At 73.3% G+C, this 54658-nt stretch carries 55 protein-coding genes and 1 tRNA gene (2 of these 56 only partly in view); 31 read left to right on the forward strand and 25 right to left on the reverse strand.

Annotated features, from left to right (window positions below; translation table 11 throughout):
- The 4 genes from helR to AB0I60_RS25160 form a co-directional block, all read right to left on the reverse strand.
- On the reverse strand, window positions 1-1291 hold the 5' portion of the coding sequence (gene helR / locus AB0I60_RS25145) for an RNA polymerase recycling motor ATPase HelR (protein ID WP_360733486.1). 902 nt of this gene lie to the left of the window's left edge; only the first 1291 of its 2193 coding nucleotides appear in the window; its start codon is at window positions 1289-1291; its stop codon lies off the left edge, out of view.
- A gap of 210 nt (window positions 1292-1501) precedes the next feature.
- On the reverse strand, window positions 1502-2872 hold the full coding sequence (locus tag AB0I60_RS25150) for a hypothetical protein (RefSeq protein WP_360733488.1): 1371 nt from the start codon (window positions 2870-2872) through the stop codon (window positions 1502-1504).
- On the reverse strand, window positions 2869-4656 hold the full coding sequence (locus AB0I60_RS25155; RefSeq protein WP_360733489.1) for a dynamin family protein: 1788 nt from the start codon (window positions 4654-4656) through the stop codon (window positions 2869-2871). The genes AB0I60_RS25150 and AB0I60_RS25155 overlap by 4 nt, the downstream gene beginning before the upstream one ends.
- A 101-nt stretch (window positions 4657-4757) precedes the next feature.
- Window positions 4758-5687, reverse strand: a complete 930-nt coding sequence (locus AB0I60_RS25160) for an IniB N-terminal domain-containing protein (protein ID WP_360733491.1) — start codon at window positions 5685-5687, stop codon at window positions 4758-4760.
- Window positions 5688-5938: 251 nt separating this feature from the next.
- Between AB0I60_RS25160 and AB0I60_RS25165 the strand changes: the two genes are divergently transcribed.
- Both AB0I60_RS25165 and AB0I60_RS25170 read left to right on the forward strand, forming a co-directional pair.
- Window positions 5939-7189 carry an Hsp70 family protein gene (locus AB0I60_RS25165; protein WP_360733493.1) on the forward strand — a complete coding sequence of 417 codons (1251 nt, stop codon included), beginning with the start codon at window positions 5939-5941 and terminating at the stop codon, window positions 7187-7189.
- Entirely contained in the window at window positions 7186-9630 is a 2445-nt protein-coding gene (locus AB0I60_RS25170; protein ID WP_360733494.1) for a helix-turn-helix transcriptional regulator, read from the forward strand. Before AB0I60_RS25165 ends, AB0I60_RS25170 begins: the two co-directional genes overlap by 4 nt.
- A gap of 179 nt (window positions 9631-9809) precedes the next feature.
- Here the strand turns inward: AB0I60_RS25170 and AB0I60_RS25175 are convergent, their stop codons facing one another.
- Together AB0I60_RS25175 and AB0I60_RS25180 are read right to left on the reverse strand one after the other, a co-directional pair.
- A complete protein-coding gene (locus tag AB0I60_RS25175; protein WP_360733496.1) occupies window positions 9810-10319 on the reverse strand; it encodes a DUF2165 domain-containing protein in 510 nt (169 codons plus the stop codon).
- 79 nt (window positions 10320-10398) lie between these two features.
- Window positions 10399-14481, reverse strand: a complete 4083-nt coding sequence (locus AB0I60_RS25180; RefSeq protein WP_360733498.1) for a WD40 repeat domain-containing protein — start codon at window positions 14479-14481, stop codon at window positions 10399-10401.
- A gap of 293 nt (window positions 14482-14774) precedes the next feature.
- Here AB0I60_RS25180 and AB0I60_RS25185 point away from each other — a divergent pair, with 293 nt between their 5' ends.
- From AB0I60_RS25185 to AB0I60_RS25195, 3 genes are all read left to right on the forward strand, one after another.
- Complete coding sequence (locus AB0I60_RS25185; RefSeq protein WP_360733499.1) at window positions 14775-14990, forward strand: hypothetical protein; 216 nt, start codon at window positions 14775-14777, stop codon at window positions 14988-14990.
- A 68-nt stretch (window positions 14991-15058) separates the two neighbouring features.
- Window positions 15059-16516 (forward strand): AlkA N-terminal domain-containing protein, encoded by a 1458-nt coding sequence (locus AB0I60_RS25190; protein ID WP_360733501.1) that lies wholly within the window; start codon window positions 15059-15061, stop codon window positions 16514-16516.
- A gap of 13 nt (window positions 16517-16529) precedes the next feature.
- A complete protein-coding gene (locus tag AB0I60_RS25195) occupies window positions 16530-17078 on the forward strand; it encodes a methylated-DNA--[protein]-cysteine S-methyltransferase (RefSeq protein WP_360733502.1) in 549 nt (182 codons plus the stop codon).
- Here AB0I60_RS25195 and AB0I60_RS25200 read toward each other — a convergent pair.
- Window positions 17036-17749, reverse strand: a complete 714-nt coding sequence (locus AB0I60_RS25200; protein ID WP_360733504.1) for a DUF2306 domain-containing protein — start codon at window positions 17747-17749, stop codon at window positions 17036-17038. The genes AB0I60_RS25195 and AB0I60_RS25200 overlap by 43 nt on opposite strands.
- A 144-nt stretch (window positions 17750-17893) precedes the next feature.
- Here AB0I60_RS25200 and AB0I60_RS25205 point away from each other — a divergent pair, with 144 nt between their 5' ends.
- From AB0I60_RS25205 to AB0I60_RS25220, 4 genes are read left to right on the forward strand one after another with little or no spacing between them, the layout of a single operon-like run.
- Window positions 17894-18481, forward strand: a complete 588-nt coding sequence (locus AB0I60_RS25205) for a helix-turn-helix domain-containing protein (RefSeq protein ID WP_360733506.1) — start codon at window positions 17894-17896, stop codon at window positions 18479-18481.
- Window positions 18481-19197 (forward strand): SRPBCC domain-containing protein, encoded by a 717-nt coding sequence (locus AB0I60_RS25210; RefSeq protein ID WP_360733508.1) that lies wholly within the window; start codon window positions 18481-18483, stop codon window positions 19195-19197. The genes AB0I60_RS25205 and AB0I60_RS25210 overlap by 1 nt, the downstream gene beginning before the upstream one ends.
- Window positions 19194-19859 carry a DUF998 domain-containing protein gene (locus AB0I60_RS25215; protein WP_360733510.1) on the forward strand — a complete coding sequence of 222 codons (666 nt, stop codon included), beginning with the start codon at window positions 19194-19196 and terminating at the stop codon, window positions 19857-19859. Before AB0I60_RS25210 ends, AB0I60_RS25215 begins: the two co-directional genes overlap by 4 nt.
- Before the next feature lie 14 nt (window positions 19860-19873).
- Window positions 19874-20668: an alpha/beta hydrolase gene (locus AB0I60_RS25220; protein WP_360733512.1), complete on the forward strand. Its 795-nt coding sequence runs from the start codon at window positions 19874-19876 to the stop codon at window positions 20666-20668.
- A 181-nt stretch (window positions 20669-20849) separates the two neighbouring features.
- On the opposite strand, the gene AB0I60_RS25225 is transcribed toward AB0I60_RS25220, so the two are convergent.
- Window positions 20850-21683 carry an SAM-dependent methyltransferase gene (locus tag AB0I60_RS25225; protein ID WP_360733514.1) on the reverse strand — a complete coding sequence of 278 codons (834 nt, stop codon included), beginning with the start codon at window positions 21681-21683 and terminating at the stop codon, window positions 20850-20852.
- A 221-nt stretch (window positions 21684-21904) separates the two neighbouring features.
- On the opposite strand from AB0I60_RS25225, the gene AB0I60_RS25230 reads away from it, so the two are divergent.
- The 3 genes from AB0I60_RS25230 (at window position 21905) to AB0I60_RS25240 (ending at window position 23451) form a co-directional block, all read left to right on the forward strand.
- Window positions 21905-22789: a helix-turn-helix transcriptional regulator gene (locus tag AB0I60_RS25230; protein ID WP_360733516.1), complete on the forward strand. Its 885-nt coding sequence runs from the start codon at window positions 21905-21907 to the stop codon at window positions 22787-22789.
- Between the two features lie 133 nt (window positions 22790-22922).
- Window positions 22923-23162, forward strand: a complete 240-nt coding sequence (locus AB0I60_RS25235) for a DUF397 domain-containing protein (protein ID WP_360733517.1) — start codon at window positions 22923-22925, stop codon at window positions 23160-23162.
- Complete coding sequence (locus tag AB0I60_RS25240) at window positions 23146-23451, forward strand: hypothetical protein (protein WP_360733518.1); 306 nt, start codon at window positions 23146-23148, stop codon at window positions 23449-23451. Before AB0I60_RS25235 ends, AB0I60_RS25240 begins: the two co-directional genes overlap by 17 nt.
- A 185-nt stretch (window positions 23452-23636) precedes the next feature.
- Here the strand turns inward: AB0I60_RS25240 and AB0I60_RS25245 are convergent, their stop codons facing one another.
- Window positions 23637-24113 (reverse strand): TetR/AcrR family transcriptional regulator C-terminal domain-containing protein, encoded by a 477-nt coding sequence (locus AB0I60_RS25245; RefSeq protein ID WP_360733520.1) that lies wholly within the window; start codon window positions 24111-24113, stop codon window positions 23637-23639.
- Between AB0I60_RS25245 and AB0I60_RS25250 the strand changes: the two genes are divergently transcribed.
- Window positions 24112-24564, forward strand: a complete 453-nt coding sequence (locus tag AB0I60_RS25250; protein ID WP_360733522.1) for a peroxiredoxin-like family protein — start codon at window positions 24112-24114, stop codon at window positions 24562-24564. The genes AB0I60_RS25245 and AB0I60_RS25250 overlap by 2 nt on opposite strands.
- 238 nt (window positions 24565-24802) lie before the next feature.
- Here AB0I60_RS25250 and AB0I60_RS25255 read toward each other — a convergent pair whose 3' ends face one another.
- Window positions 24803-25174, reverse strand: coding sequence for a hypothetical protein (locus tag AB0I60_RS25255; RefSeq protein WP_360733524.1), 372 nt, complete (start codon window positions 25172-25174; stop codon window positions 24803-24805).
- 299 nt (window positions 25175-25473) lie between these two features.
- Between AB0I60_RS25255 and AB0I60_RS25260 the strand changes: the two genes are divergently transcribed.
- A complete protein-coding gene (locus tag AB0I60_RS25260; RefSeq protein ID WP_360733526.1) occupies window positions 25474-26421 on the forward strand; it encodes a LysR family transcriptional regulator in 948 nt (315 codons plus the stop codon).
- Between the two features lie 40 nt (window positions 26422-26461).
- Here AB0I60_RS25260 and AB0I60_RS25265 read toward each other — a convergent pair whose 3' ends face one another.
- The gene (locus AB0I60_RS25265) at window positions 26462-27445 is read right to left on the reverse strand and encodes a LysR family transcriptional regulator (RefSeq protein ID WP_360733528.1); all 984 of its coding nucleotides are present in this window, start codon (window positions 27443-27445) and stop codon (window positions 26462-26464) included.
- Between the two features lie 123 nt (window positions 27446-27568).
- Between AB0I60_RS25265 and AB0I60_RS25270 the strand changes: the two genes are divergently transcribed.
- A complete protein-coding gene (locus AB0I60_RS25270; RefSeq protein ID WP_360733530.1) occupies window positions 27569-28525 on the forward strand; it encodes a serine protease in 957 nt (318 codons plus the stop codon).
- Window positions 28526-29058: 533 nt separating this feature from the next.
- Window positions 29059-30237 (forward strand): Fic family protein, encoded by a 1179-nt coding sequence (locus AB0I60_RS25275; protein WP_360733532.1) that lies wholly within the window; start codon window positions 29059-29061, stop codon window positions 30235-30237.
- Window positions 30238-30354: 117 nt separating this feature from the next.
- Here AB0I60_RS25275 and AB0I60_RS25280 read toward each other — a convergent pair whose 3' ends face one another.
- The gene (locus tag AB0I60_RS25280) at window positions 30355-31263 is read right to left on the reverse strand and encodes a tetratricopeptide repeat protein (protein ID WP_360733534.1); all 909 of its coding nucleotides are present in this window, start codon (window positions 31261-31263) and stop codon (window positions 30355-30357) included.
- Between the two features lie 94 nt (window positions 31264-31357).
- Window positions 31358-31597, reverse strand: a complete 240-nt coding sequence (locus AB0I60_RS25285; RefSeq protein WP_360733535.1) for a transcriptional regulator — start codon at window positions 31595-31597, stop codon at window positions 31358-31360.
- 158 nt (window positions 31598-31755) lie between these two features.
- Between AB0I60_RS25285 and AB0I60_RS25290 the strand changes: the two genes are divergently transcribed.
- The 4 genes from AB0I60_RS25290 (at window position 31756) to AB0I60_RS25305 (ending at window position 35650) form a co-directional block, all read left to right on the forward strand.
- Window positions 31756-32076, forward strand: coding sequence for a helix-turn-helix transcriptional regulator (locus AB0I60_RS25290; RefSeq protein WP_360733537.1), 321 nt, complete (start codon window positions 31756-31758; stop codon window positions 32074-32076).
- A gap of 327 nt (window positions 32077-32403) precedes the next feature.
- Complete coding sequence (locus AB0I60_RS25295; protein WP_360733539.1) at window positions 32404-33405, forward strand: AraC family transcriptional regulator; 1002 nt, start codon at window positions 32404-32406, stop codon at window positions 33403-33405.
- Window positions 33406-33453: 48 nt separating this feature from the next.
- A complete protein-coding gene (locus tag AB0I60_RS25300) occupies window positions 33454-34326 on the forward strand; it encodes a carbohydrate-binding protein (RefSeq protein WP_360733847.1) in 873 nt (290 codons plus the stop codon).
- Between the two features lie 385 nt (window positions 34327-34711).
- Window positions 34712-35650: a hypothetical protein gene (locus AB0I60_RS25305; RefSeq protein WP_360733541.1), complete on the forward strand. Its 939-nt coding sequence runs from the start codon at window positions 34712-34714 to the stop codon at window positions 35648-35650.
- Window positions 35651-35663: 13 nt separating this feature from the next.
- Here the strand turns inward: AB0I60_RS25305 and AB0I60_RS25310 are convergent, their stop codons facing one another.
- Window positions 35664-36671 carry a hypothetical protein gene (locus tag AB0I60_RS25310; RefSeq protein WP_360733543.1) on the reverse strand — a complete coding sequence of 336 codons (1008 nt, stop codon included), beginning with the start codon at window positions 36669-36671 and terminating at the stop codon, window positions 35664-35666.
- A gap of 41 nt (window positions 36672-36712) precedes the next feature.
- Window positions 36713-37516 (reverse strand): N-acetylmuramic acid 6-phosphate etherase, encoded by an 804-nt coding sequence (locus tag AB0I60_RS25315; RefSeq protein ID WP_360733545.1) that lies wholly within the window; start codon window positions 37514-37516, stop codon window positions 36713-36715.
- A gap of 277 nt (window positions 37517-37793) precedes the next feature.
- Here AB0I60_RS25315 and AB0I60_RS25320 point away from each other — a divergent pair, with 277 nt between their 5' ends.
- A complete protein-coding gene (locus AB0I60_RS25320; protein ID WP_360733546.1) occupies window positions 37794-40799 on the forward strand; it encodes a tetratricopeptide repeat protein in 3006 nt (1001 codons plus the stop codon).
- A 99-nt stretch (window positions 40800-40898) separates the two neighbouring features.
- On the opposite strand, the gene AB0I60_RS25325 is transcribed toward AB0I60_RS25320, so the two are convergent.
- Both AB0I60_RS25325 and AB0I60_RS25330 read right to left on the reverse strand, forming a co-directional pair.
- On the reverse strand, window positions 40899-41348 hold the full coding sequence (locus AB0I60_RS25325) for a hypothetical protein (RefSeq protein WP_360733548.1): 450 nt from the start codon (window positions 41346-41348) through the stop codon (window positions 40899-40901).
- Window positions 41349-42003: 655 nt separating this feature from the next.
- Window positions 42004-42076, reverse strand: a tRNA-Arg gene (locus AB0I60_RS25330).
- Window positions 42077-42287: 211 nt separating this feature from the next.
- On the opposite strand from AB0I60_RS25330, the gene AB0I60_RS25335 reads away from it, so the two are divergent.
- A complete protein-coding gene (locus AB0I60_RS25335) occupies window positions 42288-43124 on the forward strand; it encodes a hypothetical protein (RefSeq protein WP_360733550.1) in 837 nt (278 codons plus the stop codon).
- 422 nt (window positions 43125-43546) lie between these two features.
- On the opposite strand, the gene AB0I60_RS25340 is transcribed toward AB0I60_RS25335, so the two are convergent.
- A complete protein-coding gene (locus AB0I60_RS25340) occupies window positions 43547-44077 on the reverse strand; it encodes a hypothetical protein (protein ID WP_360733888.1) in 531 nt (176 codons plus the stop codon).
- Between AB0I60_RS25340 and AB0I60_RS25345 the strand changes: the two genes are divergently transcribed.
- A complete protein-coding gene (locus AB0I60_RS25345; RefSeq protein WP_360733850.1) occupies window positions 43985-44578 on the forward strand; it encodes a response regulator transcription factor in 594 nt (197 codons plus the stop codon). The genes AB0I60_RS25340 and AB0I60_RS25345 overlap by 93 nt on opposite strands.
- Before the next feature lie 335 nt (window positions 44579-44913).
- Here AB0I60_RS25345 and AB0I60_RS25350 read toward each other — a convergent pair whose 3' ends face one another.
- Together AB0I60_RS25350 and bluB are read right to left on the reverse strand one after the other, a co-directional pair.
- The gene (locus AB0I60_RS25350; protein ID WP_360733551.1) at window positions 44914-46446 is read right to left on the reverse strand and encodes a diguanylate cyclase; all 1533 of its coding nucleotides are present in this window, start codon (window positions 46444-46446) and stop codon (window positions 44914-44916) included.
- A gap of 100 nt (window positions 46447-46546) precedes the next feature.
- Window positions 46547-47179 (reverse strand): 5,6-dimethylbenzimidazole synthase, encoded by a 633-nt coding sequence (bluB, locus tag AB0I60_RS25355; protein WP_360733552.1) that lies wholly within the window; start codon window positions 47177-47179, stop codon window positions 46547-46549.
- Between the two features lie 84 nt (window positions 47180-47263).
- Here bluB and AB0I60_RS25360 point away from each other — a divergent pair, with 84 nt between their 5' ends.
- Window positions 47264-47587 carry a hypothetical protein gene (locus AB0I60_RS25360; RefSeq protein ID WP_360733553.1) on the forward strand — a complete coding sequence of 108 codons (324 nt, stop codon included), beginning with the start codon at window positions 47264-47266 and terminating at the stop codon, window positions 47585-47587.
- Here AB0I60_RS25360 and rpsR read toward each other — a convergent pair.
- The 4 genes from rpsR to rpmB are packed head-to-tail and all read right to left on the reverse strand — an operon-like array spanning window position 47535 to window position 48480.
- Window positions 47535-47768, reverse strand: a complete 234-nt coding sequence (rpsR, locus tag AB0I60_RS25365; RefSeq protein WP_360733554.1) for a 30S ribosomal protein S18 — start codon at window positions 47766-47768, stop codon at window positions 47535-47537. The genes AB0I60_RS25360 and rpsR overlap by 53 nt on opposite strands.
- A gap of 9 nt (window positions 47769-47777) precedes the next feature.
- Window positions 47778-48074, reverse strand: a complete 297-nt coding sequence (gene rpsN / locus AB0I60_RS25370) for a 30S ribosomal protein S14 (RefSeq protein WP_360733556.1) — start codon at window positions 48072-48074, stop codon at window positions 47778-47780.
- A complete protein-coding gene (rpmG, locus tag AB0I60_RS25375; protein WP_360733557.1) occupies window positions 48074-48241 on the reverse strand; it encodes a 50S ribosomal protein L33 in 168 nt (55 codons plus the stop codon). Before rpmG ends, rpsN begins: the two co-directional genes overlap by 1 nt.
- Window positions 48241-48480 carry a 50S ribosomal protein L28 gene (rpmB, locus tag AB0I60_RS25380; RefSeq protein ID WP_360733559.1) on the reverse strand — a complete coding sequence of 80 codons (240 nt, stop codon included), beginning with the start codon at window positions 48478-48480 and terminating at the stop codon, window positions 48241-48243. The genes rpmG and rpmB overlap by 1 nt, the downstream gene beginning before the upstream one ends.
- Window positions 48481-48530: 50 nt before the next feature.
- On the opposite strand from rpmB, the gene AB0I60_RS25385 reads away from it, so the two are divergent.
- Window positions 48531-49583 carry a GTP-binding protein gene (locus tag AB0I60_RS25385; RefSeq protein ID WP_360733561.1) on the forward strand — a complete coding sequence of 351 codons (1053 nt, stop codon included), beginning with the start codon at window positions 48531-48533 and terminating at the stop codon, window positions 49581-49583.
- Between the two features lie 9 nt (window positions 49584-49592).
- Here AB0I60_RS25385 and AB0I60_RS25390 read toward each other — a convergent pair whose 3' ends face one another.
- Window positions 49593-50240, reverse strand: a complete 648-nt coding sequence (locus tag AB0I60_RS25390) for a histidine phosphatase family protein (protein WP_360733563.1) — start codon at window positions 50238-50240, stop codon at window positions 49593-49595.
- Between the two features lie 55 nt (window positions 50241-50295).
- On the opposite strand from AB0I60_RS25390, the gene AB0I60_RS25395 reads away from it, so the two are divergent.
- From AB0I60_RS25395 to AB0I60_RS25420, 6 genes are all read left to right on the forward strand, one after another.
- Window positions 50296-50616 carry an EthD family reductase gene (locus AB0I60_RS25395; RefSeq protein WP_360733565.1) on the forward strand — a complete coding sequence of 107 codons (321 nt, stop codon included), beginning with the start codon at window positions 50296-50298 and terminating at the stop codon, window positions 50614-50616.
- A complete protein-coding gene (locus AB0I60_RS25400; protein WP_360733567.1) occupies window positions 50613-51437 on the forward strand; it encodes a 3-hydroxyacyl-CoA dehydrogenase family protein in 825 nt (274 codons plus the stop codon). The genes AB0I60_RS25395 and AB0I60_RS25400 overlap by 4 nt, the downstream gene beginning before the upstream one ends.
- 10 nt (window positions 51438-51447) lie before the next feature.
- Window positions 51448-52581: a GNAT family N-acetyltransferase gene (locus tag AB0I60_RS25405; protein WP_360733568.1), complete on the forward strand. Its 1134-nt coding sequence runs from the start codon at window positions 51448-51450 to the stop codon at window positions 52579-52581.
- A 69-nt stretch (window positions 52582-52650) separates the two neighbouring features.
- Window positions 52651-53259 carry a trimeric intracellular cation channel family protein gene (locus tag AB0I60_RS25410; RefSeq protein ID WP_360733570.1) on the forward strand — a complete coding sequence of 203 codons (609 nt, stop codon included), beginning with the start codon at window positions 52651-52653 and terminating at the stop codon, window positions 53257-53259.
- Window positions 53260-53311: 52 nt separating this feature from the next.
- On the forward strand, window positions 53312-54001 hold the full coding sequence (locus tag AB0I60_RS25415; RefSeq protein WP_360733572.1) for a response regulator transcription factor: 690 nt from the start codon (window positions 53312-53314) through the stop codon (window positions 53999-54001).
- A protein-coding gene (locus AB0I60_RS25420; RefSeq protein WP_360733574.1) for a HAMP domain-containing sensor histidine kinase crosses the window boundary here: on the forward strand, window positions 53998-54658 show its start. 719 nt of this gene lie beyond the right edge of the window; 661 of the gene's 1380 nt are visible here — the first part of the coding sequence; the start codon lies at window positions 53998-54000; the stop codon falls past the right edge of the window. The genes AB0I60_RS25415 and AB0I60_RS25420 overlap by 4 nt, the downstream gene beginning before the upstream one ends.

Below are 54658 nucleotides of genomic sequence, written 5' to 3' on the forward strand. Positions count from 1 at the left end.
ACACGGTCCAGGCACCGCCGTCGGCCCGCCACAGCGCCTCGTCGGCACCGGCCGCGCGCAGCCGCTCGCGCGACGAGTACAGCGGTGCCAGCACGGTCTCCGGGGTCAGCACCGGCCACAGCTCGTCCAGCAGGGCGGTGAACGCGTCGTCCACCGCCAACTCCCGGAGCAGGTCGGCCCGCACCTTCTCCCACGCCTCGCGGTTGTCGCGGGTCAGCCAGCCCTTGCCGATCCGGCCGATCGCCCGCTCCGTCAGCGCCCAGGTGAGGATCTCGGCGAACACCGCGCGCGCCTCGTTGTGCGGCTGCCCGCTCGCGCGCGCTTCCTCCCGCGCCCACTGCGCGAGCCCGTCGTCCACCCGGAGCGCGACGCCGCCCAGCACGACCGGCACCGGCCGACCGGGCAGGCGCTGCCGGTCGGCGACCGCCGCCGCCAGCACGTCGAGCACCGCCAGGGACCCCTTGAGCCGCGCCACCTCCGGCTCGTCCTCGGCGGTGACCCGCAGGCCCGGCACGAAGCCGCCGGTGGTGGTGAACACCACGTCGGACTCGCCCAGCGACGGCAGGACGCGGCCGATGTGGTCCAGGAACGCCGGGTTGGGCCCGACCACGAGCACGCCGTGGCGCTCCATCCGCTCCCGCTGGGTGTAGAGCAGGTAGGCGACCCGGTGCAGCGCGACCACGGTCTTGCCGGTGCCGGGCCCGCCCTCGATCACCAGCACGCCGGGGTGGTCGAGCCGGATGATCGCGTCCTGCTCGGCCTGGATGGTGGCCACGATGTCGCGCATCCCCTCGCCGCGCGGCGCGTTGACCGCCGCGAGCAGCGCGGCGTCACCCCGCTGCGCGCCGTCCGGCCGGCCCAGCACCTCGTCGGTGAAGTCGACCACCCGGCGGCCCCGGGTGTGGAACTGGCGGCGGCGGCGCATGTCCTCCGGGTTCGCGCCGGTCGCCACGTAGAACGGGCGCGAGGCGGGCGCCCGCCAGTCCAGCAGCACCGGCTCGTAGTCGTGCGCCTCGTCGAACAGGCCCAGCCGGCCGATGTAGGAGACGTGGCCGTCGAGGCCGTCCAGCCGGCCGAAGCACAGCCCGCTGTCCCCGACGCCCAGCCGCTTGACCTCCTTGGCCAGGGCGCGCACCTCGGAGTCGCGCTCCACGAGCGTCCCCCGGTCGCCCAGCAGCGACGCCTCGTACTCGCGCTCGACCCGCGCGCGCTCGGCGTCGAGCCGCCGGTAGAGCCCGGCGATGTGGTCGCGCTCCGACCGCAGTTCCTCTTCGTACCCCTGATCCGACACATGCCCCTCACAGCGCTTGACGTGGCGTCCCGGGCGACGGTGCACCGCCGCGACCTGCTGCGGTTCGACCACGGCGGGCGATTCTGCGGCATCACCGGGGTCTTGCCGCAAGCCCCCCGTTGCGCTATACGTTTGAGTGGGAGAAAGCGCCCTCGTCACGCGGGTCGGCTCCCACGTCGTCGTCCGGGCGTCCCGGTCCTCCGCAGCCCGTCAGCCCAGTGCCGTCAGCACGGCCTCGCAACTGCGCACGACGACCGCCGCCGCTCGGCGCTGTGCCTGGTCGTGGGCGGGGTCGGCGGCACGGTCGCGCCACCGGCCCACGGTGTCCAGCACGACGTGCCGCATCTCGGCGTCGGTCGGCCGGTGGTCCAGGCCCAGGCGGGCGAGCACGCTCGTGCCCAGCCCGCCGACCAGCCGGGTCGCCTCGTCGTCCAGCCCGCCGGGCAGCGCGGTCCGCCCGCTCTGGATCGCGGCGAGCAGCCGCAGCTCGCGGAAGTCGTGCGCCGAGGCCAGGACGCGGTCCACGCCCGCCGCGAGGGCCGCCGCGCCCGGCCGGGGCTCGTTGCGCAGCACCACGTCCAGCCCGAGCAGCGCGGAGCGCGCCTTGAGCACCTCCTGGCGCTCGGTGAAGCACGCGCCGATCGACTCGCGCAGCTCGCCCAGCCCGCTGCGCTGCACGAGCTGGCCGGTCAGCCTGACCTGCGTGTCGAAGCCCTGCCGGATCAGGGTCGTGGTCAGCCGCACGCCGAAGATGCCGAACCGGTCCACCAGCGCGCGGCGCACCGCCGGGTCCAGCCGCACCGGGAAGTCCTCGCCGACGAACCGGTCCGCCGAGAGCAGGTGGTCCTCCAGCTCGGTGCGGGCCAGCGACGCCAGCGCGCTCAGCGCCGCGAACTCGTCCGCGCGCAGCGTGCGGGCCGCGACGGCGAGCAGCCCGGCGACCGCGATCACGTTCTGGCACAGCGGTCCCACCCGCGCCTCGCGGCGGTAGCGGCGGGCGATCTGCTTGGCCGAGGTCAGCGCGTCGATCCGCCCGCCGCCGATCTCGTCGGCGCGCGCGAGCACCAGCACGGTGGTGATCGGCGCGGCCCGCGCCACCGGGTGGTCGTGCGCGGCCCGCAGCCGGCCCAGGTCGGAGCTGTGCACGTGCCGGGTCAGGTACAGCACCGCGTCCGCCTCGCCGTGCACCCGCTCGACCGGTGCGCCCGGGGGCGTGTCGATCAGCGTCAGGTCCCGCAGCGACCGGGACGGCCACTCCACGTCGACCCGGTCGGCGTCGCCCGCGTCCACGAACGCCCGGCCGTCGCGGCGGGTGACGGGCACCTCGTGCGGCCCGACGGTGGCGCGCGGGCGCCCGCCGTCCCGGTACCAGGTGAACGCCCCGGTCGGCGCGAACTCCTCGCCGACCAGCGCGTTGACCACGGTCGACTTGCCGGCGCGCGGCGCACCGGCCACGGCGACCCGGACGGGCTCGGCGAACCGCGCCCGGTGGCCGTGCAGCCACGCCGTGGCCCGCGGGCTGTCCCGGTAGACCGCCAGCGCCCCCTCCAGCAGCGCCCACACCTCGTCGGCGAGCGTCACGCGGTGATCCCCAGCGGCGGTGCGCCGCCCGCGAGCGCCTGGACCCGCTGGTAGAGCCGGCCCAGCCGGTCGAGCTCGTGCTTGGCCTCGCGGGCGCGGCGCTCGCGCTCGGCGGCGTCGTCCTGCACGGCCCGGCGCGCGCTGCGGGCCGATTCGAGCAGGGTCTCCTGGAGGTCGTCGGCGAGGGTGCTGAAGTGGCTGCGCAGGCTGCGCTGGACGGCGCGGGCGGCGTCCCGGGCGTCCTTGCTGAACTTGAGGAAGAAGTCGTCCACGTGCCGCTGCGCGGCGACCCGGGCGGCAGCCTGGCGGCGCTTGAGGCGCTGTTCGCTCTCGTCCAGGACGGACTTGCCGCCGAACAGCGCGCCCGCGCCCAGCGAGACCGCGTTGATCAGCGGCATCCCGGCCAGGCTGGTCACCAGGCCGAACATCAGCACGCCGCCGTAGGAGCCGCGCAGGCCGGTGAACAGCTTCTGGCTCGCGCTGAACCGCTCGATCACCGGTTTGTCCATCTTGGACACCCGGTCCAGCACGTCGGCCGGGAACACCGACTCGGGCAGCAAATCGTCGCGGTGCACGGGGAAGCTGCGGGCGACCTTCGCGGCGACCCACTCCGAGCGGTCCAGCAGCCAGGCGAAGTTGGTCGCGGCGGCCTCGGTGAGGTTGTCCTCCAGCCACTGCTCGAAGGCGTCCCAGCCGCGCGCCGGGTCGGCCGTCTCGAACGTCCGGTCCACCTCGCGCAGGATGCGCCGGGTCCGGTCGCGCAGGTCGTACTCCAGGTCCGAGACGAGGTCGGCCATCTCGTCGGACAGCACGGTCTGCCAGCGCGCGGACCGCCGGCGCAGCTCGTCGATCCGCCGCTGCGCCTCGTTCAGCTTGGCGATGGTGGTCTGCGGGCCCTGGTCGGCGAGCTCCTCGCGGACGGGGGCGACGAGCTGCCTGATGGCGGAGGCGGCGGTCACCGCGACCGTGCGGCGGGCCAGCACGTCGGCGGCGGCCACGATGTCCTGCTGCACGCAGGCCAGCAGCTCGGGGAAGCCGGACTCGGCGTTGAGCGCCTGGTCGCCGGTCCTCGCCGCGCGCAGCCGCAGCGCGGCCGACACCGGGATCAGCTTGGCGGCCACGCCCGCGCGGGCGAGGTGGGCGCGGTTGCGCTCGGCCACCCGCCGCCACCGGGCCGCGATGTCGATCTTGGTGAGCACCACGGTGACGTTCGGGCAGGACGCCATGACCTGCTTGAGCAGCTCGACCTCGGAGGCGGTCAGCTCGGCGGTGGCGTCGGAGACCATCAGCACGGCGTCCGCCTGGAGCAGCGCGGCGAACGTGCCGGCGGTGTGCGCGGGCCGCAGGTCGCCGACGCCGGGCGTGTCGACCAGCACCAGGCCGGAGGTGAGCAGGTCGCGCGGGATGCCGACCTCGGCCCGGAGGAGTTCGCCGGTGCGCCCCGCCCGGACCTGGTCGGCGAGCTGGTCCAGCGGCACCGGGATGCGCTCGGTGGGCGTGTTCGCGGGGGTGCGGACCAGGGTGGCGCTGGGCGTCTCGGCGTGCTGGACGAACGTCGGCACGGTGGTGGTCACGTCGTCGCCGACCGCGCAGACCGGCGCGTTCACCAGCGCGTTGACCAGTTGGCTCTTGCCCTGCCGGGGCTCGCCGAGCACGAGCACCCGCAGCTTGGGGTCGAGCTGCCGGACCCGCGTCTCGCGCAGCCGCGCGGCCAGGTCCGGCCGGTTGTGGGCGGCGCAGGACCGGATCGTGTCGTCGAGCACGTCGAGCCACGGTGCGGACATCACCCGGAAGAGTCTGCTGTATTCACTCCGTGAGGGGAAAGAGGGCCGGCCCCATCTGCGCGGCGGCACCGGCCTTCCCCCTCGTCCCGGCGAACCGGTGATCAGAACAGCGCGTCGCCGATGCCGCCGCCGCCGAGCAGCGGCACGTCGTCCAGGCCCGCGCCCAGCAGCGGCACGTCGATCCCGCCGACGTGGCCGGTGACGCCGTCCAGGCCGGTGCCGTGGGTGAGCGAGCCGGCGGTGCCCTCGACGGTGTCGACGGTGCCCTCCGGGGCGAGGTCGTGCCCGGGGAGCGCGCCCAGGCCGTCCCCGTGCAGGGACCCGGCCAGGTGGACGGGGTCCAAGCCGCCCGCCAGGTCGACCGGCAGGTCGTGGCCCAGGGTGCCGGCGAGGCCACCGGTCACGCCGTCGACCACGCCGTCGAGCGTGTCGACCGCGCCGAACACGGGGCTGGTCAGGCCGTCCGCGCCCGGCAGCGCGCCGGTGACCCCGCCCGCGTGCGCGACGTCGACCGGGTCCGTCGCGGTGCCGACCAGGCCGGTGGCGGTGGACGCCGTGCCGTCCAGGGTGTGCGTCACGTCGCCCACCGCCGAGAAGTCACCCGCCACGGACGCGTCGACGGAGCCGACGACGTCGGTCGCGCCCCAGCTCGCGAGGCCGCCGAAGATGTCCAGGCCGTTGGCGTCGGCGCTCAGCGCGCCCGCCGCCGCCAGGTTCACGTCCGACGAGCCGGTCACGCCGGAGAGGGACAGCTGCTGGGCCACGGCCTGGAGCTGCCCGATGGCGTCGGGGGCGTCCGCGGCGGCCGGCGGCAGGTCGGCGAGCGACGCGCCGTCGAGAGCGGGCAGGCTCCCGGCGGGCACGTAGTCGAGGACCAGCGGCAGGACCTCCTGCACGTCCGAGGCGCTGATGTCGCCCAGGCCCGCGTCGGCCAGGGCACCTTCGGCGTCGGCCTGGAAGTCGGCCAGCCGGGCGGGGTTGCCCAGCAGGTCGAGGACGAACTCGTGCAGCGTGGTGGGGCTGGTGCCCATGATGGGTGTCTCCTGGTCGGGTCGGTCACGGGGGCAGGACCGGCAGGGGGAGGTCCAGCCATGCCGATGACGGTATTGATCGGGGGAGGCGCGGCCATCGGGGATCACTCCCCGTAGATCCCGCAACCACGATGGGGTGGTTCTCGTTCACTCCCTAGGGGGTTAGGGGATGCATTTGTGACTCCCCGGTAGCCCGTGTACGAACTGGGACCCGTCAGTCGACGACCGGCCGAGTCGAGGAGGCTTGCGCGTTGCCGTACGTCCTCGGGATCGACGTGGGCACCACCCGCACCGCCGCCGCCGTGTGCCGGCTCGGCGGGGCCGGCCGCGCCGAACCCGAGCTCGTCGGGCTCGGCGGACCCGGCGGCGGGGTCGCCACCTCGCTCCAGCTCACCCCGGACGGCGCGTTCGCGGTCGGCGAGCCGGGCGACCCGCGCTGCACGGCCACCGGCTTCGCCCGGCGGGTCGGCGACGACGTGCCCGTGGTGCTCGGCTCGGAGCGGTTCCCGGCCGAGGAGCTGACCGCCCTGCTGGTGCTGTGGGTGGCGGGCCGGGTCGCCGACCGCGAGGGCGAACCCGCCGCGCGGATCGTGCTCGCGCACCCGGCCGGCTGGGGACCGCACGCCAAGGACCTGCTGCGCGGGGCCCTGCACGCGGTCGGCCTGCCGGAGGTCACCCTGCTCGCCGAACCCCTGGCCGCCTCGGCGTCCTTCGGGCGCGGCCCGGTCGGCGTGTTCTCCCTGGGCGGCCACGCGTTCGGCGCCGCCCTCGTGCGACCGCCGTTCGAGCTGGTGGCGTGGGCCGACGGGGTCGAGCAGGCGGCCGGCGCGGACTTCGACGACCTGGTCTTCGAGCACGTCCGCAGCGCGCTCGGCCGGCCGTTCACCGGCCTCGACCCCGACGACCCGCGCACCCGGGGCCTGCACGCCCGGCTGCGCCGGGACTGCGAGGCCGCCAAGCGGGTGCTGTCCGGCGCGGTCGAGACGGCGATCCCGGTGCACCTGCCCTCCGGCGTGGTGGAGGTGCCGCTGACCCGCGCCCGGTTCGAGGAGCTGATCCGGCCCGACGTCGAGCAGGCCGTCTCGGTCTTCGAGCGGGTCGTCCGGGGCACGCCGCCCGAGGCGACCGCGCTGGTCGGCGGCAGCGCGCGGATCCCGCTGATCTCGTCGCTGCTGCCCGGCCGGGTGGTGTTCGAGGCCGCGCCCGAGACGACCGCCGTCAAGGGCGCGGCGCTGGCCGGGCGGCACCTGCTGCTCGGGCCCGACGAGCCCGAGCCGATCGAGACCTCCGTGCTGGTGCGCGACGACGACCCGCTGCTCCGGTTCCCCGTCGGCGGGTCCGCGCCCGCCCCCGACGAGGAGTTCGCCGCGCCGCCGCCGCGCCCCCCGATCGACATCACCCCGCTGGACCTGCCCGAGCGGCGCTCGGTCAAGCGCGTCGTGCGCGGGCTGGCGGCCACCGGGCGCTCCCGCGACCGCGACCCCGCCGAGGACCGCCGGTGAGCCCGCGCACCACCTCCGACCGGCCGCTGCTGTCCGACCCGGTCCGCCGGGTGCTGGCCGAGATCGCCGCCGACCCCGGCGCGGCGCTGCGGCTGGGCGTGCTCGCGCCCGGCGGCCACGGCAAGACCACCGTGCTGCGGGAGGTCGAGCGGGCCTACCGCGACGCCGGCGCCGGGGCGACCGTCGTCGACGACGCGCACCTGCTCGCCGACGCGGAGCTGGCGTCCCTGCGCGCGGCGGTCGAGCGGGGCGACACCCCGGTCGTCGTCGCCTACCGGCCGTGGCCCCGGTCGCGGGCGCTCGCGGAGCTGGCCGGGGCGCTCGGGCGGGTGCGCCCGCCGCTGATGCCGGCGGCGTTCACCCGCGAGCAGGTGCGGGCCGCGCTGCCGGCCGCCGGGCGGGCGGTGGCGGACTTCGTGCACCGGCAGACCGGCGGCGTGCCCCGGTTCGTGGCGCGGCTGTCCGGCCTGACCGCGCCGGAGCTGCCGGCCGAGGTGGTCGCGTCGTTCCGCGCCGACCTGGACTGGCTGGAACCCGACGTGCAGAAGTTCGTGCTCGCCGCCGAGGCCGGCGCGGCGCTCCGGCTCGACCTGCTGGGCGCGCTGCTGGACTGCGACTCCGACGCGGTCGGCGAGGTGATCGAGGCGGCCCGCGCCACCGGCCTGCTCGCCCCGGACGGGACCCTGCTGCCGGTCGCGCGGACCGCCGTGGCGGCGCTGAGCCGCGCCGACCGCCGGATCGCCGTGCGGCAGCGGCTGGCCGAGCTGCAACTGCGCTCCGGCGGCCCGGTCCTGGACCTGGTGCGCCCCCTGCTGGGCACCGGCGTGGGCGGGCCCGGGGTGGCCGAGGCGTTCCAGGCGGCGGCGCGGGAGGCGCTGCCGACCGACCCGGCGCTGTCCGCCCGGCTGCTGGCCGAGGCCGGCACGCCCGACGACGAGGTGGCGGTCCGCCGGGCCGCCGCGTCCGCCATGTCCGGCGACCTGGACGCCGCGCTGCGGCTGGCCGACCGGGTCATCTCGGCGGGCGACCCGGCGCACCGGGGCGCGGCGGCCGAGGTCGCCGCGATCGCGCTGGCGCACCGGGGCCAGCTCGCCCGCAGCACCGAGCTGCACCGCTGGTCGCCCAGCGCCACCTCCGCCGCGTTCGCGGTGGTCGGCCGGGTCGGCACCGGGCGGGTGCCGGCCGGGCCGCTGCCGGTCGCGCCGCCCACCATGCTCGACGGCGCCGCCTCGCTGATGGCGCACGGCGTCCTGGAGTCGGTCGGCGACGGGCCGACCACCGCGCTGTCCACCCTGGTCCGCGCGGCCGGCCTGCTCGAACCCGCCGGGCCCGCCGTGCTGCTGCCGGACACGCCCGCTGCGCTGGCCGCGCTGGTCGCCCTGCACTCCGGCGAGGTCGCGGTGGCCGAGGCGGTGCTCGAACGGGCGCTGGCCACGTCCTCGGGCGGCGCGCTGATGGCCGTGCGGCACCGGCTGCTGCTGGCGTGGACCGCGATGGTGCGCGGTGACCTGGCGCGGGTGAAGGAGACCCTGGTCGCGCTGCGCAGGACCGGCCGCCCGCTGGAACCCCGGGACTGGGTGTTCGCGGTGGCGCTGGAGATCGGCGCGGCCCGGCGCAACAGCGACCTGGCGACGGTGAAGCGGACCTGGGAGCCGGCCTGCGAAGCGGTGCTGCGGCACCCGGTGGACCTCTACACGTTCCTGCCGCTGGGCGAGTTCGCCGCCGCCGCCGCCCGGCTGCGCGACCAGCACCGGCTGGCACCGCACCTCGTCGCGGCCCGGGACCTGCTGCGGCGGCTGGGCGACCCGCCGCTGTGGGCCGTGCCGCTGCACTGGAGCCTGCTGCACGCGGCGATCACCGCCGAGGAGACGTCGGCCGCCGAGGAGCACGCGGCGGCGCTGGCGGCGTGTGCGCACCGCGACCGGTACAGCGCGCTGGTGTCCACGGCGGCGGAGAGCTGGCTCGACGTGCTGGCGGGCAAGGTCGACGCGGACCAGGTGGAGAGCGCCGCCCGGGGACTGCACGCCGCCGGCCAGTGGTGGGACGCCGCCCGGCTGGCGGGCCAGGCGGCGATAAGGACCTCCGACCGGCAGGCCATGGTCCGCCTGCTGGACTGCGCGCGGCTGCTGCAGGGCCGCCCGGCGGGCGCGGCCCGCAAGCCCGCCGACCCGGCGGCCGACCCCGCCGAACCCGGCACCACCGGGCAGCCCGCCGGCACCAGGGGCTTCGGGACGTCCGGCGCAGGGAAGGCCGGCGAGCTGAGCGACCGCGAGCGCGAGGTCGCCGGGCTGGTGGTCGGCGGCCTGACCTACAAGCAGGTCGGCGACCGGCTGTTCATCTCGGCCAAGACCGTCGAGCACCACGTGGCCCGCATCCGGCAGCGCCTGGGCTGCACCAGCCGCGCCGAACTGCTCGACCAGCTCCGCCAACTGCTCGGCTGACCCGGTCCCGCCGCGCCGCGCCTCGGGCCGGGGACGCGAGCCGGCGAGCGGGTCGGGGACGCCTCCTGCCGCGCCGCCTCCCAGGCCGGGATTCGCCCGCCGCACCGCCCCGCGCCGCACCGCCGCTTGCCACTCCGCCCCGCTGTGCGCCGCGTCGCGGATCGGCGGGTGCCCCGGTGTCAGGTCTCGGCGCGGACCGGTGCGTCCCTCGTGGACAGCCGGACCAGGACGAGCCCGAAAGCGGCGATCACGAAGTTCTGGAAGGCGGCGGACAGCCCGTTCCAGTCCTTCGACTGCCACATCAGGAACCACTCGCCGCCGATCACGATGAACCCGCCGCCGAACAGCAGCACCTGCATCACCCAGCCCGCCGTGGACAGCGGGCGGGCCGCCGGACGCCCGCGCAGCCACGCCACCAGCGCGGCCAGCAGCACGGCCGCCGTCACCGCCTCCCAGGCGATGATCAGCACGTACGCGACCGTGACGGCGGTCTGGTCGGTGATCGCGCGGTACGCGGTGTTCGGCGACCGGAAAGTCGTGTCCATGGCGAAGACGTGCTGCACGAACGCGCGGTTGGTCTCGTAGTCGGTGACGTTGCCCAGCACCACGAGCACCATGTAGACGCCGGTGATCGCGGTGAGCACCGCGACCACGGCCTGCGGGCTCCCCACCCGGCCGAGTAGACGCATGGGGTGAAACCTATCCACCGCCTCCCGGAAGTCCACGGGGGCGAGCGCCGGTTGAGACGGTCCGGGGCATCGGCCGCCGTCAACGGTTCGGGTCGCCTACGGGGCACACCGGTTCGTAGTCCAACTGCGGGAGGTGCTCGCGCCACCGGTCCTCCGGCAGCACGCCCTTGGTCTTGGCGCAGATCCGCTCGACCGCGCGCGACCGGTCCAGGTCCCACAGCCGGACGGTGCTGTCCAGGCCGGTCGAGGCGAGCACCGTCCCGCCCGGCGTGAACCGGACGTCCTGGAGCCCGGCGTCGTGGCCGGTCAGCGCCTGCCCGACCGGGCGCGGGCGGGACACGTCGGTCACGTCCCACAGCCGGATCGCCCGGTCGTCCCCGCCACTGGCCAGCTGCCGGCCGTCCGGGCTGAACGCGACCGTCACGGCCGCCTCCACGTGCCCGGTCAGCGGCCGGCCGATCGGCCGCACCCGGGACGGCGCGGACACGTCCCACAGCCGGACCGACTTGTCGTCGCCCGCCGTGGCCAGCACCCGGCCGTCCGGGCTGACCGCGCCCGCCCGCACCGCGCCCGCGTGCCCGGTCACCGGCTGGCCCAGCGGCTGCGCCGCCGCCGGGTCGGCCACGTTCCACAGCCGCAGCGTCTGGTCCGCGCTGCCGGTGACCAGCGACCGGCCGTCCGGCGTGAACACCGCGAAGTGCACGTACCCGCTGTGCCCGACCAGCGGCTCGCCCAGCGCCCGGGGCCGCTCCCGGTCGGAGACGTCCCACAGCTGCACCGACTCGTCGTCCGACCCGGTCACCAGCACCCTGCCGTCCGGGCTGAACGCCACCGGCGCGCTGTAGCGGGTGCGCAGGCCCAGCGGCGTCCCGAGCGGGCGCACCCGGCCGGGGTCGGACAGGTCCCACAGCCGGACCGCGTTGTCGCCGACGCTCGCCAGCGTCCGCCCGTCCGGGCTGATCGCCAGCCCCCACACGCCCGCGTCGTCGTCGTTCACCGCCGTCGCCGCGCTGTGCGGCTCGTGCGGGTCGGTCAGGTCCCAGACCCGGATGCCCCGGTCCCGGCTGCCGGAGACCATGCGCCGGCCGTCCGGGGTGAACACCGGGCCGGTGGTCCGCCCGGAGTGCCCGATCAGCACGGTCTTGGGCAGCGACCACAGCCGCACCGCCGGGTCCTGGCTGCCGGTGGCCAGGTGGTAGCCGTCCGGGCTGAACGCCACCGCGTAGATGGTGCCGTTGCGGCCGGTCAGCGGCCGGCCGATGACCAGCGGGTGGGCCGGGTCGGTCACGTTCCACAGCCGGGCCGTGCCGTCGCTGCTGCCGCTGGCCAGCACCCGCCCGTCCCGGTTGAACGCCACCGACCAGACCGGGCCGGTGTGGTCGGTCAGCGGCCGGCCCAGCGGTGTCGCGGCGGCCGGGTCGGTGACGTCCCACAGCCGGACGGTGCGGTCGTCGCTGCCGGTGGCCAGCACCCGGCCGTCCGGGCTGAACGCGACCGAGCGGACGATCCCGTCGTACCCGGCCAGCGGCGGGCCCAGCGGGCGGGGCCGGGTGCGGTCGCCGACGTCCCACAGCACCACGGTCCGGTCGTCGCCGCCGACCGCGAGCACCCGGCCGTCCGGGCTGAACGCCACCGAGCGCACCTGCCCGGAGTGCAGGCCCAGCGGTGCGCCCAGCGGCGTCGGCGCGGCCGGGTCGGCGACGTCCCACAGCTGGGCGGTGTGGTCCTCGTTGGCGGTGACCAGGGTCCTGCCGTCCGGCGCGAACGCGACCAGGTAGACCGTGCCGTGGTCGCCGACCAGCGGCTGGCCCAGGGCGCGCGGCCGGCCCGGGTCGGTGACGTCCCACAGCCGGACCGTGCCGTCGTCGCCGGCGGTGGCCAGGGTTCCGCCGTCCGGGCTGAACACCGCCGAGCTGACCCAGCTCCGGTGCCCGCGCAGCGGCGGGCCGAGCTGCTTGGGGTGGTCGCGGTCGCGCAGGTCCCACAGCCGCACGGTGGAGTCGTAGGACGCGGTGGCCAGGGTGTTGCCGTCCGAGGAGAACGACGTGAGGTAGACCGCGCCCTCGTGGCCGACGAGCTGCGTGGCCAGCGGGGTGCCCTGGGTGGACAGGACCCGGGTGTGCACCTCCTGGTCGTCCGGGCGCATCCGCTGCGCGACCAGGTCGAGCTGCGCGGACAGCGACGGGTCGGTCTCCTGGAGCCGGTCGGCCTCGGCCACGACCTGCCGGAACACCGCGTCGTCGCGCTGCCGCACGGCGAGCACCGCCGCCGTGACGGCGATGACGGCGAGCACCGCCACGACGACCACCGCGCTGCGCCTGCCCCACAGCGCGCGCCGGCGGTGCTGCGTCGACACCGCCAAGAAGTCCTGCGCGACCCCGGTCAGGCCGCCCGGACCGGCCGCGCCCGCCCAGTGCCGGGCGGTCTCCAGCCGCGCGCCCCGGTAGAGCAGGGACGCGTCGCGGTCCTGGTTGGCCCAGGTCGCGGAGTCCTCCTCCAGCCGCTGCCGCAGCAGCTGGCCCTCCCGGTCCTGGTCGATCCAGCTCCGCAGCCGGGGCCACGCCTGCAGCAGGGCCTCGTGGGTGATCTCCACCGAGCCCGCGTCCAGGGTGACCAGCCGGGCGCGGGCCAGGACCTCCAGCGCCTCCTCGCCGGCCGCCCGGTTCGCGGCCTGGTCCACCAGCTCGTGCCGGGTGGACCGGCGGCGGGTGTCCTGGGTGTCCTCGCCGACCCGGACCAGCCGCAGCAGCAGCGGGCGGGCGGCGGCCTGGGCGTCGGGGGCGAGGTCGGCCCACGCGCGCTCGGCGGTCGCCGCGACCGCGCCCTGGATGCCGCCCGCCGCGCGGTAGCCGGAGATGGTCAGCTTGCCGCCGGTGCGGCGCTGCCAGGTGGCCAGCAGGGCGTGCGAGAGCAGCGGCAGCGCGCCCGCGTCGTACGCGCCCTGGCCCGCCCGGCCCCGCGCGCGCCCGCTGCGCACGCCCAGGTCGCGCAGCATCAGCTCGATCAGGCCCGGTTCGAGCTGGAGGCCGGCGGCCTTGGCCGGGCGCGACACGGCTTCGCGCAGCTCGGCCGAGGTCATCGGGCCGAGCACCATCTGGCGCTCCTGGAGCGCGTCGGCCAGCTCCGGGAAGGCCAGGCAGCGGCTGTAGAAGTCGGCCCGCACGCCCAGCACGACCAGGGCGGGCGGCACGCCGCCGGGCAGCGCGGGCGTGCACGCCACGTGCAGGGCCTGCACGAACACCTGCACCAGGCCCTCGTCGCCGCAGAGCGTGAACGCCTCCTCGAACTGGTCCACCACGACCACCACGCGTTCGGCGCCGCACCGGGCGGCGTGGGCGGCGAAGGCGTCCCGGATCTGCTCCGCGAACCGCAGCACGCCCGGCGCGGTGTGCCCGAGCACCGTCGCGGGGCCGTCCGCCGAGACCTCCGGCGGGCCGTGGTCGGACATCGCCCGCAGCGCCTTCTCCAGCACCTCGGACAATTCCGGGACTTGTCGCACGAGTTCTTTCACCGGGTCCACCCCGGGCGTCACGACGATGGCCGGCCAATTCGCCGAACCGGGAATCTCCAGCGCGCCACCGCGAATGGCCGGGATCACCCCGGCGCGCACCAGCGACGATTTCCCGGCACCGGACGCGCCGACCAGCACGACCATTCCGCCGGTGTCGGCGGAATCGCCCATCCGGGAGACGAGGGCGGCCGTGCTGCGCTCCCGGCCGAAGAACCAGGAGGAGTCCTCGGCCTGGAACGCGGCCAGTCCCCGGTAGGGGCAGGCGCCGATCTCGTCGGAGCTGGGCGGCTCCTCGTCGTCGGGCGCCGTGGCCGGGCTGGACAGCGCCTCCTCCCACAGCTCGCGCCACGCCCCGAGGTCGTACAGGCCCGCCGCCGGCGGGTGCGGGCGCGTCTTGCGGGCCTCGCCGACGAGCACTTCGAGGACTACCGAGAGTGCCGAGAACCGGGCCGGCACGTTGCGGCCACGCCGCCAGTCGCTGACCCGCTGGGCGGTCACCCGGACCGGGCGGCCCCGCTCGTCGGTGCGCCGGGCCCGCCCGACCGACTCCGTCACCCGCTTCAGGGGAGGGTCGCCCGCCTCGGCGTAGAGCAGCGCGAACCGCTCCGCGAAAACGGCGCGGGGCCCCGACCCCTGACCAGAACCAGCCATCCGCGGCTGACCTCCTCGGGTCCGGTCTTCCGGACCGGAAAACCGGATGTGAGCGCGTGAACAGGTCGTTTGTGGACCGGTGAACCACCAGGGGATCCACCCTAACGACTTGCGATGACAAGCTGCCCGGGACGTTGCGCCGACGTCGTCGGGTTGGGCGGAGGGACCGGTCGGAGTGGTTTCGCCAACAACTGGCACCAGTGCCGCGACGGTGATCGCTGAGGGGTCCTGGGGGTCTTCTCAGCAGTGCGCCCCGAGCCGGCCGGGCCGGTGGTACGGCGCGGCGACCTGCCATGCCGGCCGCGCCTGACGACGGGGCGACCGACCGGGTTGCCGTCACGGACCGTGACGACCGGGGCCTCCCCGGCGAGACCCGGGTCTGCCCGATCCTGCGGACCGTGCTCGACGGGCACGGTCGGGATCGGGCAGAGGTGGAGCTGGTCCTGCCGGCCAGGCTCGCCGCGCCGGTGCACGCCCAGGCCGGGTCCGCACAACGCCGTGCGACCTGACCCGGCCGACCCCTCGATGTCGGATTCCCGCCGGCCGACGTGCCGGTGCAAGGGCGATGCTGGACGGCGTGCACGAAGACGCGGAACGGTGTGCGCGGGCTGTGCTGTCGAAAGACGCGCGGTTCGACGGGTGGTTCTTCACCGCTGTGCTGACCACCCGGATCTATTGCCGGCCGAGTTGCCCGGTTGCCCCGCCCAAGGTCGAGAACATGCGGTTCTACCCGAGTTCGGCGGCCGCGCAGCAAGCCGGGTTCCGGGCGTGCAAGCGGTGCCGCCCCGACGCGAGTCCCGGCTCCCCGCTGTGGGACCACCGCGCCGACTCCGTGGCCAAGGCCATGCGGATGATCGCGGACGGCGTGGTGGACCGGGAGGGCGTCCCGGGGCTCGCCGCCCGGCTCGGCTACAGCACCCGCCAGGTCGAGCGGCAACTGCTCGCCGAACTCGGCGCGGGACCCCTCGCGCTGGCCCGCGCGCAGCGGGCGCAGACCGCGCGGCTGCTCATCGAGACGACCACCCTGCCGATGGCCGAGGTCGCCCTCGCGGCCGGCTTCGCCAGCATCCGGGCGTTCAACGAGACCGTCCGCTCGGTGTTCGCCCTCTCGCCCACGCAGTTGCGGGCACGGCAGCGGGCCCGGGTGGACACGCCCGGCGTGCTGTCGCTGCGGCTGCCGTTCCGCGCCCCGCTGTGCCCGGACAACCTGTTCGGGCACCTCGCGGCGACCGCCGTGCCGGGCGTGGAGGAGTGGCGGGACGGGGCCTACCGGCGGACGCTGCGGCTGCCGCACGGGCACGCCGTGGCGACGCTGCGGCCCCGGCCCGACCACGTGGCGTGCCACCTGGCGCTGACCGACCTGCGCGACCTGTCGATCGCCATCGCCCGCTGCCGGCGGTTGCTCGACCTCGACGCCGACCCGGTCGCCGTGGACGAGCGGCTGCGCGCCGACCCGCAGCTGCGCCCCCTGGTCGACGGGCAGCCCGGCCGGCGGGTGCCCGGCACGGTCGACGCGGCGGAGTTCGCCGTGCGGGCGGTGCTGGGCCAGCAGGTGTCCACGGCGGCGGCGCGGACGCACGCGGGCCGGGTCGTCGCGGCGACCGGCACGCCGATCACCGACGTCGGCCTGACCCACCTGTTCCCCACGCCCGAGGAGCTGGTGTCGCTCGACCCGGCGGTGCTGGCCGTGCCCAAGGCGCGCAAGGTCGCGTTCGCGGCCCTGGTCGAGGCGCTGGCGTCCGGCGCGGTGGACCTCGGCGTCGGCGCGGACTGGGCGCGGGCGCGCGCCGGGCTGTCGGCGCTGCCGGGCTTCGGCCCGTGGACCGTCGAGGTGATCGCCATGCGCGCGCTGGGCGACCCGGACGCGTTCATCCCCGGCGACCTCGGCGTGCGGGCGGCGGCCCGCGCGCTGGGGATGCCGGACACACCGGGCGCGCTCGTCGCCCGTGCCCGGGCGTGGCGCCCCTGGCGGGCCTACGCCGTCCAGTACCTGTGGGCGACCGGGGACCACGCGGTCAACCGGTTGCCGGCGTGAGGGGGAGATCTCGGTGGTTGCGCACACGGTGGTCGACAGCCCGGTGGGGCCGTTGACGTTGGTCGCCCGGGACGGCGTGCTGTCCGGGCTCTACATGACCGACCAGAGGTACCGGCCCGGGGAGGAGACCTTCGGGGCGCGGGACGCGTCGCTGCTCGGCGACGTCGTGGCGCAGTTGGCGGAGTACTTCGCGGGCACGCGCACGGAGTTCGACGTGCCGCTGGACCTGGTGGGCACGCCGTTCCAGCGCTCGGTGTGGGCGGAGCTGCGCTCGATCCCGTTCGGTGCGACGGTGTCGTACGGCGAGCTGGCCAGGGCGCTGGGGCGGCCGACCGCCGCGCGGGCGGTCGGCCTGGCCAACGGGCACAACCCGATCAGCATCATCGTGCCGTGCCACCGGGTGGTCGGCTCCGGCGGCGACCTGACCGGCTACGGCGGCGGGATCGCCCGCAAGCGGCAGTTGCTGGACTTCGAGTCCGGGGCGTCGCCCCTCGACCTCGCGGTGCCGGCCGGCGCGGTTCACGCACCGACCCGGACCCGGTCCGGGGCGGCCACCGGCTGACGCCGCCGGGCCCGGCCCCGGTCGAGCCACCACTCGACGGCCAGGAACGGCAGCACCCAGCCCATCCACGCCGACGTGCCCGCGATGGCCTGCACGAGCGCCACCTCGCTGCCGCCGAAGGTGGTGTCGAGCTGGGCGGGCAGGGTGAGGCCGAGCCCCACCGCCCAGAACCGGTTGGTGATGATCGACAGGGTGAGCGCGGTGCTGCGCACCATCCACCGCCGGTGGTCGGCGTAGCGCTTCTGCCGCGCCATTCGGTACCCGGCGACGGTGGTGCCGAGCCAGAGCAGCCCCATCAAGACGTTGCCGACCTGGTTCACCGGCCCGAACGGGCTGACCGCGCCGACCGCGACGGCGAGCACCCCGCCGGGCAGGACGCCCCCGAACACGTAGACCCGGCCGGCGCGGAGGTGCCAGGCGGGGTGCGCCCGCCGCAGCCACGGCCAGATCTGGAGCACGCAGGTCAGGATCGCCACCGACCCGAAGACCACGTGCCCGACCAGGAACGGGTAGTGCCAGCCGTGGCCGACGGGCTCCGGCACGCGGCTCTGCGCGGGGTCGAGCGTGAGGTACCGGGGCAGCGAGAACGCGACGAACGCGAGCACCAGGACCGCCAGCGGCCCCACCCAGTGCCGCCGCCACCAACTCGTCTTGACCTGTGTGTCCACCATGCCGCCGACCCTGGCGAACGGGGCTGACAGTCGCCGCACCGAACCCTGACCGCCCAGCTCAGCCCGGTCGAGCATCCCGAGCCGACCACTACCGACAAATCGAGTTGTCTTGACAAATTGAGTTGTCGGTGCGAAGGTTCTCCCATGCTTGAAGTGGCGGTGATCGAGGACCCGGCTGCGGCCGAGGTCTCGCTGGACCCGGTGCGGGTCCGGCTGCTGGCCGAGCTGGTCGAGCCCAACTCGGCGACCACGCTGGCGGCCAAGGTGGGGCTGCCCCGGCAGAAGGTCAACTACCACCTGCGCACGCTGGAGCAGCACGGGCTGGTCGAGCTGGCCGAGGAGCGCCGCAAGGGCAACATGACCGAGCGGGTCATGCGGGCCACGGCCGCGTCCTACGTGATCTCGCCGCTCGCGCTGGCCGCCGTGCAGCCCGACCCCGAGCGGTCGCCGGACCGGCTGTCCGCGCGGTGGCTGCTCGCCCTGGCCGCGCGGCTGGTGCGCGACGTGGGCAACCTGCTCACCGGGTCGGCCAGGGCGGGCAAGAGGGTGGCGACCTTCGCCATCGACGGCGAGGTCCGGTTCGCCACCGCGCGCGACCGCGCGGCGTTCGCCGAGGAACTGGCCTCGGCGGTGACCGGGCTGGTCGCCAAGTACCACGACGAGGCGGCGGAGGGCGGGCGGTCGCACCGCGTCGTCGTCGCCGTCCACCCCAGCACCCCGAAGGAGCCCTGATGGGTCACGCGTACGAGAAGGCGAACGAGGTCGAGCTGGCGGGCATCACGCCCGAGCAGGTCTGGGAGGCCATCGCCACCGGGCCCGGGATCGACTCCTGGTTCATGGGCGACAACGAGGTGGAGCCGGGCGTCGCGGTCAAGGGCGCGTTCACCGGCTACCAGCCGACGCACGGCATCACCGCGTGGGAGCCGGGCAAGCACCTGGCCTACGGCGGCGAGGTGGAGCCGGACGGCCGGTTCATGGCCTACGAGTTCCTGGTCGAGGGCCGCGAGCAGGGCAGCACCGTGCTGCGCATGGTCGTCAGCGGCTTCCTGCCCGGCGACGACTGGCAGGACGAGTACGAGGCGATGACGGCCGGCGGCGCGATGTTCTGGCACACGCTGGTCGAGTACCTGGGGCACTTCGCGGGCCGCGCCGCCCGGCCGCTGACGGTGCTGGGGCCGCAGGTGTCGGACTGGCCGGCGCTGTGGGCGGCGCTGCACCGCGCGCTGGGCCTGGCGAAAGCGCCCGAGGCCGGTGACGCGGTCCAGGTCGACGGCATCGCGGGCGTCGTCTACTACACCAACGCGCAGACGATCGGCATCCGCACGCCGGACGCCATGTACCGGTTCTTCCAGGGTTACAACGGGTCGGTCTTCGCCATGCACCACGTCTTCGCCGACGACGGGCGCGACGAGCGCACGTGGTCCGCCTGGTTGGGCGGGCTGGCATGACCGCGCCGGACACCGGGGTCCGCCGGCGCACCGCGCCCGCTGCCGCGCCCCGCCGTGGACCCGGTACCGCGCTGCTGCTGGGCTGCGGCGCGGTGGCCGGCCCCCTCTACCTGGGGGCCGGGTTCGCCCAGGCGTTCACCCGGGACGGCTTCGACGTGCGGCGGCACCCGTTCAGCTTCCTGTCGCTGGGCGAGGGCGGTTGGGTGCAGGTCGCCAACTTCGTGGTGACCGGCCTGCTGTTCCTGGCCATGGCGGTCGGTGTGCGGCGGGCGATCGGGGGGCAGCGCGGCGGCACGTGGGGGCCGGTGCTGCTCGGCGTCTTCGCGGTCGGCATGGTCGGCGGCGGGGTGTTCGTGGCCGACCCGGCGTTCGGGTTCCCGGTCGGTGCCCCGGAGGGGCAGCCGGAAACCCTGTCGTGGCACGGGACCCTGCACGGCGTGGCGTTCTTCACGGCGTTCCCCGCGCTGATCGCGGCGTGCTTCGTGTTCGCCCGGCGGTTCCGGGGCGGGTGGTCGTGGTACTGCGCGGCGACGGGCGTGATCTCGTTGCTGCCCATGGCTTTCATGGGGTCCGAGTGGGGAACCGTGCTGCTCTACGCGGTAGCAGTGGTGAGCTGGTCGTGGGTGTCCGCCGTCGCGCTGAAGCTGCGCGCCGAGATCTGAGGGAGAGCACGGGAATGGGTCACGTCACGTCGGCGGACGGCACCAGGATCGCTTACAGCACCACCGGTTCGGGGCCGGCGCTGATCGTCGTGGACGGCGCGCTGTGCTACCGGGAGTTCGGGCCCGCCGCGCAGTTGGCCGAGGCGCTCGCGCCGCACTTCACCGTCTACACCTACGACCGGCGGGGTCGCGGGGAGAGCGGCAGCACCGGGCCGTACGCCGTGGCGCGGGAGGTCGAGGACATCGCCGCGCTGATCGGGGCGGCGGGCGGTCGGGCGCACCTGTTCGGCATGTCGTCGGGTGGCGCGCTGGTCGCCGAGGCGGTGCACCGGGGCGTCGCGGCGCGGCGGTTCGCCGTCTACGAGTCGCCGATGATCGTGGACGGCACGCGGGACCCGCTGCCGGCCGACTTCCGGGAGCGGACGAGCCGCGCGGTCGCGGACGGCCGGCCCGGCGACGCGGTGAAGATGTTCATGAAGTTCGTCGGCACGCCGGGCCTGTTCGTCGCGCTGATGCGGTTCCTGCCGATGTGGAAGAAGCTCAAGGCGGTGGCGCACACGCTGCCGAACGACCTGGCGGTGGTCGGCGACCTCCAGCGCGGTGTCGCGCCGGCCGCCGACCGGTGGTCCGGGGCGACCGCGCCCGGTCTGGTCATCGCGGGCGGCAAGAGCCCGGAGTGGCTGCGCAACGCCCAGTCCCTGCTGGCGTCCGCGCTGCCGGACGGCGAGCTGAAGGTGCTCGACGGCCAGACGCACATGGTGAAGGCCGACGTCACCGCACCGGTCCTGGTCGACTTCCTCAACCGCTGACCCCGGAGACCGCCGACCTCCGGGAACTGCGGACCTCCGGACCCTGGGCGCTGCCGCGACGCGGTGGCGCCCACGGTCGTGTCCACAGTGGACCGTGCTGTGCCGCCGGGGTGGCGGAAGCGCCGTGCCATCCGCACATGGCACGACGCTCGACGCGGAGTGGCCACCCCTCGTGGCGGCGCTACGGCTTGCGGGCGACCGCTCCCGCGATGCAGTGCGACACCGCGTCGAGCTTGCGCAGGCGAGGGCCGTCCGGCCACCAGTCCGCGCAGATCACCAGACCGGGGTCGACCATCTCCAGGCCCTCGAACAGGCCGAGCAGCTCGGAGCGGGTGGCGAACCTGCCCGAACCCATGGGGGAGTGCAGGAACGTCTCCTCCATCCGGCGCGCGATCGCCGAGTGCTCCTCGGTCTCCGGGTCGAGGAAGTGGCTGATCGCCACGTACGAGCCGGACGGCAGCGCCTCGACGTACTCGGCCATGATCTCGGCCGTGGTCGGGGACGTGCCGTTGTAGTGGTGCAGGGTGCCGAGCTGGAACAGCGCGATCGGCTGGGTGAAGTCGATGTGCTTGCGCACCACCGGGTCCCGGAGGATCTCGCGCGGGTCGAAGATGTCGGCGGCGGAGAAGTGGGTCTGGTCGTTCTCCTCCAGCAGCGCGCGGCCGTGGGCCAGCACCACCGGGTCGTTGTCGACGTAGACCACCCGGGCGTCCGGCTGGATGCGTTGCGCCACTTGGTGGGTGTTCTCGGCGGTCGGCAGGCCCGAGCCGCAGTCCAGGAACTGGGTGATGCCGGTCTGGCTGGCCACGAACCGGGTGGCGCGGATGAGGAACGACCGGTTGTCCACCGCCAGCGTGGCGGCCTCCGGCGCGACCTGCTGGACGCGCCGCAACACTTCCCGGTCGATCTCGTAATTGTCCTTGCCGTTGAGGAAGGCGTCGTAGACCCTGGCGATGCTGGCCTTGCTGGTGTCGATGTAGACGGGGGCGGCGGTGTCCGAGGACGGTCCCGGCATTGGTGACCTCGCAGTGGGGATCGGAGGGCGGTGGACGTGCACCGCGTCACAGCCCACTCAGCGTAAGTGCTTGGGCTCATCGCGTGAGTGGGCGGTGTGCGGCGGACGGAGGAAGATCAGCGGTGTACGTTCAGTGACGATGCGATTTCGTGCCATCCAGGCGCAACCGCTGTTCGGGTGGACGGGCTTCGCACGAGTGAGGACGATCGGGAGGATCAGCGATGGCCACTGGTGACCCCGAGGGTTCGGCCGCCGAGCGGGAGAGCGGCCCCACCGCACTGCGCATCGTGCTCGGCTCGCAACTGCGCAGGTTGCGCGAGGGTGCGGAGATCAGCCGCGCGGACGCGGGCTACGCGATCCGGGGCTCCGAGTCGAAGATCAGCCGGATGGAGCTGGGCCGGGTCGGGCTCAAGGAGCGCGACGTCTCCGACCTGCTGACCATGTACGGCATGACCGACGCGGACGCGCGGGACAAGTTCCTGGCGATGGTCCGCCGGTCCAACGCGCCCGGCTGGTGGCACCGGTACACCGACCTGATGCCCGACTGGTTCCAGGACTACGTGGGCCTGGAGGAGGCGGCGTCCCGCATCCTGACCTACGAGACGCAGTTCGTGCCGGGGTTGTTGCAGACCGAGGCGTACGCGATGGCCATCGCCAGCCACGGCAGACCGGAGCTGGCCGGTCCGCCGGTGAAGCGGCGGGTGTCGCTGCGGATGCAGCGCCAGCGGGTGATGACGCGGCCGGGTGCCCCGAAGCTGTGGGCGGTGATCGACGAGTCGGTGCTGCACCGCCCCATCGGCGGGCGCCAGGTGCTGCTCGACCAGATCGAGCACTTGCTCTCCGTGACCAAGGACGGGCCGATCACCCTGCAGATCGTGCCGTACCAGCTGAGCGGCTACGCGGCGGAGGGCCCGTTCACGATGCTCCGGTTCGGCGAGCCCGACCTGCCCGACATCGTCTACCTCGAACACCTGGCAGGCGCGCTCTACCTGGACAAACTCGAAGAGCTGGAGATCTACAGCCGCGTTTTCGACCGGTTGACCGTCGACGCGGAGACGCCGGACCGCAGCAGGCAGATGCTGATGAAGATCCGAGCGGACCTGTAGCGCTCCTCCGTCCGGGGGAGATTCGCTCTCTGCATCTGCACGTGCATTTACCCGTGCTTCACGGAGTGCTACGGTCCGTGCACAGCCAGATGCACGTGCAGATGCATCCCGTCGCGTGGGGTAGGTGATGTCGATGGCCTTCGAGGCCCGCAACGGCATGTCCGCGGCCGAGCTGCCGGACGTGACTTGGCGCAAGAGCGCGCGCAGTGGCGCATATGGCAACTGCGTCGAGGTGGCCGCGTTGGACAGCGGCGAGATCGCGGTGCGCAACTCCCGGTTCCCGGACGGTCCGGCCCTGGTCTACACGAGGGCGGAGATCGCGGCTTTCCTGGCCGGTGCCAGGGACGGGGAGTTCGATGACCTCGCCGGCTGACGCCGCGGTGCGCACCACGTTCCAACTGCGCCAACTGATCGAGCGCGGTTTCCAGTTCCTGCACCCCCGCGATGCCCGGGGTGAGCTCGCGGCGGTGGTCGGCGTCCGCGCGCACGACGCGGTGATCGACGTCGTGCGCCTGCACACCGAGGACGACGCGGTGGCGATGCGGATGCCCGCCGACGAGATGAACGTGTTGTCCCCCACCAGATTTTCCTGGCGGCGGCGTGGGCCGGCGACGAGCGTGCTGGACGAGCTGCTCGAACTGCCCGACGACCGGATCGCCTGACCGAACGGCCCGTTCCGCCCCGGAACGGGATGAGGGGCGGCACGTGTCCCTCGCCGACGAACCTGACCTGGAGACGCAGCGGGAACCGGCTCCGCGCCCGTTGTCCGGTTCCGTGACGCTCGAAGCGGAACTCCGTGTTCGTCGCCTCTGGCGCGAAGGTCGGCCGCACCCGACCTTCGCGCCGGCTAACCCGGGTCGAGGCCCCTCAGCACCACGTCCAGCCCCCGGTCGAACCCGTCCCGCACGCCGTGCGCCGCCGAGGCGGTCTCCGCGAGCAGCGGGAACTCCCCCTGTCCCGCCATGGCGGCGGTCCCGGGCCCGGACAGCGGCCCGAGGTGGTCGAGCTGCACCGCGCCGATCAGGTAGCTCAGCAGCGAGCGCAGCGCCACCACTCGTCGTTCGCCTTGGAAACCGTTGCGCGCCAGCACTTCCAGCACGGCTTCGGACCAGCGCAGCAGCGCGGGCGAGCGGTGCCGGTGGGTCATCGTCAGCTCCACGGCGTTGGGGTGCGCGGCGACCGCGTCCCGCACGCGGTGCACCAGCGCGGTGACCTGGCCCTGCCACGTCGTGCGCGGCGGCCGTACGTCCACAGTGGACAGTATGTGGTCGACGACGAGCGCTTCCAGCCCGGCCTTGTCCGGCACGTACCGGTAGAGCGACATGGTGCCGCAGTTCCGCCGCTTCGCGGGCTGTACGGTGTGCAACCTGCACCTGCGGTCGATCGCGCGGCGGCACGCGGAGATCGGGGCGCGCGGCATCCGCGAGGTCGTGGTGTTCCACTCGTCGGCGCAGGAGCTGCGACCGCACGTCACGGATTTGCCCTTCGCGGTGGTCGGCGACCCGGCCAAGGTGCTCTACGCGGAGTTCGGCGTGGAGTCCTCACCGCGCTCGGTGCTCGACCCGCGCGCGTGGTGGTCGATCGTCCGGGGGCTGGCGCGCGACCTCGGCCCGGTCCTGCCGGGTCGCCGGCCGCTGCCCCGGCCGACCGGGGGGCGGCTCGGGTTGCCCGCCGACTTCCTCATCGCCCCGGACGGCCGAGTGGTGGCCGAGAAGCGCGGCGAGCACGCCGACGACCAGTGGTCCGTGGACGAGCTGCTGCGCCTCGCCGGCTAGTTGTCCACAGGGCTGTCCACACCTGTGGATCGCTCGAACACCTGTTCGACCGCTGCTCTCGGCCCACTGCGGGTGGCCGCCGGGTGGATCATTCTCGAATTCCGCGCACCGCAAAGAGCCGGATCGTCGTGTCACGACTCCGGGTATTCTGATCGACCGATCACGTGATTCCGAAGATCGGTCCGGCGAAGGCGCGGGAGGCCCCGGACGCCCGGGCGTCCGGGGCGCTGCCGATTTCCTAGCGGCTGACCAGCAGGGTGTAGCCGGCGATGCCGAGCTGGCAGTAGTACGACGTCCAGGCACCATTGGCCTGGCCGTTGCTGCCGACCGTCGTGCACTCGGAGAGCGGCGCGGTCCACACGGGGGCGTTGGTCAGTGAACCGCTGGTCGGGTCGACCAGGGTGCTGTAGCCGGCGACGCCGCTCTTGCACTCGTAGCTGTCGAACACGCCGTTCGCCACGCCGGTGCTGCCGATCTGCGTGCAGGTCGCGTTGGAGCTGGTGTACAGGTAGACGGTGTTCGGGACGGCCTGCGCGACGCCGCCGCCGAGGGCGAGGGCGGCCGTGGCCACTGCGGCGGCGGTGGTCAGGACACGGGCGGTCTTCGTCATGTCAGTTCTCCCCAGAATGTCTGATTCGACCGTATCGGTGCCTTCAGGGCGGCACCGGGAACGACGTTAACAGGCGCTTACCGGGGCTCTGCCGATAATTCTTCTCGACTGTGAAGAAAGTGCTTCGGAATTGATTGGCGGGCTCGCGTGCGCCGCAGGTTACCGTCTTGCCCAGAGGTAACGTGTGACCTCGGTCACGCAGGGCTGTAACAGTATAGAAAGATCGCCCGACGGCCGATGGTGAAATGGCGTTCGTCGTATCGGTTGACCTTTCCGCCGTATCGGTCATACTCGGCCGGATGGAGCTGGAAGTGCGGCACCTGCGCTACGTCGACGCCATCGGCACGGCGGGCAGCCTCACCCGGGCCGCCGCCGCGCTCGGCCTGTCCCAGCCCGCGCTCACCGCCCAGCTGCACCGCATCGAGCACGCCGTGGGTGGCGCGCTGTTCGACCGGGGCCGGCACGGCGCGCGGCCCACCGCCCTCGGCGACGTGGTGCTGGCCCACGCCCGCGAGGTGCTGGCCGCGCTGGACGACCTGCACCGCGCGGTCGGCCGGCTGCACGACGGGCCGCTGCTCAGGGTCGGTGTGCTGCCCACCGCCCTGGCCCGCCTGCTCGGCGACGTGGCCACCGCCGCCGTGCCCGACCGGGTGGTCGACCTGTCGGTGGTGGAGAGCCGCGCCGACGCCCTGGACGCCCTGCGCGACGGCGGGCTGGACCTCGCGCTGCACGTCGACTTCCCGGGCCGGGAATGCCTCGCGCCGGCCGGCGTGGGTATGACGCCGCTGGGCGAGGAACCGGTGTTCGTGCACGTGCCGACCACGCACCCGGCGGCCGGCGGGCCGGAGCCGGGACTCGCCGACCTGGCGGGTTCGACCTGGCTCACCGCGCAGCACGGGGACGCCGAGTTCGACCGCCACCTGGCCGACCGCTGTGGTCCCATCGCCGTGCAGGGCGCGGAAGAACTCGTCGTGGCCCAGCTCCTCCGGCGCGGCGCGGACGTCGTGGTGCCGTTGCAGGCCCTCGACACCGGCATCGCCCTGCCCGGCCGCACCCGCGCGGTCGCGGGCTCGCCGCTGCGGCTGAGGCACCTCCTGCTGTGGTCGGCGGACCTCGACCCGGACGTGGTGGAGCGCGTCCGCGCCGGCCTGGTCGACGCCTACCGCCGGGCCGCCGCCACGCGGTCCCGCATCCCCGGCTGGTTCGACCGCAACCCCGGCTGGCTCGGCTCCTCGGAACCCGCCTAGCTGCGCGGGGGCCGTGCGTCGGCGGTGCCTCACGTGGTGCCTAGCCGCGCGCGAGCGGGTCGTGCCGGGGCACCGGGCGCGACGGCGTCGTGGTCCACTCCGGGTGCCGGTGCAGCCAGGCGCGGTAGACCGGCGGCCGTTGCACGACCTGGTGCTGCGCCTCGACCAGCCCCGCCCACAGCCGCTCCGCGTCCGCCGGGCCCAGCACCCCGCCCGCCCGCCGGAACAGCGTCGTCGCCATCCGCACCGGGGCACCCGCCAGCGGCACGACCGCCATCCCCGACCGCGCCCGGCTGCCCGGCATCACCGGCAGCACCGCGCGCCCCATCTCGGCCGCCTGCAACGCCTCCGTGGCGTCCATGATCCGGATGTCGGGGTCGAACCCGGCCCGCCGGCACGCCTGCGCCAGGTGGTCGCCGAAGTGGTCCCGCGCGGTCGACGCCGCGCCCCACGTCTCGCCCGCGAGGTCCGCGAGGTCGATCTCGGTGCACCGGGCCAGCCGGTGCCGGTCGCCCAGCCCGACGAACATCGGCTCCACGGCCACCGCGACCCGCCGCACGCCGTCCGGCAGCGGGTACTCCCGCTCGGGGAACTCGGCGAGCAGCGCACCTTCGAGCCTGCTGTCCGCCAGCAGCTCCAGGTGCGCCACGCCGTCCAGCTCGGTGCGCACCTCGGCCTCCGCCCCGAGCACCTCGGGCACCAGCGCGGACAGGCTCGCCAGCAGCATCGACGGCGTGCAGCCGAACCGGACCGCGCCCGGCGACGTGCGCCCGGCCGCCGCCCCGAACCGGTCCAGCGCCTCCAGCACGGCCCGCGCGTGCGCGGTCACCACCTCGCCCAGCGGCGTCGGGGTCGCGCCGTGCGCACCGCGCCGGAACAGCGGCCCGCCGAGGATCCGCTCCGCCCGCTGCAACGCCTCGGTGACCGAGGGCTGGGTCATCCGCAGCCCGGCCGCCGCCGCCGTGAGCGTGCCGGCGTCGGCCACCGCGCGGACGACCCGGAGGTGCCGGAACTCCAGCTCCATAGGCGGACCTTATGCAACGTTGGGATTGTCCGGCCAGTTCACGCCCCGCTCATCATGTGTTCACGGCCGGTTCCCGCACCTCGGCCGCTGGAGCACCACCACCCTGCACCAGAAGGAAATCCCATGTCATTGCGTACCTTGCTGCGCGCTGCCCTCGTGCCGGTGGCCGCGATCGCGGCCCTCGCGACCACGCCGGCGGCGAGCGCCGACCCGGTCACCCCGTACATCGTGGGCGGCGGCAACGCGACCGAGACCTACTCGTTCATGGGCTCGATCCAGCTCAACGGCCGGCACGGCTGCGGCGCGTCGCTGATCAGCGCCCAGTGGATGGTGACGGCCGGGCACTGCACCTACAACCAGCAGACCCCGATCCAGCCCTCGCAGGTGCGGGTGCGGATCGGCTCCACCCAGTGGAGTTCCGGCGGCACCCTCGCCGGCGTGTCGCAGATCGTGCGGCACCCCAACTACCGCCCCGGTGGCGGCCAGCAGTACGACATCGCCCTGCTGCGCCTGTCCTCCTCGGTCTCCCAGGCCCCGATCGGCCTCGGCGACACCTCGCCCGCCGCCAACACCGGTGTGCGGCTCATCGGCTGGGGCCAGACCTGCAACACCCCGCAGTGCGGCCAGCCGCCGGTGAACCTCAAGCAGCTCGACACCCGGATCAACCCGGACGGCATGTGCACCAACGAGTTCAACGCCGGCCACGAGCTGTGCGTGTACAGCACGACGACGCAGACCGCCTGCTACGGCGACTCGGGCGGCCCGATGGTGCAGAAGGTCGGCGCGGAGTGGCGGCTGCTCGGCGCGACCAGCCGGGCGGGCGTGAACAACCAGACCTGCGGCGCCGGTCAGGCCACGATCTACACCGACGTGGTGGCGTTCAAGCAGTGGATCCAGTCGACGACCGGCGGCGGTGGCGGCAACCCGCCCGGCTGCTCGGTGGCCGAGTGGAGCCCGTCCGAGTACTACCCGCCGGGTTCCAGCGTGGCCTACCAGAGCTCGGTGTGGCGCAACCCGTACTGGAGCTACGGCGAGGCCCCCGGCCAGGGCTACGCGTGGCAGCGCGTCGGCCAGTGCTGACCCGGACCCCCTGAGAGGGGGAGGACCGGGTGGGTCCCGGCCCGCAGGGAGCGACGGGGCCCACCCGGTTCGCCGCACGGACGAAGGCCCCGCCGGGCAGGCGGGGCCTTCGGGCGTTCGGGGGCAGTGCGTGGACCGTTCGGATTCCGCACCGCCGGGAACGCATCGCCGGACGGGAACTGCGCAGGGTCGACGCGGTGGCACCCGGCGGGGTGCCGCCAATTGGTCGCCGACCGTCCGGAAACCGGCGGTGCCGCCCGGCGGCCGGTCCGCAGACGTCCTTCGATGCGCTATTACTTGGAATATGGTGTCGCGTTCACCGAAGGCGATCGGAGCAGGTCCGGGCGGTCGTCCGCAGAACTGCGGAATGTTCCCCGGGGTACGGCCGGTTGACGGGCGGTGCTATAACCGGGCGGTCGGGGAATCGCCCGGACCGACCCTGCCGGTGAATGGCCGAATTCCACCCATTGATCGCCGCAGTGCACAGTTGAAGCGTATTGCGCATTTACTTCACTTGGTGGATGCTGCTCCCCATGAACGTCCCACCCCTGCCGCCAGGGCAGTGGGCGCCGGTCCCCGTGATCCCGGGCATCCCCGAGCACCTCCGGAGCGAAGGCGCGTACCTGCCGCCCCCGTTGCCGTCCCACCTGCCGCTGCCCGTGGCGACCTACCGCCTGGTGGCCGAGGCCGAGCACGCCCTCGGCCGGCTGGACGAGGCCGCCGACCGGCTGCGCGTGCGCGCCGGCCTGGTGCGGGCCACCCAGGTGCGCGACGCGCAGGCGTCCGCCGGGCTGACCGGCACGATGATCGGCCTGCGCGAGGCGCTCGCGGCGGACCTGCTGGCCTCCCGGGGCACCCCGCCGACCGACCGGTCCGCGCCGGCGCAGCTCCTGGCACCGCACCTGGCCGCCTACGACCACGGCATCGACCGCGTCCGGCACGGTGCCGAGGTGGACGCCGTGCTGATCGGCCGGATGGCCGCGATCATGACCGGCCGCCCCGACGCGGGCCTGCGCGAGGTGCTGCGCGGCGAACCGGGCGTGCTGGGCATCGACCGCGCCCGCGCCTACCTGCTCACCGCGACCGGCGCGCACCTCGTGGCGCAGTTGGAGCAGTGGTCGACGTGGGTGCGCGAGGAGCGGGAGCAGCCCAGGGTCGCCAAGATCGCGCTCGCGCACTACCAACTCGAAGTGCTGCAACCCTTCCCGGCCGCCAACGGGCACGTGGCGCGCGTGTTCTCCATGCTGGAGATGGTGCGCGCGGGCCTGCTGCGCGACCAGGTGCTGCCGCTGTCGGTGTGGCTGGACGACACGCTGCCCGAGTACCAGGAGGAGATCCGCGCGGTGGTGGACACCGGGATGGTGCACCCCTGGGTGGAGTTCTTCGCGTGCGCCGTCCGCGACCAGGCGCTGGCGCAGCTCCGGCTGATCGGCCACCTGGAGGACCTCGCCGGCCGCTACGCCCGGCTGCTGCCGCGCGCCGGCGCGCTGCCCGAGGTGGCGGCGGACCTGGTCGGCTTCCCCGTGGTCGACCACCGGGCGCTGAGCGAGCGGCACCGGGTGACCACGAAGGCCGCCACCGACCTGACCCGCCGGCTCGTGGAGCGCGGCATCCTCGTCCCCTGGGACTCGCGCGACTACCGGCGGGTGTTCGTGTGCCGGGACGTGCTGCGCCTGCTCGTCGACAACCCCGACACCACCGCCCTGCCCTGACCCGCACCCCTCCCCGGAGAACCCATGCGCACGCCTCCCCGTCGCGGCCGGCACCGCCGCGAACCCCGTCCCCGCGTCACCTCGTGGTCGGGGGTGGCCACCGGCCTGCTGATCCAGCTACTCGTGGCCCTGCTCCGGGGTTGACCCGGCCGGCAGGTCGAGCAGCTCCCGCGCGGCGCGCGCGTCCTCGTCCGCGAGGCCGGGCAGCACCCGGCGCAGCCGCCGCCGGGCCGCGCCCTCGTCGCCGGACAGCCACAGCGCGCGGCCGAGCAGCACCTGCGCGCGACCCCGGTCCGGCGACGGGGGACCGTCCTCGAACGCCTTGTCCGCGCGGGTCAGGTAGTTGAGCGCGGTGTCCAGCCGGCCCACCTCGACCATCAGCGAGCCGAGGTGGGTCAGCGCGCGGGCGACGGCGTGCGGGTCGCCGGCCCGGATGCGCAGTTCGAGCACCTCGTCCGCGCAGCCGATGACCCGGTGCAGGCGGCCTTGGGCGCGATAGGTGGCCGCGAGGGCGTCCAGGGCGTCCGCAAGAGGCTCCGGGTCGTCCAGGAGCCGCCAGACGGCCAGTTCGCGCATCCCCAGGGCGGCGGCCGGGCGCAGCGAGCCCCGGGCCCGCAGCGCCTCGGCACCGGCCCGGAACGCCGCCGCCAGCGGCCGGGAGGTGGGCAGCGCGGCGGCCAGCGGCGCCGCGCAGTCGTACAGCTCCAGCGGCCAGCGGCGGTCCGCGTCCGCCGGCAGCGCGCGCCACACGTGGGCCAGCAGCTCGACCGCCACGTCGTCGGCGAGCCGGATCGCGGCGACCACGTCGTCCCGGTGCTCGGCGAACCACCGCCGCACGTCGTCGGCGTCCTCCAGCGGCAGTGGTCCGTCCGGCGGCCCGGGGTCGGGGACGTCGTGGCCCAGGGCGCGGCGCGCGCGCAGCACGTCCCCCAGCAACCGCCTGCCCTGCTCGCTCACCTGCCGCCGTCCTTCCCGGTCCGCTGCGCGGGCGTCGACCGGCTGCCGTGCGCCGGCCAGTGGTGACATCGGGTCACGCCGCCCATCCGTCTCTGATGATCATTAGTGTCAACCAATCGGGTGAGTCGTGGACACCGCCAAAATGCCGGTTCGCGGGTGACGTTCAGTCATCCCGGTCGCCCCGCGACACCACCTCGAAGAGGTCGTCGAACTGCATCGGCGCGAGCGCGGAGAGCGCGCCGCCGATGAACGCGGGGCCCGGCCGCAGCTCCCCGGTGAGCACCCGCGCGACCGTCGACCGGTTCACCTCCATGGCCTTGGCCAGCGCGTAGTCCGAGTGGTAGCCCGCGAGCAGCGCGGCCTTGGCGAAGGCCCGCGCGCGGAGCCTGATGGTCTTCGGCATCGCCGCCTCCGCTGTCAAGTGTGCGCACCGGACGGGTGTCATGTGCGCACAACCCTAGTCCGGTTGCGCCGACGCAGCGCCGGGCCGGGACGTCCGCCGAGGTCGTAGGGGTTCGGGGTGCGTTGCGGACGTTGCGTGCACGCGACTAACATGACCGCATGGCGGAACCCGAGAACACCCCCTCCTGGTGGGAGTACCTGGAGGAGAACCTGGCCCGGCGGGGCCTCACGACCGGCGACCTGGCGCGCGGCGCGGGCGTCGACCGCAGCCGGCTGACCGACTGGAAGCGCGGCGGCAAGGCGTCGCTGGACTCGGCGCGCTCGGTCGCCGGCCTGTTCGGCGCGAGCCCGCTGGAGGTCATGGTCGCGGCCGGCCTGCTCACCCCCGACGAGGCCGAGCTGCGCGAAGCCCGCCCCGACCCGGGCCGGTTGAGCGACGAGGAGCTGATAGCCGAACTGCGGCGCCGGATGGCCACGTGAGCGCTCGCCGGGCGCGCGCCGCCGGGCGAGGGCGGGCGGCACGGCGGTCGGGCGCGGCTGGGCAATCGGGCGCGGCGGTTCGCGACGGCGGATCGAGGCGGCGGACGCGGTTCGACCGTTCCGTGCGGTGGTTCCGGGCGGCTCCGGCGTTCGTCGTGCGTCCTCCGGAGCGCGGTACGAGACGGGTCCCGTCCGGAAGCCGGACGCCCCACCAGGCACGGAGCCAACCCGCGACCTCCGTCGTGTTCCCCGTTGGCCTCCGCCGTGCCATCGTGTTTTCACCAACGATTGGTCTGGACCTCCGGTCCGGTGGCGAAAGGACGAAAAATGCGTGGCACCACCGTGTTACCGGGGACGCCGTGCCAGGCGCCGAGGGTGGGCGAGCTGCCGATGCACCGGTTGGAGGTGCCGGTGCCCAACGCGCTGCCGTTCGCCATCGGCACCTTCGAGTCGATCGGGCCGATGTCGAGCGCGAACTTCCCGCACCGGCACACGTTCCACGAGATCGTGCTCGTCACCGGCGGCGTCGGCGCGCACGTCGTGGACCTGGCCCGCTGGGAGCTGCGACCGCCCCACCTGTGCGCCATCGCGCCCGGCCAGGTGCACCACTGGGCCGACACCCGGGCCCTGGAGGGGTACGTCATCCTGTTCACCGACGACTTCCTCATCGACCACCCCGGTGACCGGGAATTGCTGCGGAGGCTGAGCGAACGGCCCTGGCTGACCCTGGACGACGACACGCACGCGAACCTGGCCAGGCTGGTCCGGGAGCTGGACGAGGAGTACCGGGAGCGGGCCGAGGGCGTCGAGTCCGTGCTGCGCTCCCTGCTGCACGTGCTGATCGTGCGCGCGGCCCGGCTGCCGGAGACGCCCAGCGCCCCGCCGCCCGCCCGGACCGGCGCGGTGGCCGAGGAGTTCGCCCGCCTGGCGGGGCGGCCCGACGTCGACCTGTGGTCCGTGCGGGCCTACGCCGAGCGGATCGGCGTCACCCCGGGCTACCTCACCGAGGCGGTGAAGGCCGCCACCGGGCGGACGCCCTCGGAACTGGTGCGCGAGGCGCGGGCCAGCGAGGCGAAGCGGCTGCTAGCCCGAACGGACCTGACCGTGCGGCAGATCGCGGGCCGGGTGGGCTTCGCGGACCCGGCGTACTTCTGCCGGTTCTTCCGGCGGGAGACCGGGGTGAGCCCCGGCGACTTCCGCCGCACGGGCGACGTCCGCAGGCCCGCTTCGGGTGACGCCGTTCACAGTTATGACCGACCACGAGATACACCACGACCCGCCGCCCCAGTCCATCGTCCGCGCCACAGCGTCTCCATAGGTTCGTTATGAATTCCCGAGACCGCCCATCCCCCACGAGGAGCAGGCATGGACACGCCCATGGACGGCGACCAGAGCACGCCCGAGGAATCGCCTGATTCCCGGAACTTCAGCCGCAGGCCCGTGCTGCGCGCCGCCCTCGCGGCCGGCGTCGCGGTGCCCGCCGCGCTGATGGGTGTGCCCGCTCTGGCCCGCACGATCCCGAGCACGGGCGGACAGCTGGAGCCCACCCCCCAGTGCGACGACGGCGACGACCCGACGCCGGCGCAGACCGAGGGGCCGTACTTCAAGCCGAACTCGCCGCTGCGCTCGTCGCTGGTCGACGCCGGCACGGTCGGCACCCGCCTCACCGTCACCGGCTTCGTGTTCGGGCTGCGCTGCCAGCCGATCGCGAACGTGCTGATGGACTTCTGGCAGGCGGACAACAACGGTGTGTACGACAACACCGGCTTCAAGTTCCGGGGCCACCAGTTCACCGACGCCTCGGGCAAGTTCACCCTGACCACGATCGTGCCCGGCCTCTACCCCGGCCGCACCCGGCACATCCACGTCAAGGTGCAGGCCCCCGGCGGCCGGGTGCTGACCACCCAGCTGTACTTCCCGGGCGAGCCGCGCAACAACACCGACACGATCTACGACCCGCGCCTCCTCATGACGATGCGCAACGTCGGCCAGGGCCGCGAGGGCCAGTACGACTTCGTGCTCAACATCCAGCAGACGCCGACCACCACCCGGCCGACGTCCACCACCCAGCCGACCGGCCCGACGACGACCACCTCGAACGCCCCCGGCGGCACGTGGGCGGCGGGCACGGCGTACAGCCCCGGCACCAAGGTGACCTACGGCGGCACCAGCTACGTGTGCCTCCAGGCCCACACCGCCCAGGCCGGCTGGGAGCCGCCGAACGTGCCCGCCCTGTGGCGCGTGGGCTGACCTGACTGCGCGCGCGGCCCGGTCACCGATCGCGCCTGACCCTGCCATCGGCAGCAGTCCCGGCGCCCGCGCCACGGCAAGACGGCGACGGCCGTCCCACCGAGTCTCGGAAGGCCCCCGGAGACGTCCGGGGGCCTTCTGCTTTCCCGCCCACCCTCCACGAGCCGCACGGTACCCAACCGTCCACATTGGACCTCCTGGTCGGATTCAGACGACCCCCGCTCCGCACCCTCCCTCCGCCTCCCCGGCCCGCCTTCTCCGCATCCGCAGATGCTCCCCTCGCGCCCCGTGCCTGCCGTTACCGGTTCGTATCCGTCGGAGTAACGCGCATCCCCCGGTCGGCCGATGCTCAGACCACGAAGTCCTGAGCACCCTGGAGCACGCCGTGATCGAGAACTCCCCCGATGGCCTGGTGATGCTGTCCGCCGAAACGGCGGTCACGGTGACCCGCGAGGAGGACCACCAGTCCGCCCTGTCCCGGTACCCGGTCGCACCGGGGATGCGCAGGCACGTGGCGGTCGAATTAACGTGGTGCACGATCGAAACCGGGAAGTACCGGGGCGAACGCGCCATCGAGGTGCGCCTGGACGGCCACCGGGTGGGGGAGTTGACCCACCTGATGTCCCAGCGCTACGCCCCGCTGCTGGTCCAGCTCTCCGCCCGGGGCAGCAGAGCGGGCTGCGAGGCGGTGCTCCAGGCAGGCGTCCGAGGCACCGAAGTCCTCCTCCGCCTACCCCAGGACGGCACCCAAACCCTCCCGCTCGCCCCGTCGCCTTCCGTGGCCGCCGCAGCGCAGGCAACGGCCTACGCAGCACCGATCCGCACGTCACCGTTCAAGAAGAACCGCCCGGCCTGGATAGCCGGCGCCGCCGTGGCGGCCGTGGTCTTCATCGCCGCGATAGCGAACGCAGGCACCCCCAAGACCCCCGCAGCAAAAGACCTGACCACAACCGCCCCAACCACGACCACAACCACAACCACCACGACAACAACAACGACCACCACAACGACGACAACCACCCCCACCACCACAACAACAGTCGTCGTCACCACCACGCCGGCAGCAGTCCCACCCCCACTGCCCAAGCCCACCCAACCCGCACCGCCCCCGGTGAAGACGACCACCGAACAGCCACCCCCACCGCCCCCGGCCCCGGAACCCGCCTGCCACCCGAACTACGGCGGCTGCGTGCCGATCGCGTCGGACGTCGACTGCGCCGGCGGGAGCGGCAACGGCCCGGCCTACGTGCGCGGCCCGATCGAAGTCCGGGGCGCGGACGTCTACGGCCTGGACAACGACAAAGACGGCATCGCCTGCGAATGACCCGGTGGGCCGCCTAACCGTCCAAGCTGTCCAACAGAGCGCGGAAGGCACGTACGGTCGACCGGATCTCCATGAGGTACTTCGACGGTGAGAAGTGCTGCTGCAACTCCGGTGCCACCAGCTCCGGGTCGTTCCCGATCGTCTCGACCTCGACGCGGTACGGGGACCCGAGCATCCGCAGCGCGGCGGCGTGCTGCTGGTTGACGTAGATCGGCGTGGTGATCGCCAGAACCCGCTGTCCCGGCTCGACGTGGGCGAACCGGGTGGCGAACCAGTCGTAGGAGTCCGCGGTGTTGGCCCGCCGGTTCTCCGGGTCGCTGGAGGGGGCGGCGGCCACCGTCACCGGCAGCCCGTCGGCGGTGTGGTAGTTCCGGACGTCCCACGCACCGCCGACCAGGTCGGACTCCTCTCCCTGCACCTCGTCCGGTTCACGCAGCCCGAACGCCGCCGTCGTGCCCCGGTCGAGTGCGCCGAACTCGTCCACGAGGTCGGGGTGTCCGGCGGCGGCGGCGAGTTCGGGCTCGTCGCCCGCGAAAGGCCGGTGTCCGCCCAGGGCGACGATGCTCTTCGCGGTGACGGTGCCGGTCGACACCAGGTGGGCGGCGTAGGCGGGGCGGTTCAAGCAGGCCCTGACCAGGCCGCCCAGCATGAAGACGAAGTCGTACTCGGCGTGCCGTGGCTTGTGCACCTCGCGCATCCCGAAAGCGTCCGCAGCGGCGAGCACCAGGTCGACCTGGGAGTCCGTCAACGGCAGTTCATCCGCCTGGTTGCGCTCCCGCGCCACCCCGGTCGTCGGGTCGACCCGGGTGTCCCACCGGTCGGAGAAGCGGTCGAGGGCGGCGAACCGGTCGGCCAAGGACACGTCCCCGGCCGCCAGGTCCTCAGCCGCGAGGTCGCCCGGTCCGCCGCCGAACTCCGTCACGAGCGCCGCCAGCGGCGCGGAGGCGATCCACGCCGCCAGGTCGGAGGTGGTGTCGGGGGAAGTGCCGACCTGGTCCACGGGTGCGAAGTTGTGCTCCATCGGTTCCTGTCCTAGAAGTTGTCTGGTCGGCGCGGTCGGGATCAAGGCGCACCGAGGTGGTCGAGCGCTGCCCGCACGTACCAGTCACCGGCGTCGAGCGCCGCCCGCGCCCGAGCCTCGGACGTACCCGTGAGGTCGACGACGATGTCGACGGCTCGCTGCCGGAGCTTGGCGTTGACGGCGCGCAGGTTGACCATGTGGTTCTGCCGGACAGCGCCCAGCAGGACGTGGGCGGCCGTGGTGATGCGGTTCAGCGCGATCTTCTGCGCGGTCCCCGCTTTCAGCCTGGTCGAGCCGGTCAGCAGCTCCGGTCCCGTGTCGAGCAGCACCGGCAGGTCGACTGCGGTCAACAGCGGGCTTCCCGGGTTGTTGGCGATCCCGCAGGTCCGCGCCCGCGCCGCTCGCACAGCCGCCATCACGAACGGAGTGGACCCGCTGGCCGACACACCGATGACCAGGTCTTCGCCGCCCAGGTCGGCCAAGGCGGCCGGACCGCTCTCCTCGTCATCTTCGCGCCGGGTGACCACGGCCGGGTCCCGCAGCAGCGAACTGGCCACGTGCGCGCGGAACCGGCCGGGTTCGGCTCCGAACGTGGGCCCCAACTCGGCCACTTCCTGGAGCACCAGGTGCCCGCTCGTGCCCCCGCCGACGAACGCGACCTTGCCACCCCGCCGGCACACCTCCGCCATGGCTTCGGCCACCGCCGCCAACTGCCCACCGGCGCGGGCGACTGCGGCGGACACCACCGCTTCCTCCCGCTCGAACAGCCCCACGACCCCTGCGGCGTCCAGTTCTCCCAAGGTCGTCGAACCGGGATGGCGCTGTTCTGTCCTCGGCTTGGTCACGCGACTGCTATATCACGCGCGCTCTCGCACGTTCGGGTCAGCTGCTCCGCCGCGCGATCGGGGTCGCCTAGTGCGTGCGTGATCAATTGACAGGACCCGCGTGCCATTCCACTGCGGAGCACGCACCTGAGCGGTGTTCGCTTTTTGGTCTGCGGGAGTGGACGCATTGTGCGGTGACAGGGTTGCCGATCCGTCGTTAGCGTGGGACGGCCGACGGTCTGTGCCCTGAGCACAGCAGCGTCCAACTGTGCGCGCTGTGCACGTACGGGAAGGTGGAATGGCGTACCTCGACTTGAGCCGATGGGGAGTGCGGGTCCTCAAGCAGGGGAGAGTGTGCGGTGCGGGGGTCTTCATCAAAGGTGGGCGGGTGCTCACCTGCGCACATGTGGTGAACCGCGTCTTGGGGCGTCCGGACGGCTCGACCAGCCTCCCGACCGACGAGATCGAGGTCGACTTCCCGTTCGCTGCGGGTTTCCGCACGACCGCGCTGATACTGGCGGCGCACTGGTACCCGGTCGACGAGCACGGCGGTGGTGACGTCGCTGTCCTGCTGCTGAACGAGCCGCCGCCTCCGATCGTGGAACCGGCACCGCTGGCCGGGCACGGAAGTCGCGGCACAGCCGTGCACGTGTACGGATACCCCCACGGCTACGACGACGGAGTGGAGGCCGAAGCAGTCGTCAGCGGTGCGGGCGGCCCAGGTGGTGAGTGGGTGCAGTTGGACGCTGTCCGGTCGACGGGTTTCCGGGTCCGGGGCGGTTTCAGCGGCGCCGGGGTCGTGGACACGGCGAGCGGCCACGTCGTGGGCCTGCTCGTGGCCGAAGCCCGCGACGTTTCGGCGCAGATCTCGTGGATGCTGCCGATCGTCGGGGTGGCGCAGAAGTGGCCGCGCCTCATGCTCGACGTGCGCCTGCCCGGACCGAGGGCAGGGGTGGACGCCGTCAACACGCTCCTCCCCGCCGTCAAGGACTTCACCGATCGGGTGCACGAGAGGACACGGCTCCAGGCGGGAGCGGGACGGTCGGTGCGCGGGGCCGCCGTCTTCAGCGTTTGGGGGATGCCTGGCGTCGGGAAGACGGCCTTGGCCCTCCACATCGCCCACGAGCTGGCCACGCACTACCCGAGTGCGCAGCTCTACATCGACCTGCAAGCGCACAGCGACGACCAGCCCGTGCAGCCGAGCACCGCCCTCACCCGACTCCTGCGGCTGCTCGGCGTGGTCCTCACCCCGCCAATCGTCGACGTTGCGGAACTGGCGGAGCTCTGGCGTGCCGAACTCGCGCGCCGGGAAGTCGTGGTGGTGCTGGACAACGCCGGATCGGTCGAGCAGATCCGCCCGCTGTTGCCGGGTTCCTCGCGGTCGTACTTCCTCATCACCAGCCGCAACCGCCTGATCGGCCTGGAGGACGTCGAGGAGGTTCCGCTGCGGGAACTGCCCCATCAAGACGCGTTCGTGCTGTTCGCCAGAATAGTCGGCGAGGAGCGCGTGCGGGACGAGGCGGGCTCCATCGACCGGCTGGTCCGCGTCTGCGAGCGACTTCCGCTCGCGGTGCGCGTCCTGGCGAGTCACCTGAAGACCCACGCGAGTTGGAGCGCAGGAGAGTTCGTGGACGACGCCATCGACGAGCAAAACCGTCTGGGGAGCATCGATCGCAGCCGTCCGGTTTCGGTCCGTGCGGCCTTCGAGCTGTCCTACCGGAAGCTCGGCACGAACGAGCGCGACGGGTTCCGGTGGCTCGGGCTGCTGTCCTCGGCGGAGTTCGGGCCGCACGTCCTGTCCGCGGTCTCCGGCCTCGACCTGCACTCGGCACGGGTGCTGCTGGAGAAGCTGGTCAACGCCAGCCTCGTGCAGGAGGTGCGGTGGGACCGGTTCCGCATCCACGACCTGATGCGGGAGTACGCCCGTGACCGGGTCGTGGAGGAGGTGTCCGAGGCCGAACGCCGGAACGCCGCGACGCGCGCCCTGGACTACTACCTCCACTGCGCGCTGGTCGCGCACGCGGTCCTCGTGCCGTTCCGGGTCGTGGTAGACGCGGTCGAGTTCGAACCCGCCCACCCGCCACCCCTGGCGACCGCAGAGGCCGCACGGTCGTGGTTCGAACTGGAACAGGTCAACCTGGCGAACTGCCTTGGAGTGGCGAAGGAGTACGGCCTCGACACCTACCTGTGGCGCATCCCGCGAGCCATCCGCTACGCGGTCGACCTGCTCGGAGGCGGCGGCGACCTGATCGCCCTGTTCGGCCACGGGTTGGCAGCGGCCGAAGCGGTCCAGGACACGAAAGGCATAGCGGACATGTGCGCGACCCGGGGCGATCTGCACCATGGTCGCAGCCGCATCGTGGAGGCTCGTGAAGCGTATGAGAGGGCCCGTGGGAACTACGAGTCGCTGGGCGACTCGATAGCCGCTGCGGACATGTCCAACCGGATAGGGAGATCGTTCCGCCTCGCAGGAGAGCCCGGACGGGCACGCGCCGCGCATCAGGAGGCACTGGCCGCGTTCACCGCCGCCGGCGACCTGTACGGGCAGGCGGAATCGCACCACTACCTGGGCATCCTGGACCGGAATGCGGGTTCCTACGAGGAAGCCGTGGCGAGGCAGGAGCAAGCCGGCGACCTCTACCGCCGCACCCCGTACGACTTGGGCGTGGCGAGGGCGGCAGAGGCAATCGGCATCGTCCACCGTTTGCGCGGTGATTTCCGGGCTGCCATCGAATGCTTCGGCAGCGCTCTGCGGATCTACGAGACCAGCGGTGACCTGCGGGGCCTCGCCCACACCCTGAACAACACCGCGTCCTCCTCGTTGCTCCTCGGAGAACCGGGTACCGCGCTGGAGTACGTCGATCGGGCCCTGCAACTCTTCCGGAAGACCGGGAACCGAGCGGGGGAGGCCGACGCCCTTGTGGTGCGCGGGAGGGTGCAGCGCTCTTTCGAGCGGTTCGCCGAGTCTCGTGGCGACTTCCTCGACTCGCTGCGCATCGCCGAGGAGATCGGTATGCGCGGCGGCCAGGCGAACTCCCGACTCGAACTGTCCAAGACACTCCGCCTGGAGCGTTCCTTCGAAGCGGCACTGGACCACGTCGAAACCTCACTGGCGCTGTACCGGGAGATGGGGAGCGGCCGAGGCGTGGCCATAGCCCTCCTGGAAGCGGCCCGCTGCCTGGCCGAGTCCGGCGATCCGGCTGCGCTGCCGCGCTGTGAGGAGGCCATCGCGGCGTGCGAGCGCCACAACCTGCCTGAGCTGGCCGAAGCACGAGCACTCCTGGAGAGGATCCACGGTGCATGACACCGCCGGGCGGCGCGCGGCCTCAGGCAGCGCGCCTTGATCCCGTGGAGCTGAATTCGGCAGAAGCTGCCGCTTCTCGTGGTGACTGTTTCGCGGGTTCTACAGCCCGAGCGTTTCAGCTTCAGATGGAGGTGTAACGCCGACTGGCGTGTAGATGAAGACGAGTGAGGTAGAACTGCGCACCAAGATCGTCAAGTCGTAGAACGATCCTACGGTGATGGTGGTGCGTGTCTTCGTCAGCGTCGAAAGTTGCGGTAGTACGTCCTTGTGGAATGCTTCAACTGCCTCGCTGGAAAGCGTGTTCAGTGATGCGCCGATGCCGCTCAACAAGCGGGCAGGCGTCTGAATTGTTCCACCGCTGCCGTTCACGTGGGCGGTAACGGCGCGAGTCTTGCTGAATGCGCTGCTTTCGGGAAGCAGGTAGATCCTGGTGTCGGGTGAAACCTTGCCGCCAAAAACGCCCTGCTTCATAATTGCTGCCGGAAGGGGTGAGGAGCCCGCCGCCAGAATCGGTAGTTGCAGGTTGATCTGCGCGATCACGTCGTTCACGGATGAGTCGAACGCCTTGGCGCGCGAACTTGTGGTCGTGGTTGTCGTCGCTCCTGATAACTCGCTGGTGGTGGGCGGGTCGGATGTCGGCGATGATGTCGTAGGTCCACTCCCGCAGCCGGTGATCGCTGTCAGGATCAAGAGAGAGCAGAGTAGGAGTCGCGGTAGCATCTGGTCCGCCTGTGCATGGTGTGGGCCGGTCGGATCCATATCGGTAGTGGCTCAGCGGGCGTTACCGCGAGGCTATCTGCATCTCCGGTTCGGGAGTAGTCGGGGGGTGAAGATGGCGGCATGGGCTTTCAAGCTGCCGGACCACCTCCCCGGGGCGCCGATTCCATGTTTACGTGATTCCGGTCATTCGGAAAACTTCACGAAAACAAGGATTCAGGCGATGATGTAATCGAGCCATTGCCCGGTCTGGTGTAGGCAGCCTTGGTGACCGGTCGCTGGAAATTGGTTCGGGCAGTGGTCGAAGACTGGCGGACGAACCGCTGGGTGTGCCGCCTGATCCTGCCGGAGCCCAAGATCAGTCCGTGGTGAGTCCGTGGGCCATGGCAAGCAGGGGCAGGCGCCGTCTGACGGCGACGGCCGGAAAAGTTCAGGCCCCGAGCGCGTTTCCGCTGCTCAGGGCCTGATTCACCCGGCGAAAGGTGAGTGCCCCCGGCAGGATTCGAACCTGCGACACACGGTTTAGGAAACCGATGCTCTATCCCCTGAGCTACGAGGGCGCAACGGGCAGAGTACCGGGTGCCCCGGTGGCGGGGCGGGGGTGGGTGGGTCACCTGTACGGCGCTCGGCGTTGCGGTGCGTGCGGATCCCCGGGGTTTTCGGGGGGTCGGTCTGGGCTGTTGGGGGGAAGTGGCATGGGTCACCTTCACACCCGTTGGGGGTTCGGGTAGTGAGGGAAGGGTCTCTTCGGACCTCAACGGAAGATCTTCCATGAGCGGTAGACCTTGGCCGGACTTCCGGCCCGGACCCCTGGGTGCGGTGGGGGCCTGGTGGCGTCGGCGGTGGGTGCGGCGGGCGGAGGAGTTCACCTTCGACCCCCCTTCCTCGTCGCACCAGCAGGCGTTCGAGACGCCTCTGCCCAGCGTCGTGTACGGGCTGGACTTCAAGGCGCGCTTCACCGTGCACTGGCGGCTGGACCTGACCACCGGCGCACGGCACAACGTGCCGCGCAGTGCCGCCATCAACGACATCGTGCGGCGGGCCAGGGCGGTCACCGAGCGGGCCATGCTGGTGCACCACGCGCCGTTGCAGCACCAGCTCGGCGACGAACTCGCCGCTGAGCGCCAAGTCGAGGGCACGCACGTCTGGGCGCGCGCCGAGTCGGTCGAGATCTCCGTCGAGGAGACCGACCTCGACATGGCGCGCAAGCACATCGAGCTGCTCCAGACGACTACGGTCCGCCAAGCGGAGCGGGACGCGGAGCGCGCGGAGATCCGGTACCTGCGCGACGAGGTGCTGACCGACCTCTCCACCGCGACCATCTGGTGGCTGCACCGCAACGGGTACCAGGTCGAGCAGGCCATCGGGCTCTCGCAGCAGCTCGCCGAGCTCGTCCGGATCGCCTCGCTGCGCCGCGACCAGCACTGGGCCGAGACGCTGGTGACCAGTTTCGAGAGCGCCCTGCCGCGCCTGTCCGACGGCCACCGGACCGACCTGCGGCTGCACCTGGCCAAGGCCCTCGGCATCTACGGCGGCGCGTCGGTGGCGACGGAGTTCGCCGAGCAAGTCGGTCTGCCGCACCAGAACGGGGCCAAACCGCTGAACTGAGCCCGCCCGGACGGGCGCGGTCACACCGTCGTGGAAAGGCGGAAGACCCCGGTCCCTGGGGGTGGACCGGGGTCTTCCTGCGGACCGGCCTACGTGACGTAGACCTCAAGCTCGTACAGCGAGTATCCGTAACCCGCAGCGGGTTGGATACCGGTCATTCGTACGAATCGCGCGGCGCTCGGGGCGGACACCGCCGAGCGTCGTCCGCCTCCACCCGCACACGTGGTGAGGATTTCGCGCGGATGCCTGTCACCGTGTGAACACCGGTCCGTCGTGAGACGGGTGGTGAACCGCGTGCTGCGCAAGGAGAAATCCGGCGAAAGACGTTCGTGTTCGGCTCGGTGGGGCTCGCGGGCGGGCGTTGCCTGTTGACCGTGTGTCCCGGATCGGTGACGCACCGCCGCCGAACCAGGCCGGTTGGATCACCCGTCCTGTCCATCCGCGACTGTGCCGATCGGTCCGCACGCCTGCCGCCCGGTGCGCCCGTTCACGTTCACCGGTGAACTCCCGCGCCGAACGTGAACGCGAACGACCGCGACGGGTGCGGCATCCCGTCGACGGCGCGGCTGGGCCGTGTCGACCAGTGCGCCGCGCACCGTCCGGACCAGAAGCCCTGCGGCCCGTTGCCGCACGCGCGCCAGGAAGTTGCGCGGGTCCACCGCCCACTGCCGGTATTTCCTGGCAACTGTGAACAGGCTGTTGTCGAGCTGTTCCGTGGTGAGATAACGGTGAATTAACGTCAGCTTGCGTGTTCGTGCGCGATGCTGAGCGAGTACGAACACGAAACGCCAACGCGGGGAGGCGTCGTGATCAAGGTGATGCTGGCCGACGACGAAGACCTCGTCCGGTCCGGCCTTCGCATGATCCTCAGCAGCGCCGGCGACATAGAGGTTGTGGCCGAATGCGACGACGGGCACCTGGTGGCCGACTTGGCCCGCCAGCACCGCCCGCACGTCGTGCTGCTCGACATCCGGATGCGGTCCTCGGACGGGCTGATGGCGCTGCGCAGGCTGCGCGCCATACCGGACCCGCCGAAGATCGCCATGCTCACCACGTTCGACGTGGACGAGTACGTGTCCGAGGCGCTGCGGCTGGGCGCGTCGGGCTTCCTGCTGAAGGACACCGAGCCGGAGCAGCTGGTGCGCGCGGTGCGCGACCTGGCCGTCGGCGGGGCCGTGCTGGACCCCGGCGTGGCGGCGCGGGTGCTGGCGGCGGTGGCGGACGGTGAGCGGGCCGCCGAGCCGGCCCGGCGGCTGCTGGCGTCGCTGTCCGAGCGCGAGCGCGAGGTGCTGGTCCTCATCGGGCAGGGCATGTCCAACGCCGAGATCGGCGGCACGCTGCACCTGTCCGAGGCCACCGTCAAGGGTTACGTGTCCTCGGTGCTGGGCAAGATCGGCGCGGTCAACCGCGTCCAGGCGGCGCTGGTGGCGTTCCGGGGCGGCCTGATCGCCTGAGCCGGGGCGGCCGGAGCGCTCGCCGGAATTGTCGGTCCCCCGTGGGAAGATCGGCCTTCGGGGGCGCTCCGACCGCAATGTCGGTACCCGATGGGATAATCACCCCCGCCCGAACCTGAATCACTTTCAGGAAATGGTGGAACGGCGGCTGAATCGACGGGCCGTGATCGGGGAACGCCATTGTGGTGACTCGCCGCAACTATTTCACCGTTATGCACCGTGGTCGTTGAAGTGGCTCCCCGCCGCCACCTCCTCACGACCACGGGCGGTGGTGACGCGGCCGTCCGGCGGGCGGTGCCGGTGCGTCGTTCGACGGGCGGTGGTGCCGGCGTCGGTCAGCCGCCGCCGACCGTTTCCGACACCTCCACCGCCGGTTCCACCTCGACCCGGTTGCGGCCGTGCCGCTTGGCCCGGTAGAGCGCCATGTCGGCGGCGGCGAAGAGCTGGTCGAGCTTGGCCGGCCCGGCCGCCACGCCGATGCTCACCGTCGGCCGCCGCACGGTGCCCAGCACCATGGTCCAGTCGTGCCCGTCGACCGCCGCGCGGATCCGCTCCGCCACGGTCGGGCCCACGTCCTGCCCGGAGACACCGGACACGCCGGAGACGCCGGGAGCACCGGAACCCCCGGCGGCACCCGGCCCGCCGGGCGCACCGCCGGAGTCGCCGAGCAGCACCACGAACTCGTCGCCCGCCCACCGCGCCACCAGGTCGTCCGCCCGGCACTCCCGGCGCAGCAACTGGGCGATCTCGCGCAGCGCCGCGTCCCCGGCCGCGTGCCCGGCGTCATCGTTCACGCCCTTGAACCAGTCCACGTCGACCAGCACCAGCCACGGCACCCGGCCGCGCGCGGCGGTGCTCTCCAGCAGGGCCGCCGCGGCGCGCTCCAGCCCGAGCCGGTTCGCCAGGCCGGTCAACGGGTCGCGCGCGGCGGCCTCCTGCGCCGCCACCGCCAGCCGCTGCGCCTGCACCGCCACCCGGCGCTGCTCCAGCGCCTGCGCCAGTCCTTCCTGGAGGGTCTCGGTGGCCGTCCGGCCCGCCGCGACCGAGCAGCGCAGCGCCGCCGACTCGCCCACCGGGTCGTTCATCCGGGCGCAGATGTCGGCCAGGTCCAGTGAGAACCGCAGCAGCAGGGACGTGTCGTTGATGGCCTCGGCGGCGGCCACCGCGCGGCTGGCCAGCGTGCGCGCCCCGGCCAGCTCGCCCTGGTCCCGGCGCACGACCGCCAGCACCCAGTCGGCCACCGCCTGCGCCCACCGGTCGTCGGACGCGGTGGCCTGGCGCAGCGTCTCGGTCGCCACCTCCTCGGCGGCGGCCAGGTCGCCGACGCCGGCCAGGGACCGGCTGTACGCGCCCATCAGGGCCAGCCGCATCTGCGGGTCGCGCGCGAGTTCCAGCCCCTCCCGCAGGTGGTCGCGGGCCTCGGCGAAGATGGCCGGCGCGAGTTCCGGCGGGGACGAGATGGCGCGGAAGTTCAGCGTGCCGCCCAGCCCCTGGAGGCTGTGGCCGAGCACCTCGGGGACGTCGGCCCGGCGCGCGACCTGGACGGACAGCCGGAGCATGTCCACTGCGGCCCGCCGGTTGCCGATGCCCTCCAGCAGGTAGGCCAGCGCGTGCATGGCCTGCGCGGCGGCGGGGCTGTCGGCGTGCTCGGCGTCCAGGTCGGTCCAGCCCTCGGCGGCGAGCTCCAGCGCGAGCGGGATGCGGCCCAGCCGCCAGGCCAGCTTGGCCCGGTTGACCAGCACCGCCGAGCGCACCCAGCGGTCCGCGCCCGGTGGGGTCCGGCTCACCACCTGGTCGAACAGGGTGTTCGCCTCCGCCAGGCGACCGGCGTTCAGCAACGCCTTGACCTCGAGGTCCTGTCGGGGCACCGCTACCAGCGGATCTCGCTGCTCCACTCGTGCTGACACTCCATTCCGACTCGGCGGACGGGTACGCGGGCCCGCCCGCCAGCGGCACGGCCCCCACAGGCTACCGGGACGGACGCCGCGTGTACCGCTCCTGGTGCAGCACGTCTTCGAGCGGGATCCGGTTGCGCCAGCCGTGGCGCTCCAGGTCGGGGGTGTCGGGGAGGGCGTCGACGGGGCCGACGCACAGCCACGCCACCGGCCGCACGGCGGAGGGGATGTCGAGCAGCCGGCGCAGCACGTCCTCGCGGTAGAAGCTGACCCAGCCGACGCCCAGCCCCTCGGCGGTGGCGGCGAGCCACAGGTTCTCGATCGCCAGGCACACCGAGTACAGGCCCGCGTCGGCGATCGCGTGCCGGCCCAGCACGGCCGGCGCACCCCGGTCCGGGTCGTAGGTGACGACCACGCCCAGCGTGGACTCCAGGATGCCCTCGACCTTGATCCGGGCGAACGTCCCGGCGCGCTCGGCGTCCAACCCGGAGGCGAACACGCTGCGCTCGGCCAGCACGTGGTCGCGGAACGCGCGCCGGGTGTGCTCGTCGCGCACCAGGACGAAGTCCCACGGCTGGGACAGCCCGACGCTCGGGGCCGCGTGCGCCGCGGCGAGCACCCGGCGCAGCACGTCGTCCGGGATGGGGGCACCGGTGAACTCGCCCCGGGTGTCCCGGCGGCGGTGCAGCACGTCGTAGAAACTCATTCGGAGGATCGTGCCTCACGCGATCCGGTGAACTCCGCCGAGATGCGGTGGCGTCCGTCTCAACCGGGCGTTGAATGGTCCGCCATGCCGAGGATCGGAACCGCACCGGGGTCCGCGCTGGGTTTCGCCGGCGGCGTCGCCGCGACCGTCCTGGCGGGCCGCTGGCCGCCGGCGGCGCTCGTCCTGCTGGCCCTGGTGGTCCTGGTGGTGTCGCTGGTGACGACGCCGCTCGGCGCGGCGCTCACCGCCGTGCAGTGCTGGGGCCTGTACGGCAGCTTCGTGGTGTCCTCGGCGGGTTCCCTGGTGCTGGACTGGCCCGCGCTGGCGGTGCTGGCGGCGGCCGGCACCGCCTCGCTCAGCGGGCTTGCGCGGGGTAGGGCAGCAGGGCCATCTCCCGCGCGTTCTTGATCGCCGAGGCGACCCGGCGCTGCTGCTGCGGCGTCAGCCCGGTCACCCGGCGGGAGCGGATCTTGCCCCGGTCGGAGATGAACTTGCGCAGCAGCGCGGCGTCCTTCCAGTCCACTGTGGTCACGCCCTCCCTGCGCAGGAGGTTGGCGCGGCGCTTGGGCGTGCGTTCGGCCTTCGGCACGTGCTCCCCCTACCAGCTCGACTTGCGGACGCCGGGCAGCTCGCCGTTGTGGGCCAGTTCCCGCAGCCGGAGGCGGGACAGCCCGAACGCGCGGAAGTAGGCGCGTGGCCGACCGTCCACCGCGTCCCGGTTGCGCAGCCGGGTGGGGCTCGCGTCGCGGGGGAGGCGTTGCAGGGCGCGCTGCGCCTCGGCGCGGTTCACGGGGTCGGTGCGGATGACCTCCTTCAGCTCGGCGCGGCGCTCGGCGTGGCGGGCGACGACCTCGCGCCGCTGCCGGTCCTTGGCGATCTTGGACTTCTTGGCCATCAGCGCTCCTCGCGGTAGTCGACGTGCCGGCGGACCACGGGGTCGAACTTGCGCAGCACCAGGCGGTCCGGGTCGTTGCGGCGGTTCTTGCGGGTCACGTAGGTGTGGCCGGTGCCCGCCGTGGAGCGCAGCTTGATGACGGGGCGCACGTCGTTCGCCTTGCCCATCAGACCTTCTCCCCCCGGGCGCGCAGCTCGGCGACCACGGCCTCGACGCCCCGGCGGTCGACGGTCTTGATGCCCTTGGTGGACAGGGTGAGGACGACGAACCGGCGCTCGCTCGGCAGCCAGTACCGCCGTCGCTGGGTGTTGGGCAGCCAGCGGCGGGACGTGCGGCGGTGCGAGTGCGAGACGCGCTTGCCGTAGCCGGGGGATCGGCCGGTGAGCCGGCAGTGGCGTGCGGACAAGGTCAGCTCCTTTTTTGAAACGACAACCGTTTTCATCTACTGTAACCCACATGGAAACCGTTGTCGTTCTGGTGGCGGGCGGGCAGGGCGTCGCCGAGGAGCTGTGGCAGGCGTCGCCGGGCTCCGTGCTGGTCCGCCACGACCTGCGGGACCTGGGGCAGGGCGTCGTCCGGCGCTGGGTGGACGGCGCGCTCGCCGTCCTGGAACTCGCCCACGGGTGCGTGTCCTGCACGGTCCGGCTCGACCTCGTGCCGCTGCTGCGGTCGTTGCGCGGGCGCGTGGTCGTGGACCTCGACCCGGCGCTGGAACCCGAGGCGGTCTGCCGGGCCCTCGCGCCGCACGGGATCGGGGTGGCGGCCGTGGTGACCGCGATCGACCCGGCCACCTGGCTGGCCGACGTCTCCGGTGACGTGACGCTGGGCGAGCGCGGCAGCGGCGTGCCCGACGACGACCGGACCGTGGCCCAGGTCGTCGTCGGCCAGGCCGAGTCCGCCGACCTGCTGGTGGTGCGCGGGCCGCGCGATCCCGTGGTGGAGGCCGTGCTCGACCGGCTCGCGCCCGGCGTGCCCCGGGTCTCCCGGGTCGACGGGGTGCTGCCGGCCCGGCCGGACCGGCGACCCGGGCACGCGTTCGGGCCGTTGCTGCGCGGACGCCCGCCGCTGGAGGCCGACGGCGGTGTCGCGGTGGTGCACTTCGCGGAACGGCGGCCGTTCCACCCGATGCGGCTGCACGACGCGGTGGACGTGCTGCTCGACGGCGTGGTGCGGGCCCGGGGGCGCCTTTGGGTGGTGAGCCAACCCGACACCGCGCTGTGGTTGGAGTCCGCCGGCGGCGGCCTGCACGTCGGCGCGGCCGGTCCGTGGCTCGCGGCGCTGGACGACTGGTCCGGGGTGGACGGTGAGCGGCGGGCCCGCGCCGCCGTCGACTGGCACCCCCGGTTCGGCGACCGCGCCCAGGAGCTGGTGGTGATCACCCACCGCGCGTCGCCCGACGAGATCGCGGCCCGGCTGCGCGCCGCGCTCGTCACCGACGAGGAGCTGGACCTGGCCGACGAGCTGGACTTCGCCGACCCGTTCGCCGAGTGGCACGAGCTGGGGCTCTGAGGCGCGGCGCTAGACGCCCTGGGTGTCGCCGTCCGGGGAGTCGCGCCACTGGTCGAACGGGCGGTCCAGGTGCCAGCGGGTGCCGTCGAACGCGAGCACGCGGTGCTCGCACGTGCGGAGGTTGGACAGCGACTCGAACAGCTCGATGCTCCACCCGAACAGCCGGCGGCACAGCAGGCGGATGGTCAGCCCGTGCGACACGACCAGGGCCGTCGACGGGTGCTCGGCGTGGGACATCCGGGTTTCCAGGTCGGTCAGGAACGCGGCCAGCCGGTCGTCCACGTCCGCGCCGGACTCGCCGTTGGGCAGCCGGAAGAAGAAGTGGCCGAACGCGTGCCGCTGGTGCTTGAGCACCTCCTGCTGGACGGGGTCCTGGAGGTTGCCCCAGTCCTGCTCGCGCAGCCGGGGCTCGGCGACGACCCGTTCGGCCCGCGCGCCGAGGTCGAGCGCCCGCAACGTGGCCCGCGTGCGCACGTAGGGGCTGACGTACACCGCCACCGGCCGCCCTTCGAGCAGGGCTTTCACCCGGGGACCGGCCTCGGCCGCCTCCTGTTCGCCGCGCGGGGTGAGCGGGAGGGCGTGGTCGGGTACCCGGCAGTACGCCAGCTCGTCGATGTTGCCCAGGCTCTGCCCGTGGCGCAGCAGGATGATCCGCACCCCGCCATCGTGCCGGTGTTACAGTCCGGCGGCGAAACCGGACGGAAGGTGTCACATGATCAAGTACATCGCGCTGTACCGGAAACCCGAGGACCCCGACGCGTTCGACGAGGCGTACTTCGCCTCCCACCTGCCGATCGCCGCCAAGACCCCCGGCCTGCTCAGGGCCGAGGTCGCCAAGGTGTCCCGGGTGTTCGTGCCCGGCTTCCTCGGCGAGCACGAGCCGCACCTGGTGGCCGAGCTGTACTTCGAGTCCGAGCAGGCACTCAAAGCCGCCTTCGCCTCCCCCGAGTGGCAGGCCGCCGGCGCGAACCTCAACGAGATCGGCGGCCTCGACCTGGTCGCCATGTTCGCGGCGGAGGTCGTCGAGGGATGATCGCGGTGGTGATCGGCGGCGGCACCATGGGCGCGGGCATCGCGCACCTGCTGCTCGCGGGCGGGCACCGCGTGGTGCTGGCCGAGTCCGGCGCGCAGCGGGTCGCCGCCGCCCGGCAGGCCGTGGAGAAGTCGCTCGCGGTCGCGGTCGAGCGCGGCAAGCTCGACCGCGACCCCGAGGAGCTGCTGGGTGAGCTGACCGTCGTCGGGCAACTGGCCGACGTGCCCGCCGACCTGGTGGTCGAGGCCGTGCCCGAGGACGTCGAGCTGAAGCGCCGCGTCCTGGCCGCCGCCGCAAGCGCTTGCCCCGACGCCGTGCTGGCGTCCAACACCTCCTCCCTCTCGATCTCCGCGCTGGCCGAGGGCCTGCCCGCCGAGCGGGTGCTCGGGATGCACTTCTTCAACCCCGTGCCGGTGCAGAAGCTGGTCGAACTCGTCCACCACGACCGGCTGGACCCCGCCGTGCTCGCCCGCGCCCGCACGTGGGCCGAGCAGCTCGGCAAGACCGTGATCGAGGTCCGCGACACCCCCGGCTTCGCCACCTCGCGCCTGGGCGTCGCGGTGGGCATGGAGGCGATCCGGATGCTCCAGGAGGGCGTCGCCTCGGCCGAGGACGTCGACACCGGGATGCGCCTGGGCTACGGCTGGCCGATGGGCCCGCTGCGGCTGACCGACCTGGTCGGCCTGGACGTCCGGCTCGCCATCGCCGAGCACCTGGCCGCCGAGCTGGGTCCCCGCTTCGAGCCGCCCGCGCTGCTGCGCGAGAAGGTGGCCCTCGGCGAGCTGGGTCGCAAGACCGGCCGGGGGTTCTTCACCTGGTAAGCAGGACGGCGTGCTGATCAGGGAGCAGACCGACCACGACGCCGACGAGGTCCGCAGGCTGCGCAAGGTCGCGTTCGGCGGCACCGCCGAGGGCAACCCGCTGCGCCCCGGCCTGCGGGGCCTCGTCGCCGAACTCGACGGCCACCCGGCCGGGACGCTGGTCGTCCACGAGTTCCACCAGTACTACGGCGGCGCGCCGGTGCCCATGGGCGGCATCGGCGGCGTCGCCGTGGACCCGCACGCGCGCGGCCGGGGCGTCGCCACCGCCCTGCTGGAGCGGGCACTGGCCGACCTGCGCGAGCACGGGCAGCCGCTGTCCGTGCTCTACGCCACGGTCCCCTCGCTCTACCGCTCCCGGGGCTGGGAGCGGGCCGGCGTGTTCGAGGTGGTCGACTTCGCCCTCGACCGGCTCGCGGCCGGCCCCAGGCTGCCCGCGCGGCCGGTCGGCGAGGCCGACCTGCCCGGCCTGCACGCCTGCTACAACGACCTGGCGTCCACCGTGGACGGCCTGCTCGACCGGTCCCGGCCCGCGATTGACGTCGCCGACGTGCGCGGGCTCGACATCGCCTCGCTGGTGCCCGGCCACGACGGTGAGGTGCGCGGGTACCTGACCGCCGAGCGCGACCGCGACGGACTGCGGGTGCTCGACCTGGTCGGCCGGGACGCCGAGACCCAGCTCGGCCTGCTCGGCGGCCTCGCGTCCTGGGGCGGCGCGCTGGACCGGCTGTCGCTGCGGGTGGTCGACCCGGCCGTGACCGGGCTGCTCACCAACCAGGGCATCCGCTACACCACCACGACCTCCCAGTGGCTGCTGCGGGTGGTCGACCTGCCCGCCGCCGTCGCCGCGCGCGGCTGGCCGGCCGCGCGGTGGCTCCGGCCCGCCGCCGTCGACCTCGACGTCGAGGACGAGCACGCCCCGTGGCACGCGGGCCGGCACCGGCTGGTCGTGGAGGACGGGTCGGTGCGCGTCGAGCGGGGCGGCTCGGGCGCGGTGCGGGTGCGCGCGCGGGCGCTCGGCCCGTGGTTCAGCGGGATGCAGGACAGCCACGCGCTGCGCCGCGCTGGCCTCCTGGACGGTGACGCCGCCCTCCTCGACCGGCTGACCGGCGTGCCGGGCGTGCCCCGGTTGGCCGACTTCTTCTAGCCTGCCTGGCGTGACCACCGCCGGCACCCCGCAGCGCCCGGCCGCCGAGCGACCGGCGGGGGCCGGGCCGTGCTGACCGTCCTGGACCTGATCGGCATCGCCGCGTTCGCGGCCTCGGGGGCGCTGGCGGCGGTGCGCGCCCGGCTCGACCTGTTCGGCGTGATCGTGCTGGCGCTGACCACGGCGCTGGGCGGCGGGACCATCCGGGACGTGCTGCTCGGAGTGCACCCGCCGACAGCGCTGGTGGACTGGCCGTACCTGGCGGTCGCGGCGGGCACCGGCCTGGTCGTCTTCTGGTTTCACCCGACGGTGTCGAAACTTCGCCGGGCCGTGGTGCTGCTGGACGCGATCGGGCTCGGCGTGTTCGTGACCGCCGGCACGTCCACCGCGCTCGCCCTGGGCGCACCCCCGTACGCCGCGTGCCTGGTCGGCATGACGACCGGCATCGGCGGCGGTGCGCTGCGGGACGTGCTGCTGCGGGAGATCCCGCTCGTGCTGCGCCGCGAGATCTACGCCCTCGCGGCGCTGGGCGGCGCGGTGATCGTCGCGGTCGGTGACCGGCTGGGGTTCCCCGAAGGGCCCGTCACGCTGATCGGCGCGGTCCTGATCGCGGGCGTGCGGATACTGGCACTGTGGCGGAAGTGGAACGCCCCGATCGCCCGGAAACTTGACGGCTAGCTCACACCGCCTTCTCAGGCGGCTCTCAGGACCAGGAGCAACACTGATCCCCATGCGCATCCTCGTTGTCGACGACGACCGGGCCGTGCGTGAGTCGCTTCGCCGCTCACTGCAGTTCAACGGCTACCAGGTGGACCTGGCCGGCGACGGCCAGCAGGCCCTCGAATCGGTCGTCTCGCAACGTCCCGACGCCATGGTCCTCGACGTCATGATGCCCAGGCTGGACGGGCTGGAGGTGTGCCGGCGGCTGCGCAGCACCGGCGACGACCTGCCCATCCTGGTGCTGACCGCGCGGGACGCGGTGTCCGACCGGGTGTCCGGGCTGGACGCCGGCGCGGACGACTACCTGCCCAAGCCGTTCGCGCTGGAGGAGCTGCTGGCCCGGCTGCGCGCGCTGCTGCGCCGCGCCGTCAGCGATGCCGACGAGCCCTCCGGCGCGGTGCTCCGGTTCGCCGACCTGGAGCTGGACCCCGGCACCCGGGACGTCCGCCGGGGCGACCGCCCGATCAGCCTCACCCGCACCGAGTTCGCCCTGCTGGAGCTGTTCCTGGCGCACCCCAAGCAGGTGCTGACCCGGGGCCGCATCCTGGAGGACGTCTGGGGCTACGACTTCCCGACCTCCGGCAACGCGCTGGAGGTCTACGTGGGCTACCTGCGCCGCAAGACCGAGGCGGAGGGCGAGTCCCGGCTGCTGCACACCGTCCGGGGCGTCGGCTACGTGCTGCGGGAGACCCCTCCGTGATCAACACCGCCAACGGGCGGTTCCAGCGCGTCTCCCTGCGGGCCCGGGTCACCCTCCTGGCGGCGTTCTGCGTCGCCGGCGTGGTCGGCGTGGTGTCGCTGGGCGCGTACATGACCGTCAGCACCAACCTCGACGACCAGCTCAACCTGGGCCTGCGGCAGCGCGCGGACGCCGCCGTCAACGCGCCGAGGGTGAACACCGACGTCACCCAGATCCCCGGCGCGTTCCTCGCGGCGGGCGACGTGCGGATCGGCCTGCTCACCGACGACGGCAAGATGCTCTACCCGCAGGGCACCGTCGCGCCGCCGTCGTCGTCGGGCGACCTGGAGGTGGCGCGCGGCCAGCGGACCGAGAACCTGTGGAACGACACGCGCAGCGGGTTCCGGGTGATCTCGGTGCAGTACGAGGACGGCCGGGCGATGGTGATCGCCCAGTCGATGAAGCCGCTGGAGACCACCCTGGGCAAGCTGTCCGTGGTGCTGTTCGTGATCAGCGGCATCGGCGTGCTGGTCGCGGCGGCGGCGGGCACGGCGGTCGCGCGGACCGGGCTGCGGCCCGTGCAGCGGCTGACCGAGGCCACCGAGCGGGTGGCGATGACCGGCGACCTGCGCCCGATCCCGGTGACCGGCGACGACGAGCTGGCCCGGCTCACCCAGC

The sequence above is a fragment of the Actinosynnema sp. NPDC050436 genome, assembly GCF_040655415.1.
Taxonomy (GTDB): domain Bacteria; phylum Actinomycetota; class Actinomycetes; order Mycobacteriales; family Pseudonocardiaceae; genus Actinosynnema.

What these genes read in the sequence shown, in the direction of transcription:
- AB0I60_RS25225 (WP_360733514.1), bottom strand. Translation starts at nt 21,683, where the DNA reads ATGCCGGGACCGTCCTCGGACACCGCCGCCCCCGTCTACATCGACACC.
- AB0I60_RS25240 (WP_360733518.1), top strand. Translation starts at nt 23,146, where the DNA reads ATGACCTCGCCGGCTGACGCCGCGGTGCGCACCACGTTCCAACTGCGC.
- AB0I60_RS25395 (WP_360733565.1), top strand. Translation starts at nt 50,296, where the DNA reads ATGATCAAGTACATCGCGCTGTACCGGAAACCCGAGGACCCCGACGCG.
- AB0I60_RS25295 (WP_360733539.1), top strand. Translation starts at nt 32,404, where the DNA reads ATGCGTGGCACCACCGTGTTACCGGGGACGCCGTGCCAGGCGCCGAGG.
- AB0I60_RS25260 (WP_360733526.1), top strand. Translation starts at nt 25,474, where the DNA reads ATGGAGCTGGAAGTGCGGCACCTGCGCTACGTCGACGCCATCGGCACG.
- AB0I60_RS25300 (WP_360733847.1), top strand. Translation starts at nt 33,454, where the DNA reads ATGGACGGCGACCAGAGCACGCCCGAGGAATCGCCTGATTCCCGGAAC.
- AB0I60_RS25310 (WP_360733543.1), bottom strand. Translation starts at nt 36,671, where the DNA reads ATGGAGCACAACTTCGCACCCGTGGACCAGGTCGGCACTTCCCCCGAC.
- AB0I60_RS25415 (WP_360733572.1), top strand. Translation starts at nt 53,312, where the DNA reads ATGCGCATCCTCGTTGTCGACGACGACCGGGCCGTGCGTGAGTCGCTT.
- AB0I60_RS25230 (WP_360733516.1), top strand. Translation starts at nt 21,905, where the DNA reads ATGGCCACTGGTGACCCCGAGGGTTCGGCCGCCGAGCGGGAGAGCGGC.
- AB0I60_RS25245 (WP_360733520.1), bottom strand. Translation starts at nt 24,113, where the DNA reads ATGTCGCTCTACCGGTACGTGCCGGACAAGGCCGGGCTGGAAGCGCTC.
- AB0I60_RS25220 (WP_360733512.1), top strand. Translation starts at nt 19,874, where the DNA reads ATGGGTCACGTCACGTCGGCGGACGGCACCAGGATCGCTTACAGCACC.
- AB0I60_RS25320 (WP_360733546.1), top strand. Translation starts at nt 37,794, where the DNA reads ATGGCGTACCTCGACTTGAGCCGATGGGGAGTGCGGGTCCTCAAGCAG.
- AB0I60_RS25185 (WP_360733499.1), top strand. Translation starts at nt 14,775, where the DNA reads ATGCCGGCCGCGCCTGACGACGGGGCGACCGACCGGGTTGCCGTCACG.
- AB0I60_RS25255 (WP_360733524.1), bottom strand. Translation starts at nt 25,174, where the DNA reads ATGACGAAGACCGCCCGTGTCCTGACCACCGCCGCCGCAGTGGCCACG.
- AB0I60_RS25360 (WP_360733553.1), top strand. Translation starts at nt 47,264, where the DNA reads ATGCCGAGGATCGGAACCGCACCGGGGTCCGCGCTGGGTTTCGCCGGC.
- AB0I60_RS25180 (WP_360733498.1), bottom strand. Translation starts at nt 14,481, where the DNA reads ATGGCTGGTTCTGGTCAGGGGTCGGGGCCCCGCGCCGTTTTCGCGGAG.
- AB0I60_RS25210 (WP_360733508.1), top strand. Translation starts at nt 18,481, where the DNA reads ATGGGTCACGCGTACGAGAAGGCGAACGAGGTCGAGCTGGCGGGCATC.
- AB0I60_RS25280 (WP_360733534.1), bottom strand. Translation starts at nt 31,263, where the DNA reads ATGTCACCACTGGCCGGCGCACGGCAGCCGGTCGACGCCCGCGCAGCG.
- AB0I60_RS25205 (WP_360733506.1), top strand. Translation starts at nt 17,894, where the DNA reads ATGCTTGAAGTGGCGGTGATCGAGGACCCGGCTGCGGCCGAGGTCTCG.
- AB0I60_RS25200 (WP_360733504.1), bottom strand. Translation starts at nt 17,749, where the DNA reads ATGGTGGACACACAGGTCAAGACGAGTTGGTGGCGGCGGCACTGGGTG.
- AB0I60_RS25235 (WP_360733517.1), top strand. Translation starts at nt 22,923, where the DNA reads ATGGCCTTCGAGGCCCGCAACGGCATGTCCGCGGCCGAGCTGCCGGAC.
- AB0I60_RS25155 (WP_360733489.1), bottom strand. Translation starts at nt 4,656, where the DNA reads ATGTCCGCACCGTGGCTCGACGTGCTCGACGACACGATCCGGTCCTGC.
- AB0I60_RS25290 (WP_360733537.1), top strand. Translation starts at nt 31,756, where the DNA reads ATGGCGGAACCCGAGAACACCCCCTCCTGGTGGGAGTACCTGGAGGAG.
- AB0I60_RS25385 (WP_360733561.1), top strand. Translation starts at nt 48,531, where the DNA reads ATGGAAACCGTTGTCGTTCTGGTGGCGGGCGGGCAGGGCGTCGCCGAG.
- AB0I60_RS25265 (WP_360733528.1), bottom strand. Translation starts at nt 27,445, where the DNA reads ATGGAGCTGGAGTTCCGGCACCTCCGGGTCGTCCGCGCGGTGGCCGAC.
- AB0I60_RS25345 (WP_360733850.1), top strand. Translation starts at nt 43,985, where the DNA reads ATGATCCTCAGCAGCGCCGGCGACATAGAGGTTGTGGCCGAATGCGAC.
- AB0I60_RS25275 (WP_360733532.1), top strand. Translation starts at nt 29,059, where the DNA reads ATGAACGTCCCACCCCTGCCGCCAGGGCAGTGGGCGCCGGTCCCCGTG.
- rpsN (WP_360733556.1), bottom strand. Translation starts at nt 48,074, where the DNA reads ATGGCCAAGAAGTCCAAGATCGCCAAGGACCGGCAGCGGCGCGAGGTC.
- rpmG (WP_360733557.1), bottom strand. Translation starts at nt 48,241, where the DNA reads ATGGGCAAGGCGAACGACGTGCGCCCCGTCATCAAGCTGCGCTCCACG.
- AB0I60_RS25285 (WP_360733535.1), bottom strand. Translation starts at nt 31,597, where the DNA reads ATGCCGAAGACCATCAGGCTCCGCGCGCGGGCCTTCGCCAAGGCCGCG.
- AB0I60_RS25175 (WP_360733496.1), bottom strand. Translation starts at nt 10,319, where the DNA reads ATGCGTCTACTCGGCCGGGTGGGGAGCCCGCAGGCCGTGGTCGCGGTG.
- AB0I60_RS25160 (WP_360733491.1), bottom strand. Translation starts at nt 5,687, where the DNA reads ATGGGCACCAGCCCCACCACGCTGCACGAGTTCGTCCTCGACCTGCTG.
- AB0I60_RS25250 (WP_360733522.1), top strand. Translation starts at nt 24,112, where the DNA reads ATGGTGCCGCAGTTCCGCCGCTTCGCGGGCTGTACGGTGTGCAACCTG.
- AB0I60_RS25335 (WP_360733550.1), top strand. Translation starts at nt 42,288, where the DNA reads ATGAGCGGTAGACCTTGGCCGGACTTCCGGCCCGGACCCCTGGGTGCG.
- AB0I60_RS25270 (WP_360733530.1), top strand. Translation starts at nt 27,569, where the DNA reads ATGTCATTGCGTACCTTGCTGCGCGCTGCCCTCGTGCCGGTGGCCGCG.
- AB0I60_RS25215 (WP_360733510.1), top strand. Translation starts at nt 19,194, where the DNA reads ATGACCGCGCCGGACACCGGGGTCCGCCGGCGCACCGCGCCCGCTGCC.
- bluB (WP_360733552.1), bottom strand. Translation starts at nt 47,179, where the DNA reads ATGAGTTTCTACGACGTGCTGCACCGCCGCCGGGACACCCGGGGCGAG.
- AB0I60_RS25400 (WP_360733567.1), top strand. Translation starts at nt 50,613, where the DNA reads ATGATCGCGGTGGTGATCGGCGGCGGCACCATGGGCGCGGGCATCGCG.